Here is a 53,176-nt window from a genome sequence, read left to right on the forward strand (position 1 = left end):
TGAGGAAATGAAAGAACGCGCAAAGAAGCTACTTGAAATAATGAATTGAATACCCAATTGTTAAAAGGTAATTGTCACAGTTTACGGTGATTATTGCCTTTTTTGATGCATAAATATAATTGAGTACGTTTTAACGGACATGATTTGCGCATAATATAATTAAGGGCATTCTAAGGCACAAAATAGACTGCTTAAAATATGCAAAAACATGTGAGGAGAATGTAAGATGAACGAATTAAGGCTAGAAGCATATAAATCTGATAGGAAAATACCAGCAACAGAATTTTATGTGTATAACGTCATTACACCTAACGTGGAAGACAGCGCTTTCAAGATTGTCCGTGGAGTATGCCGAAGTCTTTCTAACTACAATTCCGAAATTGGCATATTTGAAAATGGAAAGCAGATTATTGCAAGTGATGAGATAACAAATATTCCTCGAGGAATAGATTTTGAACTGCAATTTGAAGAAAAGAAAATGCTTGTTGTAGGTGAAAACAAAAGAGTATATGAGGAGTACATTAAGTATCTAATTAAGAAAAAACTAAAGACAGTTAAGGTATTCGATAAATATAGGAAGTATTCTTGTAATAGCGAAGTTACAAGTTGCTGGTTTTTGAATAACCAAGGTCGATATGAAATATATGAGTGTCAGGATAGGAGTATAAGGCTTGAAAGAGCATTCAATATCAGTGTGGAGATTATCGATGATATTGCATATCTTTGGCTTAATACTAAATCGTTTTTTGGATCAAAGCTAAGTATTATGGATTTGATCGCCATGAATAAAAATGTCTGCGGGTTGGAAGTGAAAAATGAATGGGCGAGGTTTAGTCAAAGTGGTACGGTTACTCAGGTGTGTGATTATACTGTTATTGATAAATTGGATTTTGGATATAGTCTTAAAGACTATTACATAGAAAAGAAGAAAGAGGCAATAATGGTTAACGAGTTACCGGATAATACGCCTGTAGTTTTAGTGGAAATGTCCCGTGGTGGTATAATACTTCCTTATTATCCGCAGGCATTAAAACCTATCATCACTCGAGAATATATTACAGGTTATGATCCGGGATTTTCTGTTAGGATTGATAATTTAGTAAAAAGAACAATGGCAAAAAGACTGCAGTCAGATTATGAGTTCATCTCTGATATTGGGGAGATAGTTGAATTGGATGGTTTGTCATTTGAAAAAGAGTGTTGTAAGCCTCAGATGCTAGGATATAAGTATGGACAGATTACTCCTCCGGAACTTATTTGTGGTGGTGGTAGAACTATAAAAATAGGCGGAGAATATCAGGTGTTCAATTATGGTTTTTATCAAAAGCCTAATCACAAGATTAAAGTAGGATATCTTTATCCAAGAGGAGAGTATGAACTCTTTAAACAGGTGGCGAATGATATATTTTTGTTTGCGACAAAAGGTGAGTATCATGGTAGTAAAGACGAATATACAAAGGAAAGGTTAATTGATATACAAGTGGCTCCAGTGATCAAGGAAGAGTATGATCTGGGTAACATTACTGACTACAAGAGAGCGGCATATAAGCTTAAGGATACAAATGATATTGATATTGTAATAGCATTAATACCAGATAATGAAGACGAAGAAAATCCATATAATCCTTTCAAAAAAATCTGGGCTGAAATGAATATTCCTTCCCAGATGATTACTATGGAAACTGCTCGATTGTTTATGCAAGATGCTCACAAAAACGGAAGGACATCTAAGTATTATCTTCAGAATATTGTACTTGGAATACTTGGAAAGACAGGAGGTATTCCTTGGATTGTGAAGAAGATGCCTGCAGGTGTGGATTGCTTTGTAGGATTAGATGTTGCGATGGTGGAACGGGGTATACATTACCCGGCTTGCTCAGTGGTTTTTGATAGTTGTGGGCGTATGTTGGGTTTTTTTAAACCACGTATTCCTCAAAAAGGTGAAAAAATAACTACGGAACTGCTACAGGATATTTTTGATCAGGTTATAATTTCATATGAGGATAATTTTGGGGAGAAGCCTCATAACATAGTAATTCATAGAGATGGGTTCAGTAATGAAAACTCGGAATGGTACGAATACTATTTCAATGCTCAGGGAATAAAGTATTCAATTATTGAGGTTAGAAAAAATGTAAGAGCCAAGTTAATTGAAGAAAACGGAAATGATTTGAATCCGGCTTTTGGATCTTGCGTGTTCAATGATAAAAAGGCGTATCTTGTTTCGACTCTAATGAAAAAGAGAAAAGGGTCTCCAAATCCGTTGTTGATAGAGAAGAATTGCGGCGATGTTAGCATAACAGATGCTGCTGCTCAGGTTCTCTATTTGACACAGTTACATGTGGGATCTACACAGAAACCAAGATTGCCTGTTACTACAGGATATGCAGATAAGATATGTAAAAATTTGGAATATGTTCCTGCAGGACAAGTGGAAAATAAGTTATTCTTTTTATAATAAATGATGATCAATATGCATTAAATCAAGATATTGACAATAAAATATGTAAGTTTTTTATGCTCTAGTAAAAAGTGCAGGAGGAAAATATATGGGATGGCTTGATGGTCTTTCTGAAAATCAATTAAAAGCAATAAATACTATTGATGAAGATTTGCAGATAATAGCGTGTGCTGGTGCTGGAAAAACCGGAGTGGTTACTAGAAGGGTAGTTAATATATTAAAGCAGAAGAGCAATATCCGACCCGAGAATATTGTTGCATTTACTTTTACGGAAAAAGCAGCAGAAGAGTTAAAAGGGAGAATATATAAATACGGCGAAGAAGTTTTAGGAAATACGCAGGGGTTTGCGACCATGTATGTTGGAACAATTCATGGTTTTTGCTTGAAAATGTTACAAGAATATATTCCTCAATTTCAGAAGTTCACTGTATTGGATGAGATTAAGACAAAGCTGTTTATAGAAAAATATAGTGACAGATGTGGGATGAATGAACTAGGTTTAAAAAAATACACCGAAACAAATTTGTTTCTAAATGTAATGGGAGTGTTGAATGAAAACTCATTTGATTCAGATAAATGGGATGATAAGGCAAAAATAGCGGTACAGAAATATAGAGAAGTATTTTACGAAAAGAACTATTTTGATTATTCATTGATAATGAAAGAAATGTTGTTTCAGCTTGAGAATAATAGGGAATTTGCAGACTTAATATATTCTAAAGTGAAATATCTTACAGTGGATGAGTACCAGGATATTAATCCGATTCAGGAGAGGCTTGTCTCATTTATAAGAGAAGGGGGATGCAACCTTTGTGTTGTAGGAGATGATGACCAAACAATATATCAGTTTAGGGGTAGCGATCCTGAAAATATACTCACTTTTAAAGATAGATATAATGTTAAAAACTATATAGTTTTGGACAAGGATTACAGAAGTACGGAAGGCATCGTAGGAATTGCTCAGAAAGTCATTGAAAATAATCTAAAACGTTTACCTAAAAAAATGGTTTCCGGATCAGTGGTTAAATATGAGGATACAGATACTATTTATTCTGAATTTAATTCGATTGAAGATGAATGTAAGTTTATTGCTGATAGAATTATAGAACTACATGATGCTGGTATTATGTATTCTGAGATGGCAGTTCTGCTAAGAAAAAGGAAGTTTGGATCAAGTTTTGCTAAGGTTTTTGAGGGAAAAGGCATACCGTTCATAGTTGAAGGGGTTAATGAACTTTTCACAACTGCTGAATGTAAAGCGGCCAAAGGAATATATGAATATTTAAATGGCGATATAACAGCAGCAGAATTGCGAAGACTATGGATGGATATAGCATATCCTTTGGATGTAGAGGAAGTATCTGACGCAATTCAGGCAATATCACATATTGACGTAAAAGGAATGAAGTTTTATGGAGAGTTTGTTATCCAAAAGGTTTTTCATGATTTTTTGCGGCATTTATCGATAGTTTCTGACTCGGATAATAAAAGTGCTGAGGTAATACTGTACAATCTTGGAAAGTTTTCACAAGTCATTAATGATTTCGAGACTGTGTATTATGCTACACTACCTAAAAATAAATTGTACAATTTCTGCAGTTTTATGAAATACATGGCGGAAGGTACTTATCCTGAAGGCTATATTGCGAATACCTATATTAGACCTGACGCGGTTAGTATAATGACTATACATCAATCAAAAGGATTGGAGTATACAGCGGTCTTTATTCCTCAGCTGAACAAAAATAACTTTCCATCAAAAAAGATTGGCGGGAAAGGAATATGGCATGTAATAAGCAAAGATTGGATTAGAAATTCTGATAAAATTGCTGGAGATGATCCTGAGGATAGGATCGAGGAAGAGAGAAAGCTTTTTTACGTAGCTGTAACACGTTCACGAAAGTATCTTTTTTTAACGCGTGCTCCATATAATAGGGCTGAGAAAGAAATATCACAATTTTTGATTGAAGCGAAAAGATCATCATACATGATTGCGTATGATGAGGATATGAAGTACTCGGGCGGGGATATTCCGAGAGTGAAAAAAGAGTTGGCGCCAATAAACCTTAATTTTTCAATACTTCAGGATTATTTTGAATGTGCTTATCGGTTCAAACTTTCTATGTTTTATGGCTTTGTTCAGCCAATTGCGACAGCAATGGGATATGGAAAGGCAATGCATGAAATTGTTATGAACATTCATAGAAAGTATATTGCCGGTGAAAAATTGACCGAGGACGAAGTTCATGCAATTGTAGAGAATAGTTTTTACTTACCATATGCAAATCCTAAGCTTGAAGAAAGTATGAGACAAGGAGCAGATAAAAGTGCTATAAACTATTACGAGAAAAATATGGACGAATTCAAGAACATTACCATGGCAGAGGCTGATATTGAGCTTGATATGGGTGAAGGGATTAAAGTTAATGGCCGTATTGACTTAGTTAAAAGAAAGGATATTTCTGGCAATACAAAGACTTATATTGTTGATTTTAAAACTGCTGATAGAGATGTGACGGAATGTATTAATACAGAGCAATTGAAAATATATGCGCTTGGATACGAAAGACTTACCGGTGAAAGGGCTGACTTTTTAGAAATATACAACCTTGATAATTCAGAACAAGAACGACAACGAGTTACAGATTCATTGATGACGGATGTTGTTACAGAAATTAAAGATGCTGCAAATAATATTAGGAATGATGATCTTCCAAGAAATTGTAGTAGGGAGAAGTGTAAAGGATGTTATCTGAACTACTTGTGTTTAAATAAGCAAGAAAAAAGCTTATATGAAGTATAATCACATTTCTTTTGAAAAGGACAAAAATCTCACTTGTGCATAAATGCGGGTATGTGAGATTTTCCTTTTTTCAGAGAATCATTCCAGTATTGTCTTTGCATATTCAAAGATTATCGTATTGGGGAGTACATGGTGTAAAATAGATAATAAAGAGCAAGAGACCGTTTGTTAGATGTAATGGTGAGGGGTATATGGAAGTTGCATTTGAACAATTGAGTAATGCAGATTTAGTAGTTGATACCGTGTATAAAGGTGGAAAAATAAGTGGAAAGGGTTCTGAAGTATTATCCAAACTTATGCCAGGATGTAGTAATTCTGGTGGATTCCGCAAGGTTATGAGAAAAGATGGCTCAGGATTACCGGCTTATGTTGTTTTGTATACTTCCATGCAGGAGCTTGCTTGGCCTGACTTTTTAGATGAAGAAACAGGTATTTTTAGGTATTATGGCGACAACAGAAGCCCTGGAAAGACGATTCTTGATACTCCGAGAAAAGGTAATCTTTTGCTAGAGTTTGTTTTTGATTGTTTAAATAGCAGAGATGGTTCTATCAAAGATATCCCGCCATTTTTTGTGTTTAAAAAGACTGGTTGTGGGTGGGATGTCAAATTTATTGGATTAGCTGCTCCGGGTAATCCAAAGATTTCTCCCGATAAAGATCTTGTTGCTTTTTGGCGAACCATGAATGATGAGAGATTTCAGAACTATGAAGCATATTTCACTGTTCTAGATACGAATAAAGCAATAGATAGACGTTGGTTGGATGCGTTAATCTACCACCATGAAGACAGTTTACAATATGCCCCGGAGGCATGGAAGCAATTTATGGTAAAGGGAAGGAATGGAATTATCCCTTTAATAGCTAAAAAAATTGTGCAAGTGCCCAATAAGTATGATCAGCTTCAGAGTGATAATGAAGGTTATGAATGTCTGAGAAAGATCCGAAGCTACTACAAGACATTTCCACAAGGATTCGAAATATGTGCTAAAGATATTTTGGAAAAGACAGATGAGAGATTTCAAGATTTTGAATTAACCAGACCTTGGCGCGACGGTGGTCGAGATGCTTTGGGATACTTTGTTATTGGCGCTGGAAGCAAGGCTAATCCTCCGCTAAGAATAGATTGCGCTTTGGAGGCAAAATGTTATAGTGAGTCTAATTCTGTTGGAGTTCGAGAGATGTCACGACTTATTTCGAGGATACGATACAGGCAATTCGGGGTTATGGTAACAACAAGTTATGTGGATAGCCAAGCATATAAAGAAGTAGTTGAAGATGGGCACCCAATATTGATAATTACAGCTTCTGATATTGCAAGAACTCTAAGGCATAGCTCTATTACCAGTGATAATATTGATGAGTGGCTTATTTCGTTAAACGAAGCTGATAAGCAGAGGATAAATAGAATATCTGCATATGCTGAAAAACTAATTAAAAAGTAGTTTAAATCTTGGATAATGAGGAGCGTATTATATCAAATAAACTGTCCATTTTATAGGATTGCATTTATGAGATAATGAATTATCGAATGGACGTGAAAGTTTTCAAGAGATTACGGATCGAGAAATAGATCATATAGCATAAAAGGGAATGGTGTGCGCTGGAAATAGATGTCAATTTGCGCATGGTATTTTCATTTTAATGCGTGTTAAATTATGTTAAAATTATATGTAGTTTTGTGGTTAAGTAATAGGGAAGAGAAGTGAAAAATGTGTACTACTATTGAATTATTTGCTGGTGCAGGTGGATTGGCACTTGGCGTGGAAAAGGCTGGCTTTGAAACTATAGGATTAATTGAATTTGATGCTGATGCGTGCCAAACCTTGCAGAAGAATAGACCTAATTGGAATGTTATTCACGATGATATAGCTAATATTTCCTGCTTGGATTTGGAAGATTACTTTGGCATTAAAAAAGGTGAATTGGACTTATTATCAGGTGGTGCTCCCTGCCAGGCATTTTCTTATGCTGGAAAGAGACTGGGCTTTGAGGATACTCGAGGAACACTATTCTATCATTATGCTGTTTTTTTACAGAAGTTACAGCCAAAGATGTTCTTATTTGAGAATGTCAGAGGGCTTCTTACACATGATGGTGGAAAAACTTATAGAACCATGCTCAATGTTTTTCAGGAAGCAGGATATACGATTCAGAAACAGATTTTGAATGCATGGGATTATGGTGTAGCACAAAAAAGAGAAAGGCTTATTACTATAGGTATTAGAAATGATTTGATAAATGATCTTCATTTTGAGTTTCCTAAGCCTCATGAGTATAAGCCGGTTTTGCGTGATATTTTGAAGAACGTACCGGATTCTCCATATACTCCATATGGAGAGAAGAAGAGACAGATATTTGAGATGGTTCCGCCGGGAGGATATTGGAAGGATATAGATCCTGCAATAGCAAAGGAATATATGAAGAGCTGCTGGTATATGGAGGGCGGAAGGACAGGAATTCTTAGAAGACTGAGTATGGATGAACCATCACTTACAGTACTTACTTCTCCATCACAAAAACAGACTGAAAGATGTCATCCACTGGAAGCAAGGCCTTTTACCATACGCGAAAATGCTAGATGTCAGAGCTTTCCGGATGAGTGGGAATTTTGTGGAAGTATTATGTCACAATATAAGCAAGTTGGAAATGCAGTTCCTGTAAATCTTGCATATGAAGTGGCAAATGAAATTAAGAAGGCATTGGAGGCGGATATAATTGCATTGGGAGCTTGATTTTATTAGTGAGCAAGACTTTGTAAAGCATGTTGAAGACACAATTACCAAATATGGTGACAAACTTGAACCATACGATATTAAGCGGTTTAATTCAAATATTATAGATCCGATAAAAATGCTATTTGATAAAACTGTCTACAATGTTTCTTGGGAAGAAATTGTTGGAAATGAGATCTTCCGGCAAAGGGATAAGTCAAATAACAATGATATAGGGTATTTTCATCAAAGAATATTTAAATATATTGCAAACTGTCATGTCCCTGAGAATGGTCAAGAAGGCGGTTGGGATGTTATTTATAAGAATGAAGCTGGAATAAATTTACCTGATGGAGATACAGTTCATACAATTTATGTTGAAATGAAGAATAAGCATAATACAATGAATTCTGCTTCAGCAGGGAAGACATACATTAAGATGCAGGATCAATTGCTTAAAGATGATGATTGTGCATGTTTTCTGGTTGAGGCCATAGCAAAGTCATCTCAAAACATTAAATGGGAAACAACTGTTAATGGGAATAGAGTATCACATAAAAGGATTCGTAGAGTGAGTATGGATCAGTTTTATGCGATGGTCACAGGTGAGGAAGATGCATTTTATAAAATGTGCATGGTATTACCAGAGGTTATTCAAAGGGTTGTGTCAAGTAATAAGGCAGTAAAGGTTCCGGAAGATACAGTGGTTGAGGAATTAAAGAGGATTGCTGCTAAAACCAACATTAAACCAGATGATTTAGCAATGGCAATGGCCATAAATATGTTGGGATTTGGAACATATAAGGGTTTTTGTGGTGGCCTGAAAATAGATGGCTTCGGAGAAAATGATGAAGGCAAAATGCTTGAACGATTATATGCATATGCCAGTCAGATAGTAAAGAAATAGCAAAAATGGTGTGTTCATGCTTAGAATGATCACACCATTTTTTGCTAAAAAGTAGGAGATGATTTATTGAAAACAGCGTTGGATTTTTATGTACGAGGGAAACAAAAAGAGACAAGTGCTGATGAATATAATTCCCATGGATATTTCCCAAAGGGAAGGTTTATTTGTCCTGAATGTGGGGAACCCGTATATATAAGACCAAGTAAGTATGCGAATTTTTTTGTGCATTATAAAAAGACGGATGAAACGGAGGAATGTGATAGGCGTGTTGATGGCGAAAGCCATGAGTCGGTATATGAAAGGTTAGGGCTACCACTTTATATTAGAGAATTTCAAGATAAAGAATTCAAATTACTTATGGGATTTAAATCATTACCTGAAGATTTGATACTGCAGGCAGAAAAAAGCAAAGCATCAATAAGTTTTGAAAATTCAGAGAGGTATTTAATTAATCGTGAACGCTTTTCAGCTGAAATGACGTCGATGATTCCTATTGGTTATATTCCGCAGGGGGGGAACAATTACTGTTTATCAATAAAACCTAGTGAATTTGCGCAGAAAGTAAAAAAGCATTGGTCAAATTATGCAGATGGGTTTTCTCTTGATGGAGCGTTATTTTCTATTACGGAACAAGGAGGTAGAAAGATTCGGCATGGGGATATTATTTCGACCGATACAGAATATTATTGGGTTAGAAGACAGAAAGGAGTTCCAACTAATTATAGAGGAATCCATATGGAGTTATATGGAAGACTTTGCATAAAGGACAGAATATGGAATGTGTATAAGGGGCATTTTTCATCTGAAATAAGTGATTATGAATATGCTAGGTTATCAGATTATTTACGTGAGAATTTAAGATTACATCTTTTAGAAAAAGCTCCGGAGTTTATTCCGATATGGCCACCTTTAATAAAACGAGAGGATGGCTATGCATATGATAGTGAATGTAAAAGGATTTATGGAAAAGTAATATCAGGAAATGAAGAGCCAAAAGCATATGTTTACAGAGGTGTTTCATGTGAGCCAGAAGTGATGTTTACTAATAATATAATGGAGGTGCAAACAAGAGGGAATCGGCTGGTTGTGAATATAGATAGGAAATATATTTCTGGCGGAGCATACTTTTATGAAGGGAAAGGCTCTTTTGAAGGCATAGATAATGTGGTTTCAATAAGTTATGAAGATAAAAAGCTAATAGTATGCGATTTGGATTCAAAACAGATGATTTACATTAAGAAGTCAGGTGAATTATCTAAGATTCAAAAGGAGAAAGACGTAACAATTGAAAATATTGCAAATGGTGATGTGATAGTGGTTTTGTCACATGGAAATCTGGTTGCATATGAAAAAATAGAAATATATGAGGAAGAAGCTGATTACATTAATGAGAAGTGGCTATACCGAATTATGGTTAAATATGATAAGGCAGGTAAAGTATGTTTGCCAAGTACAATTGGAAGATGGTTGATGAGACTTGAAATTACTGATCCTAGATTAAAAATGAAAATTCAACAAATTGTACGTGAGACGAAATTATCTAAAGTATTAGTGCCTATTTTGGAGGAGTGTGTGAATGCTAGACTTAAATAATGATTTGATAGAAAAATATGATGACCAAGAGATATCGTACATATTTGATAATGCAGATTTGGATTATTTTTTGGAACCCATGAAGAAAGAACCTGTGAGATATAAAAAATATGTGCGTAGGTTGGGGAATATGGATAAAAAATCTCAGCTAGTAAAAGCATTTCTGCCTAAATATGCATATTCATTATATAAAGATGGAGACATAAAGTATAAGGATGCATTAGTAAAAGCTTTAGAGCAACGCATGGATTTATTTGAGCAAGTTATTACAAAAAAAATAACACCGACGGTGACTTTTGATCAAATAAAAACTTTTACTGAGGAAGAATATGCTGAACTTGTAAGTAAAGTAAGTCAAGAAACGAAAGACTTACCTTTGGAAATGATACTGTTAATACTGAAAGCAAAGGACATAATTATTGATGATTCATTTGTTGCTTCAATAAAAGCAAAGATAAAACAAGGGCAAAAGTTTAAGGAAATTGAATTACAATATGCTCATAAAATCGATGAAGCTTTAAAAAATCAAGAAAGAACTCTTAAACAGAAATATGAATCAGAAATTGAAGACTATTCAAAAGATTCAAAAAGGCTTAGCAATGAACTAAAAGAAGCAAACAAAACAATAAGGGAGTTACAAGCACAGATAAAGGATATTAAAGATGCAGAATCCCTAGAACGGAAGCAATTGTATGATAAATGGGAAAGGGAGTCAAAAGAAAAACTAAATACAGAAATTGGACAAATGCGTCAGGAAAGGCTTTTAAATTTAGAAGAAGACATTAAGGAGAAACAAAATAAAGCTGACGAAACATTACAGGAAAAGATAAAAGATGCTAATGAAGATATTGCAAAGCTTAATAAAGAGAAGGATGAGCTATTGGAAATAAAGCAATTATTAACCAATAAGATAGCGAATTTAAATCAAGATAAAGAGAAGATAGATAAAGAATTACAAAATCTGAGAATTTCTGAAACAGAATATTTTGCCAATATTAGGCAGCGCTTTTTGTTACATGAGCTTGATAAAAATCTTTTTGGCATTGAGGACAAAAAAAGAACTCAGCAAGGGGAAGATCATGATATAGATGCATATGTTTATAAATGGAAGTCATTTTCGGATAATACAGAATCAAGTGATGAGATATCTTGCATAGCGGATTTTTTTGATGATTTTAGAGATAACATATCATTGAGTTTCGATGATCCATCTGAGATAGCAGCGCTTATTATTTCAACATTTGCGAATGGTAAGGCTGTTATCCTGGAAGATGGAGTGGCATTATATGCGGTAGATAGTATTGCGGAATTAGTAGATGGAGCGTCACCTACAGTGGTGGAAGCCAATAATGCAAATGCTGCGGAGATAATATCTATAATAAAGCGAACAGATGCGAAAGTCATTTATCTAGCTGGTATTCTCGATTTGTACAATGAGGCATTATTTGTAAATATATGTAGACAATGTTGTAATGAAAAATATCTGTTCTTTGGGATTAATTCTGTGGAGGATGTTAAGCTATTTTCAAAGAATATACATAATTACGGGGTTATATTAGATATAGATGGGCATTTGTCATTTGGATGGGATGAGCCTATTTTGACAGGCAAATACGATTTTAGAGATGTTCTACCTATTATATCTATCGAAGACAGCAAAAAGGTCTATGACAAGCATTTTAAGAAACTGGTTTCTGATGGATTGATTTCTAAAAGACATGCAATAGATTATTCAAGACTGCTTGGTATTTATTTTGAATCAATGGACGGAATAGGTAGTGTATTGAAAAAATCCTTCTTGATAGGTATACAAGGCAACCTTGATGAAGAAGAAATTGATAAAGATTTAAAAAAGTGCGGTTGGAAATGATATGAGTAATTTGATTGATACAATGGCAAAAGATATGAGAATATACCCATATCAAGGAGAAAGCCGTGAAAAGTATTACTGTAGGCTGGCTTATTCTGCAACAGCGCATTGGTTTCGCTATTTAACACAGGATAACAACATAGATAGTCACTACAAGAGTAAACAGTATATTCTTAGTCGCGGGAAAGAGATATTATACGCAATTAGTGAGAGCATTCCGGAATATCAAACATGGATATACCAAGAAGGTATCGAGAGTATTGAGGACGCAGTAAGGATTATACGAGAAAATATGCTGTTAACGGGGGAGCTTGTCGAAGTAAATGATAATTCCCGGATAACGATACCAGAGTACAAAAAGACTCCTTGTGGAATGTCTTTAAAACGTATTGTTGGCATATCAGAGAATAAAGATATATGTGAGTTTGTAGGGCTCACTCGGATACAAAACTCTAATGAAGATAATGAGAATAAGGAAAAAATAGTATTATCTGATTTTCTAAATTGGATTTATAAAACAGCAAAATGGAATATATGTGGAAATATAAATGACTATGAAATATTTGATGTAACATCAATTAAAGCTCCGTATCAATCATGGTCAGACCGTAAAAACAAAGCTATTTCTGATCATTTAGGGAGATTGTCACTCTTTAATGGTATGCACGAATATTGGTTGCTAAAATACGATGATGGTGAGTGGTATTCCGCTCCGTTGTCACCAATTTTGACGGAACTAAAAGAGGAACGACGTATTATTTTGGCGTTACGACAGCGACATAATAACCCTATGAGGGCATCATATATATATAGGAATCAAGTTATATTACTCACTATGTATTGTAGATTACCACTAAGGGAAGAGCGATATTTGACTACATACTGTTGGCCAGCTAATTATCTAACAGATAAGCTTAATTATATTGTCCCTTTTAAAATGTGGGATCAGGTCTCGGAACTATTATCAAATGAGTTAGGAATAATTCTTAAGGAGAAATTCTAATGGATGAGTATAGTATAAGCAACACACATGAAGCGTTAAAGAATAGACTCATTAACTATGTAGAAACAGCTTATTTTGGAAAAAACGATGATTTAAGGGATTTGTGTAAGGAAGAGTTAGAAGCGCAGGGCGTGCTATGGAAAGAACCATATATCGAAGCAAATCCTGCTTATATGTCAGTTAAAGACGGTTTAGCTAATAGTATGGCTATTCCACGTAATATTAAGAAAATACTCGAAAAGATGACAAGTAATAAGCTAGGTGTGTATAAATCTCCATATTGTCATCAGATAGAAGCAGTTGAAAATTTTTATAACCATAAAGATTTATTCGTTGCGACTGGAACAGGTTCTGGAAAAACAGAATGTTTTATGTGGCCAATGATAACAAAACTGGTTAATGAGGCTTCATCGACTCCAGCAACTTGGGATAAACGAGGGGTGCGAGCAATGATGCTATATCCCATGAACGCTCTTGTTGCAGATCAGATAGGTCGTTTGCGGCGAATGATAGGTACAGATGAGTTTATGACCATGTTTAAAGAATGTGCCGGTTCAGCAAGGAGACCGCAATTCGGAATGTACACGGGAAGAACACCATATGCAGGTGAGAATCAGCGACAACAAGACGTAAAACTAGCACAAACTCTTAGAGATAATCTAATAGAGAGGGATGATGAGACACTAGAACAGTTAAAGAAAATGGGTAAATACCCAGCAAAATATGATATTGAGAGATTTGCAGATGGTCTTATAGAGGGACAGCATATAACAGATAAGCGCGATGCAGAGTTAATTACCAGATTTGAAATGCAACAGAATACACCAGATATTCTAATTACAAACTATTCAATGCTAGAATATATGCTTATGCGTCAAGAGGAACAAAGCATATGGGAGAATACAAAGGAATGGTTAAATTCTGACAAAGAGAATACACTTTTATTCATTATAGATGAGGCTCATATGTATAGGGGAGCTTCTGGAGGAGAAGTTGCATTACTGATTAGACGTTTTCTTGATAAACTTGAAGTGGATAGAAATAAAGTTCAATTTATTTTAACAAGTGCAAGCATTCCCCAAGATGAAGAAGAGAAGGTAAAAAAATTTATTTGCGATCTGACAGCACAGGATTGGGAATATCGCGATTCTATAACCATTATTACAGGAAAAAAAGAACCTATTATTCTTGATAACAGTATAGATGTTGATCCAGTAGCTTTGGCAAAGATTGATGTGGATGAGCTACATGATGAAAAGAAACTTTTAATAATAAAAGAAATTGCCGGCGTACTGGGGTTGGATACTTCATCATGTGATTTTGATAATGAGGAAATAACATATAACTGGCTTTATAGCGAACTAACAAAAGTAAAGCCATTACTAAAAATTATGAAGTTGTGCCGAGGAAATGCATATTCTTTCCATAAATTGGCATATGATGTATTCCCAGATGTTGATAAAGATATCGCCCAAAAGGCGGTAAGTGTTTTGCTGGCAATTGCGCCTTTGGCGAAAAGTAAAGCCGGACAAGTATTGTTTCCGTCAAGATTGCATATGATGTTTAGGGGGATTTCAGGAATATATGCTTGTTCAAATCCGAATTGTAGCAAGAAAAATCATTCATCTCGACTTCCACTAGGGAAAGTATATATTGGAAAACACGATGATGTTTGTAGCTGTGGTGGGAAAATATATGAACTACTTAACGATAGGTCATGTGGAGCTATTTTCTTGCGGGGGTTTATTGATGAGGATGAGCCTGCTGCACAGTTTGTATGGAATAAGAAAGGGGTGAATATATCTCAAAATCTAAAAGAAGTTCATTATTATATAATCCCTGATGACTTACCAGTTAAGGCAAAGAAAGATTTAAAAACGGGATGGATTAATTCTATAGCCGGCAGGTTAGAAACGAGTGATTCAAATGCCGGGCATCCACATTATTTACATGTTGCTTATTCGAGTAAGCCATTGTCAAAAGATGATAAGATTTACTCGTTTTCTACATGCCCAAAATGTAAGAAAATGCATCTACATGTCACGGATTTCTCTACAAAAGGAAATGAGCCATTTTTCCATCTTGTATCTGAGCAGTTAATGATACAACCGCCAGTGATTACAGATCCTGAAAAGTTGGAATTAACACCAAATGCAGGGAGAAAAGTATTGCTTTTTTCCGATAGCAGGCAACGAGCGGCTACCTTGGCTAAAGAATTAACATCTGTTGCAGATGAAGATGCTATGAGAAAAGCTATCACAGTGGCTGCGAAAGAATTAGAAGAATGGGCTCATGCAGAACATAAAGAAGCATCTATGGAGTTATTATATGTTTCGTTTTTAAAGGTGGCGTTAGATAACAAGCTTAGATTTTTCTATGGTAGTGACGAGAAAGATCTTCATGAACATCTGCAGGCTATGAAAAGAGCTCTTGAGAGAATGCAAAGGAGAGGAAGAAGGAACAGTTTAGATTATCAGGATTTGAAGCGTCGTAGTTTTGCAACGGTTCCGGAGCTATATTCTAGGTATTTATTAAAAATACTCTGCAGTAATTTCAGATCCTTTACAGATTTGGGATTATGTTGGGTGCAACCATGTAATGAAGATATGATAGATGATGTTCTTTATGATTTAGAGTCTCAGAATATTTTGATGACTCCGGAGTCATTTTGTGCTTTTTTTGCAGCGTGGTCGGCTGAAGTGCTTACTGATAGTTACGCTTATGATCAGAGTATTAGCAAAAATGTTAGAAGAAGTGTGACTAATGTCCCGAGATTTGGAATTGACCCGGAGGCTAAGTTGCCGAAGAGGTTTGCAAGTATTCTTGAAGAAAATGGAATAGATGAAACCAAGCATAAATACATACTTACAGGTCTATTGCAGTTTACAACGAAGGGAAATGATGATAATGAGAATTTGTATCTTAACCCTCAGCTTATTTCTCTTAATTTTGATGCTGATCATGACTGGTATAAGTGCCCTAATTGTGGAAGAGTTTTTCCTTATACATTATGGGGGAAATGCGTTTGGTGTGGAGAAGGAGCTCCAAATGTAATGAAGGAAAATGAATTCAAGGGATTAGAGTTTTGGAGACAGCCTATTCTAGACGCAGTCGAAGGTAAACGAGATGCGCTGATGACAAGAATTAATACTGAAGAACATACAGCTCAGCTTTCACATAAGGATCAACGTATCGATATGTGGTCTACAACTGAAGAATATGAATTGAGATTCCAGAATGTATATATTGATGATAATGGACCTGTAGATGTACTTAGCTGTACTACCACGATGGAAGTAGGAATTGACATTGGATCATTAACAGCTGTGGGATTGCGTAATATTCCGCCAATGAGAGAGAACTATCAACAGAGAGCAGGACGAGCAGGTAGAAGAGGATCAGCAATATCAACAATAGTAACATATACAGATAATGGGCCACATGATAGTTACTATTTTAATAATCCTGAAAAAATAATAGCAGGAGAACCGAGACATCCATCAATAGATATGGATAATCCAAAACTTACTTATCGACATTTAAACGTTATTTATTTGTCAGAATTCTTGGAAGAAAAGAATACTTCAGCGAATTCTATGGGAATAATTGAGTTTTTTGATCGATTTTATTCAGATTTTGTTAATTATATAAACGAGAAAGAGCTTTCAGGTAAGGAATTATCTATATTAGTTCCTAGCACTCAACATGAATATATTGATAGCTGGAAAACTCAGCTTTTAAGAGCCGTTGAAGGCTTGTCTAAAAAGGTAGATGGTTTTAAAGATGATTATTATGATTCCAATAATAATGAAAAAAAGTTGTTAGATGTTTTTCTTGAGGAAGGCATTTTTCCAACTTATTCATTCCCAAGAAATGTAGTTGGATTCTGTATAGAGGATCTTAAAGGCCAGAAAATAGAGCAAGAGCCAGATAGAGCTTTGGATATGGCAATAAGTGAATATGCACCAGGTAGACTTATTGTAGTAAATAAGAAGACCTACAAATCTGGTGGTATTTATAATTTTCATTCCAAGTTCCGTGAAGAAGATAAGGAACATCCAGCTAGAAAATATTTTTCAAGTAATGAGTACATAAAGTCTATTTTTTATTGTAAAAACAACTCCTGTAATTGGGTTGGAAATAGTGATCCGGGAAAAATTTGCCCGTTTTGTGGACAAGATACCATTAAGTGGCAAAGGATGGTAAAACCATGGGGATTTGCGCCTATAGATGGTACAAGTATAAGAGAAGCTGAGGCAGAGGCTGAGATGTCTTATGCGGAATTACCAAGTTATGCATCGCCAATAAAGGATGATGAGATGGAGCAATCTTCAGATTATCAGATGGTAAGGTATGGGCGCTTGGTAGATCAGCCACTTACTATTATGAATCAAGGTCCGGAAGGTGAAGGCTTCACTATATGTGAAGACTGTGGAGCTGCAGTGCCAGGAGATGATGTGGGTGCATTGCAAAAAATAAGACCTCCGTATAGACATCCAAGAGTGAAATTTAGATGCACACATCCTGCTGATAGAATTGCAAATGCATTTTTGGGACATGAGTTTCTAACAGATATGGTACTTATAGAGTTAACACTCGATCCAGATAAGATTGATGTTAGTCATGAAGCAATGTGGATTGATTCTGCAAGTCAAACTTTAACAGAAGCGTTGGTTTTGGCGGCAGGGCAACTCCTGGATGTCGAATTTAACGACTTAAAAGGTGGATACCGTCTTCGATATGATGGAGCAAGAGTTAATGTAGATATATTCCTGTTTGATAGCTTATCTAGTGGAGCTGGTTATAGCTCTATGCTGGCAGGTAGATTAACAGACCTTTTGAAAGAGGCAGAGCATGTATTAGATTGCAAAGCCAATTGTGCTACAGCATGTCATAATTGTTTGAAACATTATTGGAATCAAAGAGTGCATAATAAGTTAGATCGTCATTTGGCAAGAGAATTGCTGGATTGGAGCAGAAACCAAAAAATGGCAGATCCGATTTCATATGAGAAGCAGAAAGTATTAGTTAAAGGTATAAAAGAAACCGCACTTATCGATGCTGACTTTGATATTAAGTTTGAAAATGGTCGAATAACGGGAGTCTCTGGCAATACAGAAAGGGAAATATACGTATATCCAGCAATGTGGAAAAAGAATAATTATCTTATTCCGAAAGGGTGTATAGCTGTTTCTGATAAACTAGTGATAAACGCAATGCCATCGGCATACAGCATAATTCGTAAAGGGTTGTACTAGATTTAGAAGCAAAATGATGGAATTAGGAGTTTTATGGCAGCAGGATATTTGTTAAAGGAGGCAGAATATATAGACAGACCACTTTCTGATGATGAAATGTGGTCCTCCTTTGCATACCTTTTTTCAAGTAAGTCTGTTAATGATACTAGTTATAAATATGGTTTCCTCAAATCGATTCTGGACAATCTCTATAACACTAATGATAAACTTATTCTTGATTTTGATCAGCTGTTTCTGAAGTTTGCTGAGATTTATTGGAATCTTGTATTGAAGCATCATATACTTCAAAAGAAGCCAGGAAAGTTAAATAGACAGTCGGAGCTAGAAAAAGCACTTATATTGGGTAAAGAGAAATATGGGATTTTTGAAGACATCCCATTTGAAAGTCTTTCCAATGATATGAAAAAAGATATTTGTCGAAGAGTAAAGGCTAAGTGTAAGCTAAATGTAGTTGGTGCGTTGTACGCAGATTTGGGAGGCCTGTTTTATTCATTTTCGAGAAATGAGGAGTGGTTGCAGATAAATCCGAGAATGTATGAATTTGTTTGTAAACATAAGGTTGCTATAGAAAAGCTGAACTATTATGAGTGGGCTAAGTTTTTGGAAAGAGTAAATGAGGATAGTGTTGTAGATCACCTTCTTAGCAAGATTGATGAGAGTACTTTAAGAACCCGTAGCAGCCTTGCATACTATAGGGACATTCTGTTCCGAGAATTTGAAAGTAAATGTTTTTATTGTGGGAAACCTGTTACTAAGAAAAGCGTTGAAGTAGATCACTTTATTCCATGGTCATTTATAAAGGATGATCAGATATGGAATTTTGTTCTTGCTTGTCCGGAGTGCAACAACAAGAAGAGGGATAAGCTTGCTCAGGTAGATTATCTCAACAAGATATCAGATCGTAATGAGATTTTGATTGAGAGAAATACTATAAATCGCGCAGAGGCAGCAGGTCGTATAAAGATGATTTACAACTGGGCTCAGAAGAATGGATATAACGAAATCTGGACACCAAAGAAAGTAAGCGTATAGATGATTATTGATAAAAATGTTGAGTACTATAACAATAATGCTGACAGTTTTTTTCAAGGTTCAGTTAATGCAGATATGTCAGGCGTGAGAAATAGTTTTTTATCTTATATTCCTGATGGAGGCAAGATTCTAGATGCGGGCTGTGGAAGTGGGAGAGACAGTAAGGCTTTCACAGATGCAGGATATGAAGTTGTATCTTTTGATGCTTCGGAAGAGATGTGTAAAAGAGCATCAGAGTATATTGGACAGAAAGTCCTGAATATGCGCTTTGAAGATATGGAGTTTTCAGATGAATTTGATGGAATTTGGGCGTGCGCTTCGTTACTCCATGTTCCGATAGAAGTGTTGTCGGATGTCATGAATAAGATGCATAAAGCACTGAAGAGCAGCGGTTATATATATGCTTCTTTTAAATATGGCGAGGGAATAAAGCTTCGAGGAGACAGGCGGTTTTGCGATTTTTCAGAAAGTAGCGTAATTCCAGTATTTGAGGATGCTGGATTTGAGATCGTAAGCAATATTGTTGGCACAGATTCAAGGCCTGGAAGAGAAGAAGAGAAATGGGTCAATGTGATTGGCAAAAGGTGCCTATGAAAGTATCCGGTTTATAAAGATTTAATCTATATTCTATATTTTTCTCATATATTGCAATATTAGGTGCTGTATAATGAATTGGGGAGACGTGGTCTCCCCTTTGTTTTTTGTGGGGAAAATTCACAATTGTTTATACATTTTGGAATATTGCATCAAAGGAATGGTGGCAGAAGTGGAAAACAAAGAAGCAGAGGCTGTTGTTCAATCCGAGAAGAAAAAAACTGATGATAAAACAAATATACTGCCAATAGGTGGCAGCATAAAATATGATGATGATATCACTCATGAAATGGGGGCTAAATACTCCGTCCTCATAAGCGGAAAAAGCGAAAATGACTTTATTGATAAGATTGGGAAATGGCTCGAATACGGAATTAAAGTCTTGTGGTTTGGGGATAATAAATCATGTGAAAAGATAAAAGAAAAGTATAAGGTATATATTGATGCATATTTGCTTCAGGTATATGTTTGCTGTGGAAATACCGGAATTATTATTGATGGGAACGATGAATCTGGCCTGATTGATAGGCTTGAGTCAGCGTGCCCATTTTTTAATGCCGCTCAATATAGGGTTGAACATAGCAAAGCAGATGAGCATATTGTGGTTCAGGCAAGTGCAGGAACAGGGAAAACTACGGTAATGATTGATAGGATCATGTTTCTGATGCACACAGTGCCGGATTTTCATATGTATGACATATATATGATTACATTTACTAATGATGCAACGGAAGAAATGAATCGTAGATTACAGAAGGCGTTATTGACCCGTTACCATCTTACTGGAAACATTAAATACTTTAAATGGGTTGAAGAGCAATCTCAGATGCAGATTAGTACTATTCATAGTTTTTGCTATTTAATGCTAAGACAGAATGGCATAAATAAGGGATTTACAGAAAATCTTTCAATTAAGGGGTTATCACTGGAAAAGCACAAACTTATATCTGAGGTTATTAATAGCAGAACAGAAGAATCAGAAACCATAGAGGAGAAGGTAGGAGAGTCCTTATATCAGACAAAAGCATTGGCTGAAAAATATTGGGACCAGTTTGCGAAGATAGGGGTGTCTCATAATGATATTCATAATATGTTGTGGGGCGAAAATTTTGTAAATGCTGAGTCAGAGCGGTTTTCGGAGTTTATAAAAGAAACAATACCGGAAATTGATGATAAGTTCTTTGAAATAAAACGGAAAATGGATGCGATTTCATTGAGCGATATTATCAGAGATTTGCAGGTAGTGTTAGAGGGTTATGCTGAAGATAAAGATAAGGCAGCAGACAAAGAAGATGATACAGGCATGCTACGTTTGAATATGAAATATCTGTTTATTGATGAGTTTCAGGATACGGATCTTTCACAGATTGCGGTTGCTATGCTACTGGTTAAACTGACAAATACAAGACTTTTTGTTGTCGGTGACGTAAAGCAGAGTATATACGGGTTTCGTGGTGCTAATGATGAAGCTTTCGACACTTTTAGCGAAAGGCTGCTTGAAATCGATAAAAACGGATTTAGGAATTATTCTCTGAAGAACAATTATAGAACTTCGAAGGAACTGATGGATTCTATGGATAAGTACTTTAGAGCCTGGGGAAAAGCAGGACTTTTAAAATATGATAATCCGGTAGTTCCTTTAAATTCAGGATTAGACGAAAAGATAGAAGTTTACCATTGCATGAAACCTAAGAGTTTATCAAACATAGTATATGAAGAAAATGAAGAAGATGCACAGGTGCTGGATGCAATGAAGGGAAAATCAAGGAATAATGATCCTACGCAGCCTTCAGGGGAAGAGATTGCTAACATCACATGGGACGCCCTTGATAATCTTGTTAAACGTATTGAGGAATCGGGAAAAGAACCAAGTGAAAAAGACAGGGTTGTGCTGCTCACAAGAACAAATAACCAGTTAGATGAGTTATCGATGCTGCTTCGGAAAAATAAGATACCGTGCGTGGTTAGAAGGGAAGGCTGCTTTTATAAAAGTGAAGCAGTGCGTGATTTTTATGCGCTTATCTGCTCGTATATGTTTGAGAATGATCCTAAGCATATCTTTAATTATCTATTGACGCCATACGCTGGCTATACGGGAATGATAGACCTTAAGTTTATTGAAGAATTAAATGGTGATAGGGATAAGATTCATGCCTATCTGAAGGGCTTTCTGGATAAAACAGATTGGGAAAAGTATAGAAAAGAGATGAGGCTGAGGCCTGTAATATCTGTTCTGAAACATATTTTGGAAGATTCATCTATACTAGACGAACTCATGAAAAACAATCATGGGAATTTGGAAACCAGTGATGAAATATATGCCGAGGAGGGAGAGCCTACTGAAGAAAATGTGGATGTGAGTGAGGAATTAAATGAGTCGGATAACTTGGAAGATGATGAATCGAGTGAAAAGAAAGATGATTCAAAGAAAAAGAAGAAAGATCCGAATTACATCTATAACTATATTGCGCAGTTAAAAAAGGCGGCAAATGATGAGGACTGGGACGAGAAACGAAAAGAAACGATGGTCTCAATTCGCGCAGCACAATATAAAGCAAATATATATAAGCTCATGGAGATAATACATGAAAACTTTGGTCGTGGGAAAACAAGCCTTTATGACATTTATCAGTTTTTGAGGATACAAATAGCAACTAATCGCGATGAAGAAGAGCCTAACATAAGAACCCAAAATGATTACAAGAGTGTTTTGTGTATGACAGCTCATAAGTCAAAAGGTCTTGAATTTGACACGATTATTATCCCTTACACGGGAAAACGGCTTTATACAAAAAAGGAAGCAGAAATAATTATTGATATAAAGACAAAGAGAGTTGGTTGGAATGGTGAGGGTACAAATTTCTGCAATGAATATTATGAAGAGCTTCATGATATGAAAATCGATAAGGAGAGGCGTGAAGAAATCAGAATATTGTATGTTGCCATGACAAGAGCCATAAACAGACTGACGGTTATTCTGCCGCTTCAGCCGAAGGATGATACGTGGGCTAGCTATATAGGAAATTGAAGGAAATGTTATGGGAAGGAAAATCTATACGTACACTGAACGTGAAAATCTATATAAGTGTAGTTTTTGGCAGGAATTGAAAAATATTCCTCAAATTGTTGTGTCCAATGATATGAAGAGGTGCCTCAAAGGTAAGGATAAAAAGGGAAAACCTCAGGGGATCTTTAAAAGTGATAGAAACTTTAGTGTTGCTTCATTTGATGATCTTAAAAGGATTATTCTGTCAGAGTGGAATAAGCCTGAAAATAAGTATCTTTTGCGTGCTTCAATTTCGAGATTGATGAAACGAATGATAGAGAAATCTGAGGATGAAGTTAAAAAAAATTGGTTACGTGGATGCAAGAAAAATATTGGAGGGATGATTGACTCTATTCAAATATTAGAGGAAGCAAATGTTATTCCAGATGATTTGAAATACTGCGTAAATGCTGATATTCAACTTTTAAAGGAGGTTTGGATTTATTTGCTTGAAAATGAAACTGTTATTGGGGATTTCAAAAAAAAGATGAAAGTATTAGAAAACCCAGATAATATGTGTAAGATATTAGCTGCCTTGTTCGCACTTCCTGAGAATACTGTAATAGATAAGGTAGTAATCCACGGATTTTATTACATAACACCAATTCAGGAAAGAGTAATGGATTTGATGGAAAAGTGCGGGATAGAGCTGATTTTTCTTTTCCCTTATGATTCTAGATATGGGTTTGCTAACGAAATATGGAGAAAAACGTATTGGGGAATAAAGTATGAGAATAAGTGGATAAGCGAAGTGACTAATGAAAGTGATCCAGCTGGAGAGATATTCGAAGGATGTAGTATAGAGCCTAAGAACAAAATAGTAATAATAGAATATGGTTCGATGCTTGACCTTGCGAATGGGATTTATAAGAGTAGAAATGTTGGATCAGGAATATATTCAGGAAATCAGAGTGAAGCGAATGAGATTTTACAGGATTTTTACCCTGAAGAGTATGGAAAACGCAGATTATTAGCATATCCGATAGGAAAGTTTATATGGTGTATCAATGACATGTGGGATGAAGAAAGAAATGAAATAATCCTCACAGAGAAAAAGTTATTGGAATGCTTTTCGTCCGGATGGTTAGCTAAGGATGGAAACAACGGAAAAGAATATGTAGAGGATGTTGTCAATCTTATGCCTTTCTTTAGGGATTGCGTAAGCATATCTGAGTGGGGAAAGCGAATGAATGTCCTAGAAGATATACATAAGAACAGCTTTTCAGAAATTCCGAAAAAAAACGATGAAGTAGAGAGTAGATGGCAGCGTGTCATGGGTAACCCTCTTGGATCATACAGCCAGTTTTCGGTTTTACCGGAACGGGCTCATGTTGTAATGGAATTGATCAGGCATATGTTATTCATAGCAAAAGAGTTATTTACAAGTGATGGAGAAATCCAGATAGCAGATCATATAAAAAAGCTGAGAAAAATAATCGCTGAGATTGATGTAACAGATGAAGTTTATGTTGAAGAGAGGGAGATAGTAAATAGAATCTTGCTTAAGATTCAGAATGACACAACTTCAAAAATCAAATGCTTCCCTGAGGATGCAGCAAGTGCATTGGAATTGTATTTGAATGATGTGTTTGATGATGGTGAAATTGTTAATGATGTTGGAGATGTTGTCTATCCTATGTTTCATACAGAATCAGCTAATTACTTATTTGGAAAGGCACATATATGCATGTGTGATAGTAATAGCATGCCTGGGGGAAAAGCGTCAGTACCATGGCCACTTAGCATGGGGGCAATAGAGTTGTTGTATGAAAAAACACACAAAGAATTGTTGGGAAATTTGATTGCTGTGAAAAACAATCATGGTTTGGCAAACAGATATTTTATGTATTCGGCATTAAAATGTAAGGAAGTTACTATATCCTGGGTTTCTAAAATAAATGAAAAAGGCAGAGAAGCATCCCCATACATAGGACTTATAAGTGAGGCTACTAATACTAAAATTTGGAAGGTAAATAGTACTAGAATAGGGAAGGAAACGTTTGAAATAACTTCTCCATCGGAAGCAGCCGTTAGTTGTTATAAAACTGAGGATATTCCCAATGTGGTGCCTAAAGAGGCCAAGATGGATTTTATGGTCTGTCCACTAAGATATCTATATGGGTATTTACTGGATGAACGACCAAAATTCCAAAGTGAATTCATTCAGAGCAGATCTATTTATTCATTAGTGGTTGCAATATCAAATTTGCTTGACTCGAAGGAATCGGGATTGGATGAAATATTTGATAATGTGACAGAGCTTTTCCCGGGATTGCAAAGCTCTGACAAAAAAGCAATATATAAAAGCCTGACAGATAGAACTGTGTCAGATGATGATGGACTTACAGGAATGGACGAAGAAGGCGGAATGTATTTCTCTGAGGAACGATTGAGAGTGCATTTTCCTGATTGGAAATCATTAAAAAGTGCTATCAGAGAATATGGGAAGATTGGAACTAACGAAGGGGAGAAGGAAATAACCTTCAAGAAACCATCAGCGAGTTATATTTCTGAAGGCCATATGTCCAAAAGCCATCCGTGTTCTTATTGCCCTAATGTAGAGTGGTGCAAGTATGCGTTGTTCCCAAGGGATAAGGAGAAGATCTATGGTAAAGCGTGATTTTTGGGATAAGGTTAATAAAGCCTGGGTATCGGAAACTAATGGAATAAATCCGAAAATTCCACGTATTGCAGATCGTGGAACCGGAATGACAACGGAAGAAATCAAGAAGCAAAAGGAAGAATTAAAAGAACAGGATAACTATGACTTTTCTGACTTTTGAGGTGCTGATATGGGAGAAAAATTCTTAAATGTCTATAACAAAACCATAGAGATGACCGATGCTCAAATGGATTGCATTGATTATGTCGGAGAAAAAGTCTTAATGGTAAAAGGCGCAGCAGGCACAGGAAAGAGTGCTGTTATTCAGTATAAGGCACTAAAGTATTTGGAAGAGTATGAGGCTGGAAAAAATAATAAAGTCATCATTTTTACATATAATAAGTCACTGGTTAGGGCGACAAAACAGATTCTTTCTCTTAATGGTGATAAGAGTGGCTATATTAAGGTTACTACGCCAAATGCGCATTTTGAGAATATATGCCTTGCCTTGAAACTCGACAGAAATAGCATATGTGATCAGGAGACAAAGCGGCGCTTTGTTCGGGAAGCATTACAGGAACACAAGGAAGCTGCTGGAGTGCATAGGCTGAACAGGCTGAGCACTGATTTTTGGGAAGATGAGATTCGATGGATGAAGGAATCGAATGTTACAACAAATGATAAGGAATACTATTTAAAAAAGCTTAAAAGACCCGGACGTGGGACAAACGTAGTTTTTTCCGATGAGGAAAAAGAGGTTGCTTTTGATATTTTCAGCTGTTATATGAATATTTTAAGAAGAAAGAAAATGGTTGATTGGGAGGATCTGCCATTATATATAATTCGGCATCCTGAAAGAATACCGGAATCTTTTAAATATGACCATGTGCTTATCGATGAAGCGCAGGATCTTTCGCTTGCTCAGATGATGGCAGCCATGATGATATATAAAAAAGATATGTTTGTAGCGCTGGATATAAATCAGCGATTATATGGGAAGCATTGGACAACAAAGCAGCTTGGTATAAGCAGTACAACAAAGAAGTTGGAAGCTCCGATGAGGACAACCATGCAGATAGAAGCTCTCGCTGAGTCACTCCGGGCAAAAAATGATGATGACTTTATGGATGATGAGGATGATATCAGTCTTAGAGAAATACCTAAAATGTTGGGAACACCTCCAACTGTGGCAATGTTTAATTCTTTGCAAGAGGAGAAAGAGTACGTTATTCGTATAATAAGAGCGTGGCTTAAGGAGAGCGATGAGATTTCGATTGGTATCCTTGCTGCAAAAAAAACACAATTGGATGTATATGCTTCTTGGATGACAGATGCAGGTATCCCAAAGGAAATAATTAAAAGGGATGGTGATTTTGATATTACAAAGCCTGGTGTAAAGATAGTGACAACACATAGTGCAAAGGGAATGGAGTTTTTTAGAGTAATTATTCCGCAGTTTAATGAGGGCAATTTTCCATATGGATATAGCCCGAAACTTGAGGATGAAAAAAGAGAATTTTTGATAAAGGAAAGAAACCGTGCTTATGTGGCTATGACAAGAGCACGTGTAACACTGAATATTACTTGTAATAAGAATAAAAAATCTAGATTCTTCGATTCTATGGATCGAAGATGTTATGATTTGGAGGACATGACGATACAAACTGATTAGGACAAACTGATTAGAAGTGCAAGAACAATTGTTCTACAATGAAGAGAGGATTATTGGACAGCAAAAGAGTTATAGTGTAATCATAGAAAACAAAATAAGGTTTGGGATTTGAAAAAAGTTTGTTGGGGATGCAATTTTTACATCATTGAAAGGTAGGTATTAACTATGATGAAAAAAACTTTGATTGCATTTTCAACTTTTTTTGCTTTAGGAATTGTAGTAACGATGGTAGGAATAACTGCCCATGCAGAGACCAGACAGGAGAGGTATCAAAGACGACAGTATGAAATGTGTCAGAAATATCTGGACGAGCTTGAAGAAGCAGGGAATCTGACACAGGAAGCAATAGATGCACTTGATGGACCGAATAGTACAAGAAAGCCCAATCATAAATCTAGTAGCTCAAGCAATAATACAGAAAGCGGATCCAGTTCAGCAACCACCCAGGGCAAAGGATGGGTTTATTCATCGGATGAACTGCATGTAATAGGTCTTCCTGAAGGCTCTAATGGCTATACAAAACCCGGTTATTATGGAGACGTGGATGGATCTTATTCATCAGGATATTCTGGAGCCGGTAAAGGCTGGGTATATGATGCTGATGAGCTTCATGTAATAGGATTACCTGAGGGAGAAGATGGGTACACAATGCCGGGATTTTATGGAGATATTGATTGATAACATCATACTGAAAGGGGCGTGATGTTATGGAAACTTTTATAATCCTAATGCTGAGTATTATTTATTGCATTTGGAAATATTTAAAAGATAATAGGACAAAGATTGTTAGGAATATAAAGATATGTTTACTAAAACTATTGTCAGGATTTATGGCAGTATTGATGTTGGTGCTGATACTTTTAACAGAATTATTACAGGAATCCTTGAACAAAATAGGCGAAAAGGAAAAGAAACTCTCTTTACAAAAGAGGTTGGATTCGTGAAAGGTGGTACATATGGGTATATTTGGATTGTTTTCAAGTGATGATGAACATGATGTCAGGTTAACAGATCGTGAAATAGAGAAGCTTACAAAGAATATGTCCCGTTCTGAAAAGAAAGAATTCTATCGTAGGCAGGAAGAACTTGAGCGCGATCGAGCCGATAAGGAAGCCTGGCTTTGGGCTATGGGAGATTGGGACGAGGATGATTGATTATTATACTAGTGGTATGATGCATTACATTTGTAACCATGTTATTATGAGTACAACAAAGGAAAGAAACAGGGCGATGCCCGGAAAGGATTAAGCGATGTTTACAGTTACATTTAGAAGTTATCATAGTGAACGACTCTATGCACTGCACGGATATGAGCAGGGCTTTAATAGAATGCGTCCACATCAAGATAACTTAAAGCGAATGAGCTGTATGGAGATATAACCGTTTTGGGATAATACCAGACATATATGCCGCTTATCTTGTGAAGGACAGGGTAAGCGGTATTTTTTATGCAATAAGGGCTTGTGGCGAAAATGGAATACGCACCTGACTTAGGGCTCAAAGCGTCCAGTGGACGCTTGCCCTGAGCCGACCGGAACGGAGTGTAGACAGACGTCGCAAGGCATGAGGGTTCGATCTGCGTTTCACTTCGGTCCGCGCAAAGCCAGCATCCCCCGGATGCTGTGCGCCCCTCCAGGCCCATCAGCTCATGAAGTACCGCTGATAACAGGAAGAAGGAGAAAAACGATGTTTACAAATATTCCTGCGATCAACATGGTCGCAACAGGGCAGAGAATTTCAGATTTAAGAACAGCAGCGGGGATGTCCGTAAAGGATTTACAGGATGTATTCGGATTTGGAACCCCGAATGCTGTATACAAGTGGCAGAGAGGGTTAGCTTTGCCAACAGTTGACAATTTGGTTGTGTTATCTGCGGTATTTGGAGTTTCAATAGATGACATTATTGTAGTAGATACTGGCATGAAGGCGCAGATAAGCGCATGAAAACAAAATAAATTGCGGGACTGAGGGTAAAGCAGTTCCGCGCATGGTCCCCTAGTCTAAAGGTTAGGACACAGCCCTTTCAAGGCTGGGATACTCGGTTCAAGTCCGGTGGGGATCACTGTGGCCATAGTACAACGGTTAGTACGGCGGATTGTGGTTCCGCATATCCGGGTTCGATTCTCGGTGGTCACCCCATGGGTAGGTAGCCTAGCGGCGAAGGCAGGGGTCTGTAAAACCCTGACAACAGAAACGGCGTGAGTTCGAGTCTCACCCTGCCCACTATTTTCATTTATAGACAGCTCCTGATCATAATGAAAGGGGCTGTTTTGCCAATTTATCAACCACGAGTTAACTGACAATGGTGCGCTTTATCATTACAATAATATGTGAAGCTCCATGTTGTTTTAGTCTTGAAAGAGGTTAAGGAGATTCTGGGATGATTAAGTGTAGTTATGACCAGCTTAAGGATATTTTGGAAAGATGCGGAATTATTGAAGCTCATAATGCTTTAGATTATTTTGCTTCCTGGGAGGAACCTGACAGATCTGCAGGTATAGACATGGAAGCTACAAAGAAAAGAATATGCGAGCTTATCAAGAAAAAGGGATTAAAAGATAAGACGATAGCGGAGAAGATGGGAATTACACCGCAGGCTGTAAATAAGTGGAGACACAAAGGAACTTTTCTTGTAATAGAGAACCTGTATATTCTTAGCGGATTATTGGGAGTCAGCATGGATGATCTGATAGTTCCGGCAGCAGTGAAGAAGAATTATTGTTTGATTGAGAGACATTAGAAATGAGCAGAGTGTTGGTTATTCCAGATGTGCATTTAAAGCCCTGGATTTTTGATAAAGCAGATAAAGTAACTCGGGATTCTTATGATGACATCGTAATTCTTGGAGACCTTGTAGACGATTGGAATAGAGGAAATGACCTCGATGTTTATAGGGAGACATTGGACAGGGCTGCAGAGTTTGGGAAAACTCATGACAAATCCCTGTGGTGTTATGGAAATCATGATGTTTCATATCTTTGGGATGCTATGGAATCAGGTTATTCAATACAAGCAAGGGAAACAGTTATTGAAGGGATTACCAAGCTGGAGCGTGTGCTGGAGGATCGCTACAGATTCGTGCATAAGATTGAAAATACTCTTTTCAGTCATGCAGGACTTACTGAGACTTTTGTGCTTCATGCATGTGGATATCATATCAAAGATATAGATGAGATTATCACAAAAATTAATCATATGAAAAAGGATCAGTTATGGAGAAACAGTTCGCCAATCTGGGCAAGACCTCAAAATGATTTTTACAGGATGTTCAGGGATGACATTTTTTACCAGGTAGTTGGGCACACTCCAGTGGAGGAACCACTCAACCTGGGTGGAGTATTGTCTTTGGATCTTTTCTCGACATACTCTGACGGCAGTGCTTATGGTAATCAGAAACTATATATTGTAGATACTGAAGGAAGGTCTTATTCAGAAGCTGAGGAGCAGTGAAGAATTATGTTTTTTGAAGATGATGATAAACAATATAAACTGGTGGCACCGGACATTGACAGTCTTATTCGCTATTTTGACAGCAGGGATTTAATCAATGCCAGAAAGTCGACTCCGGAATTATTTGCCGCCATGAAACCAATATTTGAAATACTAAAGCCGCTGGCACCAATCAGGAAGAATAGTGATGTGAAGGCGCTGTGGCTTAGGATTCCGCGAGGTACGATTGATGACTACGACAGCTTTGAAGATATGAAGCTTTATGGTGATGTAGAAACCTATGAGGAATATGAGCAGCGTTGGAATAATGATTACCCGGATGAGTATATCTGGTATGAGCTTGTTGTTGCCTGGTGCCTCGATAGGAATGGTGAACTTAGTTATTATGGCATGGATTTGGGAAATGAGAGAATCATCGCGGCATCCATGGATGACGTAGTGTTTGAAGGAAGAGGATATTACGCTCAAGAGGCAGCAATGAAGCTTTGTGAGCTTATAATACCGGCAGTAAAGGAGGCCATGAGCCTTCTTAAGGAAGGAAAATATAATGATCTTGTCGAAAAAGAGCTTCCATATGAATTCCGTACAGGCGTGGTAAAGCGTTCTGATATCTGGAGCACTGATCCGGAAACTAAGGAATATGCTTATGATGGATTATCTGAAGAAGCTGTGAGTCGGTTTAGGGAAATGATCAGTTCCGGTGTAAATGATCTGAATAGAATCGGGCGAATCAAAGAATTTACTGCCAATGATTTCTTCAAGGCATGCAAACTGGGATATGATGCAATAGGAAAAGACACCAGTAGATTCTCATTATCAGAGATGTATATGCGTTTTTCGGATGGAAGGGACGAAGGCCTGACGGGTAAGGGCCATGGTCTTAATGAGGGTCCGGGAATAGATTTTGAAGATCCTAAAGCCTGGGATGAGTGGTATTACAACAGAGAGCAGCAAGGTGGTCATCCATGGGAAGTTGTCCCCGGCGGCAACAGCACACACATGGAGCTGTATGTCTGCAATGATAAACGTGATCTTGAATGGGATTTACGAGGAGGCGAGATTACAGAGGAAGAGTATCAGGAAAAGATCAAGAAGGCAGGGTATTACTTTTATATAGTCGGCGTTCACAGACAGTTTGAGTCAATAAGCTTTTATCTTGCGTTATCAGATGCAGGACTTCCGGTAATCATTGGAAGTGCTGAAGAAATGGTGGCAAGTTTTGATGGATCAGATTATGTAGGAGTTGTTCCTCATCATATGTATACCAGATACTGTTCAGATCTTTTCCCTGATGAATATGGGGATATCATAGATTTTACACATGTTTATAAAGATGAGGATGCCTGGTTTGACAAGATCACATGGCTTCCTGAGGAACCGGCAGTATTATTGCAGGACTGATTATAAAAGCATGGATGCAATTTATAGCAGGAAGTTTTCAGCGTAATACTCGTTTGTAAGCTCTTTTATAAAGCCCTCAGGTGCTCTGACAACGGTACTTTCGCGTATGTTCCGGATGATGAGCGGATACTTGGGGGCTTTTGTATTAAATCCGAGAAGGGCATATTTGTTGCCATCGAGGCCAACGAAGATCCTTTTATACATGCCTTTCCCAAGACCAAGGTGGGTATACTTCCATACATCACGGTCGAATTCCCTTTGAGCGATATCATCCTTGTCATGACCGTTATTTACGGTAAGTTTGCTGGTGAAGTCATTTTCGGAATATGAGATGCTGCCAAGAGAGATGGTCACACCATATTTTTCTTCAAGGCTTGCGACAGCTTCTTTAAAGTCTCTACGGAACTCAGTTAGGGTATTCTTGTTTATTTCCATTGTTATCTCCAATTAAAGATCAAAATAGTCTCTGATAGCAAAGCCAACACCGTTATGGTCGCTGTCCTTTGTAATATAGTTTGCAAGCTTCTTTATATCACTGCGTGCATTCATCATGACGATAGAAATTCCTGCGGTAGTTAACATATCGCGGTCATTGTCGGCATCTCCAATGGCCATTGTTTCTTCAATGGGGATACTGAGGAGAGAAGACAGCGTCTTAAGGGCAGCGCCTTTCGAGACTCCCTCAGCATTCATTTCAAGGCTTGTTTCCTCTGCCAGTGCAAATGTAAGGGGGAGATCTTTTAATTCCTCATAACCGCGGTGGCGGTCTTCCTGATTCCGGAAGTATATGTTTATCTTGGTGATGGAGTCGTGCTTTCGACTTTCAGCAGCCATGTCATCAAACTGTCTGGTTACTTTAAGGTACATGGGCTGGTAAACACCCATATGGAAATCGTCCATGTGGTTGATATCAGCTGAAGATACAATGGATTCATTTTCTGTGAGGAAAGTGAGCATTCCGTCGTATTTATCTGCGACTTCAATTATTCTTTCAAAGCAGGAAGAAGGTACTTCTTTTCTGTAAATGACCTTCTTGTCCATGCAATCATAGATTATTGCGCCACTGTAGCAGATGGCATAGCGGATCATGGGAGTGATCTCAAAGTACTCCTTCATTTCAACAAGCGCTCTGCCGGTTGCGTAGGAGAGGTGTACTCCTTTATCAGCTACCAATGAAAGATCATCAAGCGTCTCAGGTAGAATCTTTTTATCCGATGTGAGAAGGGTTCCATCCATATCCATTGCGATCAGGCTGTAGGGTAGGGAGCCTTCTTTGTTATTATCATTATTCGAAATAGACATAATTACGTCCTCTTGCATATCTGTGTTCATCCTTGCAAATTATACATGATTTTGAAGAAATGCCAAGGTGAGGAATTTATTTTCAGATTGGCTACTTGAAGTCCATAACTGTCTTATGAAAGTCCATTTCTGTCATAATTGGTACATCAACTGTCTATTCAGATTCCATTAAATCCTGAAATCTTGATAAATACTCCCTTATTCTTTTTCTAGTCATCCTTAGAAACAGAAACGATGAGCTAATCAAAAAATCACATGATAATAATTATAAAAATCCAATGAAATTGATATGGGGATATTGCTGGGTGATGTATAACATAATTACAGAGAGTACACACGATGAATAAATAGCAAAAGCGATGAATATTGTGTTTTAAAAACCCGGGAAATAATATTATAAGCTCAGAAAGAAAAAAGCAACAGCCAACTGGCTAACATATACCATAACCAAGAAAGGGGTAAAATACTATGAGATTTAATGATGTTCAGGATACAAGAAAAGCAGAAGTTAAGAGAGAGCAGAGAAACGAAGCATTCCATAAAATGTATGATGAATGCCTTGAGAAGCTTTCAGCATTCTATAACAGAGAGAAGATGACAGTAGCTTTTGGAGCAACATTTACACTCTGATTCTTCAAAGGATAGATGAAGTTTAATGAAACGGAATAGAATGATAATCCCTGGAGACGTTGATCGATTTTGGTCAATGCTCCGGGGATTTTTACGTTATAATATTAATACATTATGATGAAGCGAGGGGGATTGTTTTTTGGAAGAGATTTTTGATGTAACAGATGATAACGGTTTTCCTGTGGGCAAGACGGTTACAAGGTCCGAGGCTCATGATAAGGGAGTACCACACAGAACAGCTCATATATGGATAGTTCGTAAGGCTGGTGATTCATATCAGGTATTGCTGCAGAAAAGAAGCGCCAATAAGGAATCGTTTCCTTTGATGTATGACACTTCTTCAGCAGGGCATATCCAGGCAGGTGATGATCCGTTGGAATCAGCGCAGAGAGAACTGTTCGAGGAACTGGGAATAAAAGCGCATGAGGGTGACTTTACCTTCGCAGGTAAGTTCCATATCAAGTATGAGATGGAATTCCATGGCAAGATGTTCAGGGATAATGAGGTTGCTTTCGTATATGTCTATGAAAAGCCAGTGGATGAGACGAAGCTTGTCCTCCAGACCGAGGAAGTAGAATCGGTTAAGTGGTTTAATATAGATGAAGTACTTGAAGGCTGCAAGCATCGAGATGGAACGTTCTGTGTTCCGATGGAAGGGCTGCAGACAGTGAGGAGATATTTGGGATATGATAACTGTTAATCTTTATTACAAGGGAACAAATGGTAATGCCAGAGCTTTTGCTGATGAGATGGAGTCATCGGGGATAGCAGATTCAATCAGAAATGAGGATGGGAATCTTCGCTATCAGTATTTCCAGCCAATAGGAGATTCTGAGACAGTGCTCCTAATAGATTCATGGACAGATCAGGCGGCTGTTGATGCACACCATGCCTCACCGATGATGGAGCAGCTGGCAAAGCTCCGTGAGAAATATGATCTTCATATGACAGTTGAGAGATTTGTCAGTGATGATTATGAAGGTGATGAGGGCTTCATACGAAAGTAAAGTGTAGATGGTAGGAGTTTCAGAAAGTGCAGATCAGAGAACTAACAGAGGCTGAGTGCGTGGCCTACGATGAAATGACTAAGAATGCAAAACAGCTCACAATATTTGGGACTGAAGAGGAGCTGGATGCCAAAGATTTTATAATTGACCGGCAGGACGGGGAAGAGTAGTTCTTGGTACATTAGATACAACATAATAAATTCTATATGCCAGAATTATCTGCGACCAAAGCGGAGGATTCTGGCATTTTATTTTTCAAAATGGAGAATTATGGAATGCCATATTGCGTTTCTGAATATACATAATATCGGTTGCTTTTAATATCATATTTATATCAGATAAGTGCATAAACACACAGAATAAGTGAATTATGCAGAAAGGTTCCTTCCAGGTGATATAAGTGTGATAGAAGCACGGATAACATATCATTATAAGGAACAGAAAGCAGGGGTGGTAGCTATGAAGAAGGTATTTGTAAAAAGAATCATAATGGTAATTGCAGTAGCAGCAATCGTTTCAGGTTTTGGCTTTGCTACTAACATGAAGGTGGCAGAGGCCAAGTCACAGATGATGGAAATAACATGTCATCACTGCCATGAGAACACAACCGTGGATGTTTTGTTGGATGATGTTACATGCAGTCACTGTCATGAAAATATCCATATTGATGGCTGATACATTACCGATAATATGAGCCCAAAAGGTTAACATAATGCCATCCATACCCGATATATATATCAGAAGGACAATCATACAGGGAACGCGACAAGCCTCCGGTTTCTGTATGTGAACCTCCCGAGAGAGCCCGAGCTTTCAGAGGATGTAACTAATGAAACGATAATAAGAGAAAATCTCCTTTTTAAAATTCCTAATACAATATAACCAAAGATGCCCTGATCAGATGGTCAGGGTATTCTTTTGCAATAAAATTCATAGATTGTGAACAGAGGAATTAGCAATTTTGTGAATGGACAATAAATGACCAATTAAAATTATAAAATGATCATAGTAACACAGATATACCCTATCAAGGAGGTCATTATATATGCTTGATAAAAAAAAGAAATTCAATGATTACTATGATGAAATAACTAGCAAGTTTGCTGAACAGTTGGTGGCAGAAACAAATAATGTTGTGTTTTCGCCATATTCTATTGCTTCAGTATTGTTACTCTTGAGTGAGGCTGTGGATGGAGATGCTAAGGAAGAACTATCAAAGCTGCTAAATGGCAGTAAGAACTTAAATTATACGCAGGATGAGATAGTGGCATTTGCAAAAGCTGTTGCTAAAAACGTAGAGTTTCATTCGACTAGTGCAGTTGCAGTTAATGAAGATTATGCGGAAACCATAAAAGACGAGTATAAGAAAAGAATTAATAAGATATTAGGGGCTAAAGTCTTTTCGTCGGATAACATGGTTGAAGATATAAATGCTTGGGTAAAAGAGAATACCAATGGCATGGTAGAAGCCATCGCTAATGAAGAAAATATGAAAAATGTGTTGATGTGTATGCTGAATGCGGTAGCTTTTGAAGCGGAATGGCGACAAATGTATGAAAGCACTGACGTTGAGTATGGAGATTTTCATAACGCAGATGGTAGCTGTGATGAGATTGTACTACTTAGGAGCACTGAAGATGAGTATGTTGAAAATAAGGATTTCGCCGGTTTTATAAAACCATACCTAGGCAACGAATTCATATATATGGCTCTTTTGCCTAAGAATGAGAAAGCTGATATGAAGAAGCTTCTTCGGAATAATGGAATATCGCAATTATATAAAAATAAAAAACATGGCGACATAATCGTAAAAATGCCAGAGTTTAATTATGAGTTTGAAACAAATCTAAAAAAGTCGTTGGAAGACTTTGGCGTTTATAAGGTGTTTGGAGATAATGCAGATTTCTCACCTATGTCCTCAGCACATTTACGTATGGATGAGATTAAACACAAGGCTTTGATCAAGGTGGATAGGAATGGAACAAAAGCTGCAGCGGTGACATGTGGAGATACAGGTGCCGGTGATATATGTTTGCTCGAAGATTTTAGGGAAATTACATTAGACAGACCATTCGTTTATGCAATTATCCATGCTGATACGGAACTGCCAATATTTGTAGGGGTTACGAACGAGATTAAAAATGCACAGATAGAGATAAATGAAAAAAATCTTGATATGGAAGGATTTGAGCCAAAGCACTATGAATTTAGAACATTGGAAGAGCGTTATGATATGTGTTGCACCAGATATGATGAGATAGAAGAAAAAATAAGACCGGTCATTGAAGAAGATCCAATCAACAATATAAGGCTCAGAAGAATTAGTGATCAGATGCATAGTGCCATGCGGAATAGTAACATACGGGAATTGGACGCTATAAATTATACAGTGAACAACATACTTGGAATCGCTAAAGAGGAATCCTCAGAAGTCTGCGAGCATAAGGAGAAAATTGATTGCAGGAAGAACGTAGAAGGCATAGTCAAAATTATCAAAGAAAAGATTGAAGAAGGAAATTAGATCGCATTCGTATCAAACATAATGGTGAAATGATACTAAATATTCCTGTGAATGCTGGGATTGTTGGTGGTGTTGCGGGTATGTATTTTATCCCGTGGGCGATGATAATAAGTGCAGCTACAGCATTTGGATTAGGTTGCAACCTTGAGTTTTCGAGGATAAGCAAAGATGGGTGGAGGAGTGTGTGATTCCGCTGTAAAAGGAAGGCACAAATTGCATTTTAGAGTAATTTAATAATCTATAAGCATATATTAGCTATAATAATAGTAATGGGGCTTTTTGAGGCTCCATTACCATTAACAATCTAAGCGATGGACAGTGGTTGTCCAATATCAAGGGTATAATCTAAGCATCAAGGTAACATAAGCAGGAGAAGTATATGGCAGAGGATAAAGAGGTTAAAAGCAACCGTGCCTTATCTATATATTCGCGTCTTATGAATGGCCGTATTATTTACAAGACGGAAGAGGCAGTGCGCTTTGGTGTATCTGAAAAAAGCATCCAGAGAGACATCGAACAGATTAGAAGTTTTCTGGATAATCAGGCAGTAACTGATGGAATTCCTAATAATTTAATATATGACTATCAGAAAAAGGGCTATCTTATCGAGCAGGCTGAGGATGCACACTTTTCAAATGATGAGATCTTGGCTACCTGCAAGATACTATTATCTAGCCGTGCATTTACAAAGAAAGAGATGAATATCATCTTGGATAAGCTGATTGCATGCTGTGTTCCTATAAGTAATCAGAAGATCATTTCCGATTTGATGCTGAACGAGCGATATCACTATGTTGAGCTTACACATAAACAGAACGTATTAGATAAGATGATGCTTCTTGGGAATGCGATAGAGTTCCAGTTTGTTATAGAGTTTCAGTATCAGGGAGTAATAGGGGTTGCACCAAAGCATAGGGAAGTTGAACCGCTGGCGATAATGTTTTCTGAGTTTTACTTTTATCTTGCAGGCCGTATAAGGAATATTGATGCAGAGAAGGAATTCGATAATCCCAATGATGCATATCCCACAATATACAGAATTGACAGAATAAAGAAACTTGTCATAACAGAGGAGCATTTTTCAAGACCATATAGGAGTCGCTTTGAGGAGGGTGAGTATAGGAAGCGCATTCAGTTTATGTATGGCGGAAAACTTCGAAAAATAAAATTCAGATATAGCGGATATTCTGTAGATGCTGTGCTTGATCGATTACCTACAGCCAAGATTCTCGGGGAAGACGATGGAAAATATCTTATAGAAGCGGAAGTCTTTGGAGATGGAATAGATATGTGGATTAGAAGCCAGGGAAATTTTATAGAACTGATGGATCAGTGACAGGACATCATGCTTGGAGGTTTTTATGACTGATAAAAAGAAAAATGATTTTTTGGATAAAGCAATGGCTACTATGGGTGAGATTGGTTCAAAAGTTGGTAGTTCAATAAATGACATAAAAGAACAAGCTACTCCTGCAGCAGAAAAGCTTGCAGGTGAAGTAAAAAAACAGTCTCAGAAGGCAATGGACACTTTACAGGAAAAGGCGCAGGCAGCTAAGGAAGCTAAAGAGAAAAGGGATAGGGAAAAGCATACCGTAGTTCAGCTAAAGGGTTCCGAAATTAAAATCCTTATTCCGGATGGATATACAAAACTTCAAAATAAGAATCCTATTAAGGCAGCAGCACAGAATATTGCCAATGAAGATGCTGCATTTCAGAAGGTTACAAGCAATTCTAATAATGTTGTGGTTTTCTTCAAAACTACACCAGATAAGGCTATGGATCCTGATAATCTGCAAGGGATAATTGATGGTATTCATGAGGTTCATGATGATAATCAGGGATTGGTTGAGGCAAGAAATGGAGAAACAAAGAGGGGATATAAGTATATCTATAGCATTGTTAAAACCCACATGGAGGAATCCATGGGCTTTAGGTATTTTATCAGACTGAATCTGGTAAATAGCTCGGATATTATCGAGATCAATGCGGATTTTATAGAGATTGGGACTACTGGTGGAAGGGAAGCAATATGTATGGATTTGGCCAGAAGAGCAGAACTGATGAATTGGTCTGAAAACGGATTTGAGGGATGGTTTAAAGATCCTTATGACCCAGAGCATTCCAGAGGCTCGCTGAAGAGTCTTGCAGAAATGGAAGGGATAGACGGATTTTTCCCAGATCATCCTCTTACGCAGGCACACGAATTGCTATATGCAGTATTGAACGATGAGTTTGTCACTGTCAGATCTGAGACAGCGAAAGATGCTGATGACAGTGAAGAAAGTACGGATAAGGAGAAAGAGCCAGAGAGAACGGAAGAAGAAAAAAAAGAAGAGGAGAAAGAATTCTTATTGGGCCTATTTGTTGATGAGTGTAGAAGATACACATATCCCGTAGAAATTGAGAAAGAAAAAAAGGCAAAGGACATAAAAAGGGAAAAGAAGGGAATGGCCGCGGAAGAGGAATCAACAGAAGAATCCGAGCGGACGGAAGAAAATAATGGTAAAGAGAAAAAGGTAAAGGATTCTTTAGATGATAAGCTTCGAAGGGCAATTGATGAATATAATGCAGCATATACGCTGATGAGTGATAAGGGAACCAACTTATATATTCAGCGAGAACGATCAATAGATTTAATGCAGAATGTTGAAAACCTGATTAACAGCATAGCTAATCATCCTAAGTCATTTGATGCTGATATTTCAGAGATTGTAACAATGCACCAGAACTTTAAAAAAGTATGTGAGTATGCAAAGCAGGAGCTTGAGGCAGCGCAGAAATCAGCTATGAGTGCGGGAGCTGGGTTAGCTGGAGGAGCGGCAGTGGCAAGTTTGGCGCCAAGTGCTGCTATGTGGGTTGCTACAACATTCGGAACGGCATCCACAGGAACTGCTATATCAACTCTGTCTGGAGCAGCAGCTACAAAAGCAGCGTTAGCATGGCTTGGGGGAGGTGCATTATCCGCTGGTGGAGGTGGAATAGCTGCAGGAAATGCGCTTTTGGCATTGGCAGGACCTGTTGGATGGGGACTTGCTGGTGCTACGTTGCTTGCATCGATTGCTTTATTTACAAATAAAAAGATCAGACTTGAAAAACAAAAGAAAGAAGAAATCGAGTCAGTTTTGAGGAACACTGAGAGTCTAAAAGAAGTGGATGAGAAGATTAAATCATTACTGGATCAAACTGAGTCTCTACGAGATAGTGTTAATGCTCAATACGGAAAGTGTCTAAGTTCTTTTGAAAAAGATTTTACTTCCATATCGGAAGAATCGCAGATGGCGCTTGGGACACTTGTTAATGAAACAAAGGCACTGGCAGCATTGCTTGAAAAAGGAGTTTAATGCTTATGGCAGTAGAGGAATTGGCTAAGAGTAATCAGGAGCAGGCAGTAGCAGCGTGGATCAATTATCTTAATCAAGTGAGATTGGATAGGCTTGTGGAATTCCTGGGGCAGCAGGACATTAATCTTGAAAATGCGATGGCTGATATTGATAAAGCCTTTGAAGAGATTCATGAGCTTATTGATACTAATCGTGGCGGGCTTAAAGGAATGCATGGTTTCATAGCTGAGGCTGCTGAAGTTGGTATCGGAAATGCCAGAGAAAACATAAAAGGTAATCCGGATATATATACCTGGCTCAATGATAATGGGGTTTCGGATTTATTAAGAGGCAGTACGGAAATACAGCAGAAATTCTATCAGTCAGATTTGTCATTGGGGGCTATTTCAAGACATTTGGAAAAGTATCCTGATTACTTAAAGGGTGGTGCCAAGTATCAGATTCCAAAAGATCAATATGAAAAAATAAAGGAGCTTCTTTCTGTTTCAAAAGAAGAAGCTAATAAGATGCCAACATCGGATGGTACTTTTTCACTGAAACAATGGAAGATGGTGCATGAGTTTTTTGAAAAGGGCAAAATCACGATAGATGATGTAGAACCTTCAGCTTTGGAGTATAAAGAAGTTCAAAGGAATCAGATTGATACTACGCTTGATGAAGAGCGGGAAGCTTTAAAAGAGATTGATGCAAAAAGGAGAGTTGAGGCGAGAGAGGCTGCAGAGCCTTCTTTGCAGGAAGGGCTAAAAGCTACAGCTGTATCAGCAGCTATAGAAGGTGGAGTTGCATTAACAAGCGCTATCATAAAGAAAAAGAGATCCGGCAAAGCTATTAAAGAATTTTCACAGGATGATTGGATTGATGTTTTCAAGGAAGCCGGGATAGGTACAGTAAAGGGTGGTATAAGAGGGTCAAGTATTTATGCACTAACAAACTTTACAGCAACTCCTGCAGCAGTTGCTAGTTCATTTGTGACCGCATCGTTTGGCGTGGCAGAGCAAGCTCACTTATATAGGACAGGAGAGTTGGACGAACTTCAATTTATCAATAATGCAGAGTTGCTATGCTTGGATGCCGCCATTAGTGCACTTTCATCATTTGTTGGTCAGGCAGTTATCCCTATTCCTGTAATAGGAGCTGTTATTGGAAATACTGTTGGTTCAACTATGTATAAGATTGCTAAGGACGGTTTATCCCAAAAGGAGCAGCAACTCATAAAGGAATACAATGATGAAGTTGATGCATTCCAAACAAAAATGAATGATGAATACATAAAATATGTAAACAGACTGAGAGAAGAATATGGGTTGTATATGGAGATATTGGAACAGCTATATTCTGTTAATGTTATGGAGGCGTTTGAGGGATCTGCAAAGATAGCTCAGTTCTATGGCGTTCCGACAGAGGAAATATTGGATACTAAGGAAAAGGTTGCAGCATATTTTCTGGAATAAGCCATATCATTTCAAAATGTTAGGTTGATTTTTGAGGGTGGTGCTATATGTGTGAAAAACTTGACGTGAGAATTAGTAAGAAATTATCAATAACGATACTTATTATAGTGTTTCTGTTAGCATCTGTTTTTATCGTAGTTAATGCAGGAAGCAAAAAAGTAGTAATGCATGGTTTTAAGTATGAGATAGAGGATAAGAACGGTTTTGATTCTTCACGTGGAAAAAAAATAGAGAAATTCGCATATGGTAAAAACTCAATAGGAGAGTTATCAGTAAATGGTGCCAAGGAAGCATCTGGCAAACATGGTGGTTTCTATACGTATGGTGCTACTGAAGAAGTGACATTGTCATTTTCATATGATGGTGCTTTTCATACTGACACAAAAGAGGATTGGAATATCACTTCTTCAGATGAGAAGACTGTAAATGGTTGTGATATTTCAAAGCAAGTAAAACAAGGTGCAATTGTTGTTCAGCAATCAAAAAATGGGAAAGATTGGGTAAACGCTCAAATATTATGCGATTGTTTTAAGAAAAAACCAAAGGATTTATTAGATTTTTATATAATTCCCAAAGAAGATATTTTGGAGGGTTTGTATTATAGAGTCTTAATTGCATATAAAATGGGTAGAAAAACTGGAACAGAGAAACAAGTATTTTTTTCTACAGATGTATTTGAGTACAGAAATTTTTTGGAAGTCTATGATTTTTATGTTTGCTATGGTGAGAATCCAGTAGTATTTACAGATATACAGAATGGCACGGTAATCAAATCAAATAGTACTGTTGAAAAGGGATTTGTAGTAAATAAAAGTGGAACCGAATATGCTGTATCAATAAAGAAAGATGGTGGTAAGGAAAAGAGAATTGACGATCTCACTTCTATAACCGAACCAGGAGATTACGATATCACTATTATCTCCGATACAGGTGCTAAATACTATCAAAAAATAAAAATAGCTAAAGGGATAAAACTATCTAAAGTAAATCCGATGTTATATGAGGGAGGGAAAAAGGGAAAGTATCAGATTGAAGAACCTGTTAAAGGGAAAGGAACATTTGGAAAGGAATCATTAGCTGTATTAAAGATTGGACAGGATGCTAATACGAATACAGTTACTGCTGAAAAAGATGGGTTTAACGGATACGGTATTGTAGGTACTAGTGCAAGCATATATTTGAATGTAAGTGCTAGAGATATTCCAGACTATGATGATTGGGAAATATATGCGGATAATTATGGAAAGAAAGAAAATGAAAAGATTGGTTTAACTGAGGACAGTGAGGGTGTGTATGTAGGACCTGTAGATAAAGGAGCATTGGCAGTTCAAAAATCATCGGATGGCATAACATGGAAGGATGAGAAAGTAATAACAAAAACAACGGATTTTTACAACTATTATGGTGAAAAGGGTGACACTCTCATTTATACACCAGATGGTAAGGATGTCTTAAATGGAGTGTACTTGAAAATATATTTTGCGTATGAATTATATCAGAAAAGTACAAAAACCTATGACAAATGTATAGAGGTATACAAAGTATATTTGTGTAATAGTGATCTTGATGCTGTAACTTATAACAATATGACTGTGAAAGATGATGTCATAAAAGCACAAATTGGTGAAGAAAAAGCATATCAAATTGAAGTATATAAAGATGCCCAGAGCCTCAGATCAGGATCTTGCTCTGTATCAGGATTTGAAATTAATACAAAACAGAATCCGACAGTGACATATACAGTTAAGCATGATGGAAATAACATAGCCATTCCATCCGATCATAAATTTACGGCTTCTGGTAGATATGATATTTCTCTTAAAGGGGCACTAGGAAATACCGCTAAAGTAACGCTTTATGTTGATAGAATGACTGCGAAACAGGCATTTGAAAAATATTTTTCAGATGGCTTTATTGAAGGTGTACGTATTTATTCTGAAGGTAACTATCCAGTGTTTGAAGGAGGCAAAACAAAATATAGGATATCTGATATTGAGGGTTCCTTTCTTCCTGTTAATGGAACAATTAAGAATATTACAACTAATCATGAGGTTAAAATAAACGGTAATCGTGATAGTAAAGAGGGAACTTTAAGGACCCCAGGAGAATATGTAGCAACTTTTTCAACTGCTCAAACTGACGCAAAAGGCAAATTGCCTGGCGATTATAGAGTATTTACATACCATTTTAATGTGATAGAAGAAGGAACAGCGCCCGGTCCAGTAAATAATAAGAAAGCACTGTATGATTATGCTCAAACATCTATGAGTGACTCATATCCAATGTACTATGGGTTAACATATCCAAGCGCGACAAAAGGAGATATAACTCTAGCCTTTTTGGATAAGGATGCAGCTTTGGACTTTGAATATGAGTACGATTATCCGCAGTTCCAGATTATCTCTAATCTCATGCGGGAAGTGTATAAATTCTGCAACCTTCCCGCAAAGATTACGGATAACTATTCAGTAAGGCCACAGAAGGCGAGAAGATCGGCTTCTTTTCCCTTCCAGTTTTTAGTGTTTGTTTTATTGTTTGCAGGTTCATGCTCGATAGAGGCAATCGCTTCTGCTATAGTGTCACTATCTGCGTATGCATAGATCGAAGTAGAACTTATATCCGAATGTCCGAGAAAGTCTTTGATATAAGAAAGGGGGACTCCCTTCTTATACATAGCCATGGCTATACTATGACGCAAAACATGTGCATGCAAATCAACAGGAAATGTAGCATCAGTCTCAACTGCTATCTTGGCATACTTTTTAAGCAGATAGTCAACGTTTTCAGCTGACATCATGGTATGCTTGTTATCATGCACAGTATAGAACAGATAATCACTTCCCAAAGGCAATTTGTGAAATTCGGAGAGATATTCATTTAGGTGCTCAACTACTGTACCGAAGAGCGGGATATACCTTTCTTTCCTACCTTTCCCAAACAGTCGCAATTGAGTTGTTTCACCTTTGATGATATCTTCGATTTTTATATTAAGAAACTCATCTATTCTGGCACCGGACTCGTACAGCAGTATCATCATAAAGCGGTCTCTGCGACCCATCCTGGTAGAGATGTCTGGTATTGAGAAAAGTACTTTAAGCTGTGGCTGAGAAAGATATTCTACCTTTGGGCTTTTCTCACCTTTGAATTTATGTATTTTTGTTACTGCTGTGTAATAATTTATGACTGATATATCCTCATCCCCACTATATTTCAGAAAAGCTTTTATTGCAGCAAGCCTTTGGTTAAGCGTTGAAACAGCCAGCTTTTTCTCATCTCGTAAATACACGAGGAAGCCGTACACATGATCCCTGCTGAAATATGAGAAATCCATTGCTGTAAAACTAATGTCATAGCGTTTCTGAAGATACAAGCGGAACTGGTTTATTGCCTGTTTATAAGAGCGAATGGTATTCTTGCTTGCTGATCTGTATGAAACAAGATATATCCAAAAAAAGTTGTGCATCATAATGAAAAGATTACTTGTTGTATTCTTCATGTTTATTTACCTCCGGAAGTATTTCAGAATTAACAGAAGACAACAGTTGCTCCATTTCTGGATAGAATGATGATACAAGATGCAAGTAATAATCCGTAGACGCGTATGTTGTATGCCCTGCATACTCGCTGAGGTAAACGTACATGGAATTGATATCCTTTCCTTCCTTTACCCACTGGTTCAGTCGCTCCGTCAGCATTGTATGTCTCCAATCATGAACTCTGGGACCGTTTCCTGTGACCATTTTTGCTTCCGGAAGCTTATCCCAGACTTCATGGAACCATCGATCCAGCGTGCCTTCAGTATAAAAATCACCAGAACGGTTTGGAAAAAATGGGATCCTTTCAGGAAGCATTGCTTCGATAAGCTGATCATACTCATTAAGGTTTTCGAGGAGATCCTCGCTGACATATATTACCCGTGATGTCCATCCCTTTGATGCATGGACAACAATCCTCCCGGTTAAGAGATCAACCTCTGATCTTTTAAGTGTCAGTGCTTCAGATGCTCTGAGACCGCAACAGTAAAGCAGCCTGAACACCATTGGCGCAACATAGTGTTTAGTAGGAGACACCTTTCTGAGAGGAGTTTTGTCCAGCGAGTTAAAGAAAGAAATTGTTTCCTTTTTAGAATAAATATGAGGTGTATAGGGAACACGATTTTGTATTGTACCCGAGGGGGTTATATATGCCGGGATACCAATACCATTTATGTACTTTGAAAGCTGCCTAACAGCACAGACGTTGTGCTCAAGGCTTTTGGGATGAGATGATCTCCTTTTGATCCATGCATCACTAATCTCTTTGGTTACCGTGCCTGCATACGGAAATGATTCCGCAACCATGGAATCGAATTCATGGAGGATTCTTGTGTTTGATTCATATGGGAACCCGAGGGATTTTTTCAGCGTTATAAAAGACGTTATATATGCGGCCAAGCCGCTGCTAAATTCCTTACACATTGGCAGTACCTCCATTCCAGTGTTTCTGCCCGATGTCTTGGAGATCCAGTGAACACATCCTAAGCATTTGAGCTTCCATGGAGATGTAGCATTTATCAGAATTCTTGTCAGTATGACCAAGTGTATCGGTGATTACTTGGTGTGGTACATTCTTTTCAAGTAATCTGTGTACCATTGTCTGCCTGAATACATGACTTCCTTTGTGCTTGCCATCAACTATGGATGCATTGGAGAGTTCTATTGCTCTCCTGCACAGAGGATACATTTTACCAAGCTTATGATAAGGCGCAAATCTGTTCAAAAACACAAAAGGAGATGGTGGGCTAGTAGACGGTCGTTCATTGATTATATAATCATAGATTGCATTACCCACTTCAGATGTAAGAGGGAGGACTAAGGGCTCGCCAGTCTTATGCTGATGAATTCTTATTCTATCCCCGTACCAGTCTATTTCGTCAAAACGGAGGTTGCAAATGTCTATACTACGCATTCCAAGCCTTAACGCAAGGAGCGCCATAGCCCGTTCACGGAGGAATGAACCATTCAAGTATTCCAGGACTTTTTCCTCGTTTTCGTGATCCAGGTAGGGTACAATCCGACCTCTCTGCACAAACGGCTTTAAAAGACACCCTGACAAATCTTTTTGGGTATAACCATGTTCCCATAGCCAGCGCAGAAGGTTGATCATTATATTGAGCACCGTATGGAGACTGGAAATACAGCATTTCTCTGCAAATGATTTTGATATACACTGCACTGACTCATAAGAAAGAGAAAACATGGCTTCTTTACTGCTGATTTCTCCCAATGAGATCATAGATCGGAACACATAATCACGAAGAGATATCGTTGAAGGGCTGAGATTCTCAGCGTTCAAAGACGATATGTATTCTTTGTGTATGGATTCCAAACCGCCTTCATTGAGTACCAGTTCAAAAGGGGATATCTTTTTCCAGTAATAGTGACCGGTAATGGCAACTTCCATGATTACAACCGTTGCTTTACGATTTATTTTCCAGCGCCATTCCTTGATCAATCCTTTACGATACTTGAGATCATTTTCTTCAAGGAACTCCTGACATCCTTGTGGTGAGTACATTATGTTTCCGTATTTTCTTATGAGAAATGCCTGAAAGTAACGAAGAGCATGAAGATACTGTCCTATTGACGATTTTGACAATCTTATTGCTTTCAAATCTTCAATGGTTCGTGATATCAGAATACCTGAATCAATAGAACCCGAAATAGGAAATACCATGCGTTCCAGTGCTTTGTTGGCATCACCATTTGAAGGGAGATCTGGCGGATTGAAGAATTGCCCTTCTGGAGTAAGAAGGTAAGTTCCAGCTATCTTATCAACTTGTTTAAGAACTTGCAAATGCATTGATCGCCTTTCCTTTGAGCCATGGTCATCATTTGCAAATGCATCAAATAGTTTTTGGCATGGTTCGGATAATTTCATCTGGTTTGCCAGGTTCAATAACTGCTTTAAATAAGCCTGCCTGCTTTGATATGTTGATGGCTTTAACTTGACTTTTAAATCCCTTAACAGCAGTGAAACAATTGATTGCATATCTTTCATAATCTATACTTCCTCCTTTCATTGATGGTAGGATAAGTATAGGACACAAAAGAGTTATCTTAAATCCTGCAGCGCAGATTTCTGCGATTAATGCTTCATACTTCGAGATTGGAGATAACCTGGAACTGCGGATAATCCTGCTTATCAGAAATTTCTGATAACAATGAGAAAGGCATGGTAGAGCCACAAGAAGACGGTACATATAGATATAAGGGAAAAATGATATTTGCACAAAAGGATAAATATGTTTCTGCTATTGATCTTACAGATGCAATATATAAATTTGCAGAAGAGGCTGTATTTATTTCATATTTTGATCTCACAGATGATTTTACATATGCAACTTTGAGAGACGATGACTTAAAGAATAGTATAGATGATCTAAGATCATACAAATTGGGTAAGAGTGCTGTTGTATTTGCGCCAGGTGAAAAGGAAAAGCTATGTAAATTGGATGTACTTCCTGTTATTAGTGACAAACCTTGTTATTATATTATTCCTGGGAAGGCTGGAAGTACTAAGAAAGACCACACAGACTTCAAACTTACTAGGGATGAACATGGATATGATTCGGATAAAGCTTATTTAACAGATAAAAATGGGAAAAAATATGATCTGGAGTATGGAGAAAGTGTTGGAAAACAGCTCAATAAAGCTGGTTGCCCTAGTGGAATAGTCTATATTACTGAAGAAACATGCTATGGACAGGTAGGAAATCCATATGAAGCTATCTTTATTGCTGATGGGGATAATACGGGAAAATTAGGCATTACTTGCTATGAGGATGGAATACAGTCCATGAAAACATTTACACAGGAAGATGATGGAGAAACCTTAGAGGTAGAAACCTTCAAAATTTCAAGTATATCCGATGAATTAGACCCGTATTCTATTATAAAAGTAATATCTCCATCAAATGAAACAACATATTATGTAGCTGACCAGGAGTATACAAGAGTGTGGGCTGATCAAGGCGAATATAGAATATCGCTTATAAATAGACTCGGTTTTTCATTTTCTGTAACGATAAATGTTAAAGCTTCAGAATATGCAACAATATCTTTTGAAGGTGACGGAACTGACAATATAGAGTCAATAGTTACAAAGAAAAATGAAGAAAATATAGAATTGCCAGAGTTGACGAGGGAAGGATATACCTTACTTGGATTTGAGGATGAACAAGGCATACGCTATTCGAAACAGATTAGTCAAATTTCATTTGTTGGTAATAAAAAACTTAAACCCGTATGGGAGGCTAATAAGTATAAGCTAATTTATAAGGACGCTAGTGGTAAAGATATAAAGGCTGTAGAGGTTGAATATGGTGGTAAGTATGAACTAGAGACTTTTGAGTGGGATGACAATGTTTTATTTATGGGATGGACAAGAGAAGGTAAATTGTTGGATCAAGGTATTATTAGTGTTGATAAACAGGAAGATATTGTACTAATTCCACGTTTTGAAGAAAAAATAAGTTCTGAAATGACGTTAGGAAATGCTCAAAATAACGAAACTGAAGATATTATTAATAGTGATGAAAAAGATATTTCAAACATTGAGCAAGAAGACAAGCATAATGAAAGTGATGATAAAACTGTTCAATATCTATTATATATTTTGATATTTGCTACCGTTATGACTTTATCAGTATTGGCAATAAGGAAAAGGGAGTACATCAAAAAAGCTATTGGTAGGTTTGTGGCAAAAAATGATTCTGTGAAAGGAGATAAGGATGATGAAGACAAATCATAAAAGAGTCCTTTCTTCAATAATTGCGGTAATGTTATTGTTGACCACAGTAACAGGCTGTGCTAACGAATCGCAGAATGCATCGATAGATATGGGAATTTCAAATTCATCTATTAATGATTTTGGCATGAGCAGTAGCAACCATTCCGAAGAGAAGGCGGAAGATGAAGCAAGTACTTCTACACTTGAAAACACTATTATTTCCAATGTGAAAACGGATGAAATAGTAGAGAAAGCTGTAGAGAAAATCCAGAATAATCTATCTATTAATTGGGAAGATTACATTGGTGATGTCGAAACTTTTGTTTATGGCCTCATTGCTAATCAGCTTGGATATCAATATGACGTTTTCTCTGCATCTGTTGAGTTGCCTGATGGAATAGAGGTTACAGGAATTGGGTATACGGATTATCAGGAGTGTTATGCAAATGATGATGGAACAAAAGTATGCTTTAAGGCAGGATTTATTGCTTGTTGTGGTGAGGAGATAATTTCTAAAGAGGATTTTGATTCAGGACTTGTGCTAAATAATCTCGATTATTCAGATGATGAAACGTCATTTATCGTTGGATATCAGAGTGAAGCATTTACAGAGCATAGTGTTTTCTATAACAAATACATAAAATATGGTGTCGATGACGATGGGCAAATATTTTACGAAGTCCTTGATAACAGTGCGGAAAACTATGATGAGGAATTAGGATCACTATATTCATACGATGATTCGAGGTACATTTTTGATCTTGATGTTGGTGAATATAAACCTATTACGGGAGAATCACTGTCTACACAGATAGATTTTGAAGAATTGCAGAATCAAATAAATGAAATAATAGAGAAGCAGGATAAAAATTTTGCCACTGTAGACATAGAATCAAGCGTATATTTTGCACAAAGCTCAGTAGATAGCTATCTGTTGTCCCTTCAAGAAGAAACATTTTTGGGATATGATGTGGAGCAGCTAAGGGAAGCTGCAGCTGCGTTGGATCCAATGGAATGTTATAGGATTACAAATGAAGGCCTTATTACAATTGATTTGGAACATTCTACAAAAGACCAAGTGGCACAGTGGCTTGTTGGAACTACGTGTGTAGTTGTAATAGCGGCTGGATTAGTCGGTTCAGTTGTTTTTATAGAGTGCCCGGCACTGTCTGCAGCATCAGGTGCGATGACTGGTGTGGCTATAGAAACATTTATGCAGGTGGTCATAAATAACCAAAAGGTACAAGATATTAATTGGACAAAGGTGGCCATTGCTGCAGTATCAGGTGCGACTGCTGGATTTTTAGGTCCATATATAATGGCGACTACTTCTGGAGCAGCAACTTTTATAGTCGATTCAACATTAGATGGACTAATTGGGGCTGTAGAGCAGACGGTATATGCTTGGATGGACGGAAAAGATGGTATGGAAATGGCAAAATCATTTGGCACAGGATTTGCTTTGGGATTTTGTATGAGTGCCGGCTTCAAAGCTGCTGGAGCTGTAATAGGAAGAGTTGCAAATAAAGTTGGACCAGGTATAGCTAAAGCGGGCAAAAAGATTTTTCCTAAGTTATCTGGAAAGACAAGTAAATTAACAACTGCTTTATCTAAAAAACTATATGGAATGAAGGCTGTAGCAGATTCTTCAGTTTTCCATAGCAAGTATATTTCAAAGAAATTATCCTTTAGACAACTTGAGAGAATTATAAGTAATAATACAGATAATTTGAAAAACAAGTCAATAAAAAGCCTCAAGAATGTAGATATATATGATGCGGATGGGAATAAGATAACGAAGGATGCATTAGAGGAATTATTTGATAAGGCAGATAACAATACCATTATAGGCCAATATAAAATTGGGGATGATATTATAAAAATAAAGAAAGAGAATGGTATTGTTGGAATCGTTTTTGATGAGACTAAGTATCAGAGTGTTGAATTACCAGAAGGAATAAAATATAAGCTGGGAAGTACTAAGTCTAAACAGAGAACCGAAAATTTTGAAGCGGCTGCGACAGAGTTTAAAAAGAGATGGGTTAATAATCCGGATGAGATACCGGATACGATCATGGAAGCTATGAAGAAGAAAGGATACTCAGTTGATACAATAGAAGATATTGATCCCAAAGAGATAGTATCAATGGTTAGAGATACAAATAATGGATGGGTATTCCATGAGAACATAGATATGAAAACTATTACATTGGCGCCTAGGGCGCTGCATGACAAAGCCCGTGGAGGTATTTCACATATGGGTGGTTTTGGCTTAGCGAAATACTTGAAAAAACATATGGGGTCGGAGTTCTTCGAAAGATTTGTAGAATCAGCAGCAACTGGAACTGTTATTGCAATAAGCGAGGGATAAGGTTATGTTTATGGATCCTTTTAAGAATCAGCGTAAATGTTTAAAGGAATTATATGATGAAAAATGAGGCCTCTGGCATATGTGTGGAAGCCTACGCACCTTAACAACATAACAATATATACTTGAAAAGCCATCTGGCTTTCCTTAAAGTGTAGCTGACTAAGAAACACAAAAGGAAAGGATCCAGATGACTTCAGCTACTACTTTATTCAAGGAACTCTTAAATGTCAATGATACGATTATTGATGATATCAAAGTCTCAAAGAACCACTATGATGAAAAGGTTCTTATAGCCAGGATTCATCCTCGCAAAGGGCAGCAATGGAAATGCCCTATATGTGGTAAGCGATGCAAGGTTTATGACCAGCCATACGAAGAAA

At 37.2% G+C, this 53,176-nt stretch carries 40 protein-coding genes and 3 tRNA genes; 38 read left to right on the forward strand and 5 right to left on the reverse strand.

Features of this window, described 5'->3' with window-relative positions; translation table 11 throughout:
* Nucleotides 1-226 precede the first annotated feature (226 nt).
* The 25 genes from BLR42_RS13390 (at nt 227) to BLR42_RS13505 (ending at nt 32,403) form a co-directional block, all read left to right on the forward strand.
* Nucleotides 227-2,458, forward strand: a complete 2,232-nt coding sequence (locus BLR42_RS13390) for a Piwi domain-containing protein (protein ID WP_091870084.1) — start codon at nt 227-229, stop codon at nt 2,456-2,458.
* 91 nt (nt 2,459-2,549) lie between these two features.
* Nucleotides 2,550-5,264, forward strand: coding sequence for an ATP-dependent helicase (locus BLR42_RS13395; RefSeq protein ID WP_091870087.1), 2,715 nt, complete (start codon nt 2,550-2,552; stop codon nt 5,262-5,264).
* Between the two features lie 191 nt (nt 5,265-5,455).
* A complete protein-coding gene (locus tag BLR42_RS13400; protein ID WP_091870090.1) occupies nt 5,456-6,706 on the forward strand; it encodes a restriction endonuclease in 1,251 nt (416 codons plus the stop codon).
* Nucleotides 6,707-6,973: 267 nt separating this feature from the next.
* A complete protein-coding gene (locus tag BLR42_RS13405) occupies nt 6,974-7,996 on the forward strand; it encodes a DNA cytosine methyltransferase (protein ID WP_091870093.1) in 1,023 nt (340 codons plus the stop codon).
* Entirely contained in the window at nt 7,980-8,882 is a 903-nt protein-coding gene (locus BLR42_RS13410) for an Eco47II family restriction endonuclease (RefSeq protein ID WP_091870096.1), read from the forward strand. Before BLR42_RS13405 ends, BLR42_RS13410 begins: the two co-directional genes overlap by 17 nt.
* Before the next feature lie 66 nt (nt 8,883-8,948).
* Nucleotides 8,949-10,475 carry a competence protein CoiA family protein gene (locus BLR42_RS13415; protein WP_091870100.1) on the forward strand — a complete coding sequence of 509 codons (1,527 nt, stop codon included), beginning with the start codon at nt 8,949-8,951 and terminating at the stop codon, nt 10,473-10,475.
* On the forward strand, nt 10,459-12,345 hold the full coding sequence (locus tag BLR42_RS13420) for a hypothetical protein (protein WP_091870103.1): 1,887 nt from the start codon (nt 10,459-10,461) through the stop codon (nt 12,343-12,345). The genes BLR42_RS13415 and BLR42_RS13420 overlap by 17 nt, the downstream gene beginning before the upstream one ends.
* A 1-nt stretch (nt 12,346) precedes the next feature.
* Nucleotides 12,347-13,348: a hypothetical protein gene (locus BLR42_RS13425; RefSeq protein WP_091870106.1), complete on the forward strand. Its 1,002-nt coding sequence runs from the start codon at nt 12,347-12,349 to the stop codon at nt 13,346-13,348.
* Complete coding sequence (locus BLR42_RS13430) at nt 13,348-18,606, forward strand: DEAD/DEAH box helicase (RefSeq protein ID WP_091870109.1); 5,259 nt, start codon at nt 13,348-13,350, stop codon at nt 18,604-18,606. Before BLR42_RS13425 ends, BLR42_RS13430 begins: the two co-directional genes overlap by 1 nt.
* 33 nt (nt 18,607-18,639) lie before the next feature.
* Complete coding sequence (locus BLR42_RS13435; RefSeq protein WP_091870112.1) at nt 18,640-19,638, forward strand: HNH endonuclease; 999 nt, start codon at nt 18,640-18,642, stop codon at nt 19,636-19,638.
* A complete protein-coding gene (locus BLR42_RS13440; RefSeq protein ID WP_091870114.1) occupies nt 19,639-20,232 on the forward strand; it encodes a class I SAM-dependent methyltransferase in 594 nt (197 codons plus the stop codon).
* Nucleotides 20,233-20,404: 172 nt separating this feature from the next.
* Nucleotides 20,405-23,260 (forward strand): UvrD-helicase domain-containing protein, encoded by a 2,856-nt coding sequence (locus BLR42_RS13445; RefSeq protein WP_207648546.1) that lies wholly within the window; start codon nt 20,405-20,407, stop codon nt 23,258-23,260.
* Nucleotides 23,261-23,270: 10 nt separating this feature from the next.
* On the forward strand, nt 23,271-25,898 hold the full coding sequence (locus BLR42_RS13450; protein ID WP_091870119.1) for a hypothetical protein: 2,628 nt from the start codon (nt 23,271-23,273) through the stop codon (nt 25,896-25,898).
* On the forward strand, nt 25,885-26,061 hold the full coding sequence (locus BLR42_RS22800; protein WP_170832774.1) for a hypothetical protein: 177 nt from the start codon (nt 25,885-25,887) through the stop codon (nt 26,059-26,061). Before BLR42_RS13450 ends, BLR42_RS22800 begins: the two co-directional genes overlap by 14 nt.
* A 9-nt stretch (nt 26,062-26,070) precedes the next feature.
* Nucleotides 26,071-27,552, forward strand: a complete 1,482-nt coding sequence (locus tag BLR42_RS13455) for a 3'-5' exonuclease (protein WP_091870122.1) — start codon at nt 26,071-26,073, stop codon at nt 27,550-27,552.
* Between the two features lie 165 nt (nt 27,553-27,717).
* Nucleotides 27,718-28,230, forward strand: coding sequence for a hypothetical protein (locus BLR42_RS13460; protein ID WP_091870124.1), 513 nt, complete (start codon nt 27,718-27,720; stop codon nt 28,228-28,230).
* Between the two features lie 124 nt (nt 28,231-28,354).
* Nucleotides 28,355-28,537 (forward strand): hypothetical protein, encoded by a 183-nt coding sequence (locus BLR42_RS22365; protein ID WP_139165162.1) that lies wholly within the window; start codon nt 28,355-28,357, stop codon nt 28,535-28,537.
* Nucleotides 28,509-28,706: a hypothetical protein gene (locus BLR42_RS13470; protein ID WP_091870130.1), complete on the forward strand. Its 198-nt coding sequence runs from the start codon at nt 28,509-28,511 to the stop codon at nt 28,704-28,706. The genes BLR42_RS22365 and BLR42_RS13470 overlap by 29 nt, the downstream gene beginning before the upstream one ends.
* 532 nt (nt 28,707-29,238) lie before the next feature.
* Nucleotides 29,239-29,496 carry a helix-turn-helix domain-containing protein gene (locus tag BLR42_RS13475; RefSeq protein ID WP_242879331.1) on the forward strand — a complete coding sequence of 86 codons (258 nt, stop codon included), beginning with the start codon at nt 29,239-29,241 and terminating at the stop codon, nt 29,494-29,496.
* Between the two features lie 45 nt (nt 29,497-29,541).
* Nucleotides 29,542-29,614, forward strand: a tRNA-Glu gene (locus tag BLR42_RS13480).
* A gap of 2 nt (nt 29,615-29,616) precedes the next feature.
* A tRNA-His gene (locus tag BLR42_RS13485) sits at nt 29,617-29,691 on the forward strand.
* A 1-nt stretch (nt 29,692) separates the two neighbouring features.
* A tRNA-Tyr gene (locus BLR42_RS13490) sits at nt 29,693-29,775 on the forward strand.
* A 157-nt stretch (nt 29,776-29,932) separates the two neighbouring features.
* Nucleotides 29,933-30,292, forward strand: a complete 360-nt coding sequence (locus BLR42_RS13495; protein ID WP_091870132.1) for a helix-turn-helix domain-containing protein — start codon at nt 29,933-29,935, stop codon at nt 30,290-30,292.
* Between the two features lie 2 nt (nt 30,293-30,294).
* The gene (locus BLR42_RS13500) at nt 30,295-31,002 is read left to right on the forward strand and encodes a metallophosphoesterase family protein (protein WP_091870135.1); all 708 of its coding nucleotides are present in this window, start codon (nt 30,295-30,297) and stop codon (nt 31,000-31,002) included.
* A gap of 6 nt (nt 31,003-31,008) precedes the next feature.
* Nucleotides 31,009-32,403 (forward strand): hypothetical protein, encoded by a 1,395-nt coding sequence (locus BLR42_RS13505; protein WP_091870138.1) that lies wholly within the window; start codon nt 31,009-31,011, stop codon nt 32,401-32,403.
* Nucleotides 32,404-32,424: 21 nt separating this feature from the next.
* On the opposite strand, the gene BLR42_RS13510 is transcribed toward BLR42_RS13505, so the two are convergent.
* Both BLR42_RS13510 and BLR42_RS13515 read right to left on the reverse strand, forming a co-directional pair.
* The gene (locus BLR42_RS13510) at nt 32,425-32,838 is read right to left on the reverse strand and encodes a hypothetical protein (protein ID WP_091870141.1); all 414 of its coding nucleotides are present in this window, start codon (nt 32,836-32,838) and stop codon (nt 32,425-32,427) included.
* 12 nt (nt 32,839-32,850) lie between these two features.
* Nucleotides 32,851-33,705: a Cof-type HAD-IIB family hydrolase gene (locus BLR42_RS13515; RefSeq protein ID WP_170832775.1), complete on the reverse strand. Its 855-nt coding sequence runs from the start codon at nt 33,703-33,705 to the stop codon at nt 32,851-32,853.
* Nucleotides 33,706-34,173: 468 nt separating this feature from the next.
* Between BLR42_RS13515 and BLR42_RS22805 the strand changes: the two genes are divergently transcribed.
* From BLR42_RS22805 to BLR42_RS13555, 10 genes are all read left to right on the forward strand, one after another.
* On the forward strand, nt 34,174-34,335 hold the full coding sequence (locus BLR42_RS22805; RefSeq protein WP_155831392.1) for a hypothetical protein: 162 nt from the start codon (nt 34,174-34,176) through the stop codon (nt 34,333-34,335).
* A 139-nt stretch (nt 34,336-34,474) separates the two neighbouring features.
* Nucleotides 34,475-35,035, forward strand: a complete 561-nt coding sequence (locus BLR42_RS13520) for an NUDIX hydrolase (protein WP_091870146.1) — start codon at nt 34,475-34,477, stop codon at nt 35,033-35,035.
* Nucleotides 35,022-35,342, forward strand: a complete 321-nt coding sequence (locus BLR42_RS13525) for a putative quinol monooxygenase (RefSeq protein WP_091870149.1) — start codon at nt 35,022-35,024, stop codon at nt 35,340-35,342. The genes BLR42_RS13520 and BLR42_RS13525 overlap by 14 nt, the downstream gene beginning before the upstream one ends.
* A 26-nt stretch (nt 35,343-35,368) precedes the next feature.
* Entirely contained in the window at nt 35,369-35,512 is a 144-nt protein-coding gene (locus tag BLR42_RS22810; RefSeq protein WP_170832776.1) for a hypothetical protein, read from the forward strand.
* A gap of 289 nt (nt 35,513-35,801) precedes the next feature.
* Nucleotides 35,802-36,017 (forward strand): hypothetical protein, encoded by a 216-nt coding sequence (locus BLR42_RS13530; protein WP_139165163.1) that lies wholly within the window; start codon nt 35,802-35,804, stop codon nt 36,015-36,017.
* A gap of 370 nt (nt 36,018-36,387) precedes the next feature.
* Entirely contained in the window at nt 36,388-37,863 is a 1,476-nt protein-coding gene (locus BLR42_RS13535; protein WP_091870154.1) for a serpin family protein, read from the forward strand.
* Between the two features lie 11 nt (nt 37,864-37,874).
* Entirely contained in the window at nt 37,875-38,051 is a 177-nt protein-coding gene (locus tag BLR42_RS24225; protein WP_369094661.1) for a DUF4342 domain-containing protein, read from the forward strand.
* A gap of 191 nt (nt 38,052-38,242) precedes the next feature.
* The gene (locus BLR42_RS13545; RefSeq protein ID WP_091870159.1) at nt 38,243-39,199 is read left to right on the forward strand and encodes a helix-turn-helix transcriptional regulator; all 957 of its coding nucleotides are present in this window, start codon (nt 38,243-38,245) and stop codon (nt 39,197-39,199) included.
* 25 nt (nt 39,200-39,224) lie between these two features.
* A complete protein-coding gene (locus BLR42_RS13550) occupies nt 39,225-41,204 on the forward strand; it encodes a hypothetical protein (RefSeq protein WP_091870162.1) in 1,980 nt (659 codons plus the stop codon).
* 5 nt (nt 41,205-41,209) lie between these two features.
* Complete coding sequence (locus BLR42_RS13555) at nt 41,210-42,655, forward strand: hypothetical protein (protein WP_091870182.1); 1,446 nt, start codon at nt 41,210-41,212, stop codon at nt 42,653-42,655.
* Between the two features lie 2,461 nt (nt 42,656-45,116).
* Here the strand turns inward: BLR42_RS13555 and BLR42_RS13560 are convergent.
* The 3 genes from BLR42_RS13560 to BLR42_RS13570 are packed head-to-tail and all read right to left on the reverse strand — an operon-like array spanning nt 45,117 to nt 48,694.
* Nucleotides 45,117-46,151, reverse strand: coding sequence for a tyrosine-type recombinase/integrase (locus BLR42_RS13560; RefSeq protein WP_091870164.1), 1,035 nt, complete (start codon nt 46,149-46,151; stop codon nt 45,117-45,119).
* Nucleotides 46,132-47,112 (reverse strand): tyrosine-type recombinase/integrase, encoded by a 981-nt coding sequence (locus tag BLR42_RS13565; protein WP_091870167.1) that lies wholly within the window; start codon nt 47,110-47,112, stop codon nt 46,132-46,134. Before BLR42_RS13565 ends, BLR42_RS13560 begins: the two co-directional genes overlap by 20 nt.
* The gene (locus BLR42_RS13570) at nt 47,105-48,694 is read right to left on the reverse strand and encodes a tyrosine-type recombinase/integrase (protein ID WP_091870170.1); all 1,590 of its coding nucleotides are present in this window, start codon (nt 48,692-48,694) and stop codon (nt 47,105-47,107) included. Before BLR42_RS13570 ends, BLR42_RS13565 begins: the two co-directional genes overlap by 8 nt.
* Nucleotides 48,695-48,868: 174 nt before the next feature.
* Between BLR42_RS13570 and BLR42_RS13575 the strand changes: the two genes are divergently transcribed.
* The 3 genes from BLR42_RS13575 to BLR42_RS13585 all read left to right on the forward strand — a co-directional run.
* On the forward strand, nt 48,869-50,446 hold the full coding sequence (locus BLR42_RS13575) for a hypothetical protein (protein ID WP_091870173.1): 1,578 nt from the start codon (nt 48,869-48,871) through the stop codon (nt 50,444-50,446).
* Nucleotides 50,427-52,796 carry a hypothetical protein gene (locus BLR42_RS13580; protein ID WP_139165164.1) on the forward strand — a complete coding sequence of 790 codons (2,370 nt, stop codon included), beginning with the start codon at nt 50,427-50,429 and terminating at the stop codon, nt 52,794-52,796. Before BLR42_RS13575 ends, BLR42_RS13580 begins: the two co-directional genes overlap by 20 nt.
* A gap of 187 nt (nt 52,797-52,983) precedes the next feature.
* Nucleotides 52,984-53,176, forward strand: a 193-nt coding sequence (locus BLR42_RS13585; protein ID WP_207648547.1) for a hypothetical protein, incomplete at its 3' end; no start/stop codon positions are given.

It is taken from the genome of Butyrivibrio sp. INlla16 (genome assembly GCF_900104155.1).
Lineage (GTDB): Bacteria > Bacillota > Clostridia > Lachnospirales > Lachnospiraceae > Butyrivibrio.

Coding starts and splice junctions, on each gene's coding strand:
- BLR42_RS13390 (WP_091870084.1), top strand. CDS start 227: ATGAACGAATTAAGGCTAGAAGCATATAAATCTGATAGGAAAATACCA.
- BLR42_RS13395 (WP_091870087.1), top strand. CDS start 2,550: ATGGGATGGCTTGATGGTCTTTCTGAAAATCAATTAAAAGCAATAAAT.
- BLR42_RS13400 (WP_091870090.1), top strand. CDS start 5,456: ATGGAAGTTGCATTTGAACAATTGAGTAATGCAGATTTAGTAGTTGAT.
- BLR42_RS13405 (WP_091870093.1), top strand. CDS start 6,974: ATGTGTACTACTATTGAATTATTTGCTGGTGCAGGTGGATTGGCACTT.
- BLR42_RS13420 (WP_091870103.1), top strand. CDS start 10,459: ATGCTAGACTTAAATAATGATTTGATAGAAAAATATGATGACCAAGAG.
- BLR42_RS13425 (WP_091870106.1), top strand. CDS start 12,347: ATGAGTAATTTGATTGATACAATGGCAAAAGATATGAGAATATACCCA.
- BLR42_RS13430 (WP_091870109.1), top strand. CDS start 13,348: ATGGATGAGTATAGTATAAGCAACACACATGAAGCGTTAAAGAATAGA.
- BLR42_RS13435 (WP_091870112.1), top strand. CDS start 18,640: ATGGCAGCAGGATATTTGTTAAAGGAGGCAGAATATATAGACAGACCA.
- BLR42_RS13440 (WP_091870114.1), top strand. CDS start 19,639: ATGATTATTGATAAAAATGTTGAGTACTATAACAATAATGCTGACAGT.
- BLR42_RS13450 (WP_091870119.1), top strand. CDS start 23,271: ATGGGAAGGAAAATCTATACGTACACTGAACGTGAAAATCTATATAAG.
- BLR42_RS22800 (WP_170832774.1), top strand. CDS start 25,885: ATGGTAAAGCGTGATTTTTGGGATAAGGTTAATAAAGCCTGGGTATCG.
- BLR42_RS13455 (WP_091870122.1), top strand. CDS start 26,071: ATGGGAGAAAAATTCTTAAATGTCTATAACAAAACCATAGAGATGACC.
- BLR42_RS13460 (WP_091870124.1), top strand. CDS start 27,718: ATGATGAAAAAAACTTTGATTGCATTTTCAACTTTTTTTGCTTTAGGA.
- BLR42_RS22365 (WP_139165162.1), top strand. CDS start 28,355: ATGTTTACTAAAACTATTGTCAGGATTTATGGCAGTATTGATGTTGGT.
- BLR42_RS13470 (WP_091870130.1), top strand. CDS start 28,509: ATGGGTATATTTGGATTGTTTTCAAGTGATGATGAACATGATGTCAGG.
- BLR42_RS13475 (WP_242879331.1), top strand. CDS start 29,239: ATGTTTACAAATATTCCTGCGATCAACATGGTCGCAACAGGGCAGAGA.
- BLR42_RS13495 (WP_091870132.1), top strand. CDS start 29,933: ATGATTAAGTGTAGTTATGACCAGCTTAAGGATATTTTGGAAAGATGC.
- BLR42_RS13500 (WP_091870135.1), top strand. CDS start 30,295: ATGAGCAGAGTGTTGGTTATTCCAGATGTGCATTTAAAGCCCTGGATT.
- BLR42_RS13505 (WP_091870138.1), top strand. CDS start 31,009: ATGTTTTTTGAAGATGATGATAAACAATATAAACTGGTGGCACCGGAC.
- BLR42_RS13510 (WP_091870141.1), bottom strand. CDS start 32,838: ATGGAAATAAACAAGAATACCCTAACTGAGTTCCGTAGAGACTTTAAA.
- BLR42_RS13515 (WP_170832775.1), bottom strand. CDS start 33,705: ATGTCTATTTCGAATAATGATAATAACAAAGAAGGCTCCCTACCCTAC.
- BLR42_RS22805 (WP_155831392.1), top strand. CDS start 34,174: ATGAGATTTAATGATGTTCAGGATACAAGAAAAGCAGAAGTTAAGAGA.
- BLR42_RS13525 (WP_091870149.1), top strand. CDS start 35,022: ATGATAACTGTTAATCTTTATTACAAGGGAACAAATGGTAATGCCAGA.
- BLR42_RS13530 (WP_139165163.1), top strand. CDS start 35,802: ATGAAGAAGGTATTTGTAAAAAGAATCATAATGGTAATTGCAGTAGCA.
- BLR42_RS13535 (WP_091870154.1), top strand. CDS start 36,388: ATGCTTGATAAAAAAAAGAAATTCAATGATTACTATGATGAAATAACT.
- BLR42_RS13545 (WP_091870159.1), top strand. CDS start 38,243: ATGGCAGAGGATAAAGAGGTTAAAAGCAACCGTGCCTTATCTATATAT.
- BLR42_RS13550 (WP_091870162.1), top strand. CDS start 39,225: ATGACTGATAAAAAGAAAAATGATTTTTTGGATAAAGCAATGGCTACT.
- BLR42_RS13555 (WP_091870182.1), top strand. CDS start 41,210: ATGGCAGTAGAGGAATTGGCTAAGAGTAATCAGGAGCAGGCAGTAGCA.
- BLR42_RS13560 (WP_091870164.1), bottom strand. CDS start 46,151: ATGAAGAATACAACAAGTAATCTTTTCATTATGATGCACAACTTTTTT.
- BLR42_RS13565 (WP_091870167.1), bottom strand. CDS start 47,112: ATGTGTAAGGAATTTAGCAGCGGCTTGGCCGCATATATAACGTCTTTT.
- BLR42_RS13570 (WP_091870170.1), bottom strand. CDS start 48,694: ATGAAAGATATGCAATCAATTGTTTCACTGCTGTTAAGGGATTTAAAA.
- BLR42_RS13575 (WP_091870173.1), top strand. CDS start 48,869: ATGGTAGAGCCACAAGAAGACGGTACATATAGATATAAGGGAAAAATG.
- BLR42_RS13580 (WP_139165164.1), top strand. CDS start 50,427: ATGATGAAGACAAATCATAAAAGAGTCCTTTCTTCAATAATTGCGGTA.